56 protein-coding genes, 1 pseudogene and 1 riboswitch (1 of these 58 only partly in view) are annotated in these 54,786 nt (G+C 72.5%); of the genes and pseudogenes, 24 read left to right on the top strand and 33 right to left on the bottom strand.

Annotated features, from left to right (window positions below; genetic code table 11):
- Nucleotides 1-758: the 5' portion of an MraY family glycosyltransferase gene (locus tag OJ962_RS22265; RefSeq protein ID WP_238932064.1), read on the bottom strand. Its footprint begins 415 nt before the window's first position; 758 of the gene's 1,173 nt are visible here — the first part of the coding sequence; it begins with the start codon at nt 756-758; the stop codon falls past the left edge of the window.
- Nucleotides 759-888: 130 nt separating this feature from the next.
- Here OJ962_RS22265 and OJ962_RS22260 point away from each other — a divergent pair, with 130 nt between their 5' ends.
- The 3 genes from OJ962_RS22260 (at nt 889) to OJ962_RS22250 (ending at nt 3,271) form a co-directional block, all read left to right on the top strand.
- Nucleotides 889-1,104 (top strand): hypothetical protein, encoded by a 216-nt coding sequence (locus OJ962_RS22260; RefSeq protein ID WP_202956845.1) that lies wholly within the window; start codon nt 889-891, stop codon nt 1,102-1,104.
- Nucleotides 1,104-2,042 carry a serine/threonine-protein kinase gene (locus tag OJ962_RS22255; RefSeq protein WP_270006608.1) on the top strand — a complete coding sequence of 313 codons (939 nt, stop codon included), beginning with the start codon at nt 1,104-1,106 and terminating at the stop codon, nt 2,040-2,042. Before OJ962_RS22260 ends, OJ962_RS22255 begins: the two co-directional genes overlap by 1 nt.
- 101 nt (nt 2,043-2,143) lie before the next feature.
- Complete coding sequence (locus OJ962_RS22250) at nt 2,144-3,271, top strand: hypothetical protein (RefSeq protein ID WP_202956843.1); 1,128 nt, start codon at nt 2,144-2,146, stop codon at nt 3,269-3,271.
- On the opposite strand, the gene OJ962_RS22245 is transcribed toward OJ962_RS22250, so the two are convergent.
- From OJ962_RS22245 to OJ962_RS22210, 8 genes are all read right to left on the bottom strand, one after another.
- A complete protein-coding gene (locus tag OJ962_RS22245; RefSeq protein ID WP_202956842.1) occupies nt 3,268-5,238 on the bottom strand; it encodes a response regulator in 1,971 nt (656 codons plus the stop codon). The genes OJ962_RS22250 and OJ962_RS22245 overlap by 4 nt on opposite strands.
- Before the next feature lie 15 nt (nt 5,239-5,253).
- On the bottom strand, nt 5,254-6,543 hold the full coding sequence (glyA, locus tag OJ962_RS22240; RefSeq protein WP_202956841.1) for a serine hydroxymethyltransferase: 1,290 nt from the start codon (nt 6,541-6,543) through the stop codon (nt 5,254-5,256).
- An 18-nt stretch (nt 6,544-6,561) separates the two neighbouring features.
- Nucleotides 6,562-7,296, bottom strand: a complete 735-nt coding sequence (locus tag OJ962_RS22235) for a hypothetical protein (RefSeq protein WP_202956840.1) — start codon at nt 7,294-7,296, stop codon at nt 6,562-6,564.
- A gap of 38 nt (nt 7,297-7,334) precedes the next feature.
- Entirely contained in the window at nt 7,335-8,144 is an 810-nt protein-coding gene (gene prmC / locus OJ962_RS22230; RefSeq protein ID WP_202956839.1) for a peptide chain release factor N(5)-glutamine methyltransferase, read from the bottom strand.
- Nucleotides 8,137-9,186, bottom strand: coding sequence for a peptide chain release factor 1 (gene prfA, locus OJ962_RS22225; RefSeq protein ID WP_270006607.1), 1,050 nt, complete (start codon nt 9,184-9,186; stop codon nt 8,137-8,139). The genes prmC and prfA overlap by 8 nt, the downstream gene beginning before the upstream one ends.
- 11 nt (nt 9,187-9,197) lie before the next feature.
- Nucleotides 9,198-10,121, bottom strand: a complete 924-nt coding sequence (locus OJ962_RS22220) for a DUF1385 domain-containing protein (RefSeq protein ID WP_202956838.1) — start codon at nt 10,119-10,121, stop codon at nt 9,198-9,200.
- A gap of 100 nt (nt 10,122-10,221) precedes the next feature.
- The gene (gene rpmE / locus OJ962_RS22215) at nt 10,222-10,440 is read right to left on the bottom strand and encodes a 50S ribosomal protein L31 (protein ID WP_202956837.1); all 219 of its coding nucleotides are present in this window, start codon (nt 10,438-10,440) and stop codon (nt 10,222-10,224) included.
- A 31-nt stretch (nt 10,441-10,471) separates the two neighbouring features.
- Complete coding sequence (locus OJ962_RS22210) at nt 10,472-11,173, bottom strand: CARDB domain-containing protein (RefSeq protein ID WP_202956836.1); 702 nt, start codon at nt 11,171-11,173, stop codon at nt 10,472-10,474.
- 41 nt (nt 11,174-11,214) lie between these two features.
- On the opposite strand from OJ962_RS22210, the gene OJ962_RS22205 reads away from it, so the two are divergent.
- Nucleotides 11,215-12,444 carry a Zn-dependent hydrolase gene (locus OJ962_RS22205; RefSeq protein ID WP_202956835.1) on the top strand — a complete coding sequence of 410 codons (1,230 nt, stop codon included), beginning with the start codon at nt 11,215-11,217 and terminating at the stop codon, nt 12,442-12,444.
- On the opposite strand, the gene OJ962_RS22200 is transcribed toward OJ962_RS22205, so the two are convergent.
- Together OJ962_RS22200 and hydA are read right to left on the bottom strand one after the other, a co-directional pair.
- Nucleotides 12,408-13,412 (bottom strand): TIGR03842 family LLM class F420-dependent oxidoreductase, encoded by a 1,005-nt coding sequence (locus tag OJ962_RS22200; RefSeq protein WP_202956834.1) that lies wholly within the window; start codon nt 13,410-13,412, stop codon nt 12,408-12,410. The genes OJ962_RS22205 and OJ962_RS22200 overlap by 37 nt on opposite strands.
- Nucleotides 13,405-14,784: a dihydropyrimidinase gene (hydA, locus tag OJ962_RS22195; protein ID WP_202956833.1), complete on the bottom strand. Its 1,380-nt coding sequence runs from the start codon at nt 14,782-14,784 to the stop codon at nt 13,405-13,407. Before hydA ends, OJ962_RS22200 begins: the two co-directional genes overlap by 8 nt.
- Before the next feature lie 68 nt (nt 14,785-14,852).
- Between hydA and OJ962_RS22190 the strand changes: the two genes are divergently transcribed.
- Nucleotides 14,853-15,314: a DUF427 domain-containing protein gene (locus tag OJ962_RS22190; RefSeq protein ID WP_202956832.1), complete on the top strand. Its 462-nt coding sequence runs from the start codon at nt 14,853-14,855 to the stop codon at nt 15,312-15,314.
- On the opposite strand, the gene OJ962_RS22185 is transcribed toward OJ962_RS22190, so the two are convergent.
- From OJ962_RS22185 to OJ962_RS22165, 5 genes are all read right to left on the bottom strand, one after another.
- On the bottom strand, nt 15,315-17,012 hold the full coding sequence (locus tag OJ962_RS22185) for an electron transfer flavoprotein-ubiquinone oxidoreductase (protein ID WP_202956831.1): 1,698 nt from the start codon (nt 17,010-17,012) through the stop codon (nt 15,315-15,317). It abuts the gene before it with no gap.
- A 2-nt stretch (nt 17,013-17,014) separates the two neighbouring features.
- Nucleotides 17,015-17,986: an electron transfer flavoprotein subunit alpha/FixB family protein gene (locus tag OJ962_RS22180; protein ID WP_202956830.1), complete on the bottom strand. Its 972-nt coding sequence runs from the start codon at nt 17,984-17,986 to the stop codon at nt 17,015-17,017.
- On the bottom strand, nt 17,983-18,777 hold the full coding sequence (locus OJ962_RS22175; protein ID WP_202956829.1) for an electron transfer flavoprotein subunit beta/FixA family protein: 795 nt from the start codon (nt 18,775-18,777) through the stop codon (nt 17,983-17,985). The genes OJ962_RS22180 and OJ962_RS22175 overlap by 4 nt, the downstream gene beginning before the upstream one ends.
- A gap of 59 nt (nt 18,778-18,836) precedes the next feature.
- Nucleotides 18,837-19,346 (bottom strand): TetR/AcrR family transcriptional regulator, encoded by a 510-nt coding sequence (locus OJ962_RS22170; protein ID WP_202956828.1) that lies wholly within the window; start codon nt 19,344-19,346, stop codon nt 18,837-18,839.
- Between the two features lie 101 nt (nt 19,347-19,447).
- Nucleotides 19,448-19,849, bottom strand: coding sequence for a cobalamin B12-binding domain-containing protein (locus OJ962_RS22165; RefSeq protein WP_202956827.1), 402 nt, complete (start codon nt 19,847-19,849; stop codon nt 19,448-19,450).
- Between the two features lie 55 nt (nt 19,850-19,904).
- Here OJ962_RS22165 and OJ962_RS22160 point away from each other — a divergent pair, with 55 nt between their 5' ends.
- The 5 genes from OJ962_RS22160 (at nt 19,905) to OJ962_RS22140 (ending at nt 25,485) form a co-directional block, all read left to right on the top strand.
- Nucleotides 19,905-21,080 carry a cation:proton antiporter gene (locus OJ962_RS22160; protein WP_238932235.1) on the top strand — a complete coding sequence of 392 codons (1,176 nt, stop codon included), beginning with the start codon at nt 19,905-19,907 and terminating at the stop codon, nt 21,078-21,080.
- A 143-nt stretch (nt 21,081-21,223) separates the two neighbouring features.
- The gene (locus OJ962_RS22155) at nt 21,224-22,687 is read left to right on the top strand and encodes a GAF domain-containing sensor histidine kinase (RefSeq protein ID WP_202956825.1); all 1,464 of its coding nucleotides are present in this window, start codon (nt 21,224-21,226) and stop codon (nt 22,685-22,687) included.
- Nucleotides 22,674-24,443, top strand: a complete 1,770-nt coding sequence (locus OJ962_RS22150; protein ID WP_202956824.1) for a PAS domain S-box protein — start codon at nt 22,674-22,676, stop codon at nt 24,441-24,443. The genes OJ962_RS22155 and OJ962_RS22150 overlap by 14 nt, the downstream gene beginning before the upstream one ends.
- A 53-nt stretch (nt 24,444-24,496) precedes the next feature.
- Nucleotides 24,497-24,841 carry a response regulator gene (locus OJ962_RS22145; protein WP_202956823.1) on the top strand — a complete coding sequence of 115 codons (345 nt, stop codon included), beginning with the start codon at nt 24,497-24,499 and terminating at the stop codon, nt 24,839-24,841.
- A complete protein-coding gene (locus OJ962_RS22140; RefSeq protein ID WP_202956822.1) occupies nt 24,838-25,485 on the top strand; it encodes a response regulator in 648 nt (215 codons plus the stop codon). The genes OJ962_RS22145 and OJ962_RS22140 overlap by 4 nt, the downstream gene beginning before the upstream one ends.
- On the opposite strand, the gene OJ962_RS22135 is transcribed toward OJ962_RS22140, so the two are convergent.
- The 4 genes from OJ962_RS22135 to OJ962_RS22120 form a co-directional block, all read right to left on the bottom strand.
- Nucleotides 25,471-27,180, bottom strand: a complete 1,710-nt coding sequence (locus tag OJ962_RS22135) for a sensor histidine kinase (protein ID WP_202956821.1) — start codon at nt 27,178-27,180, stop codon at nt 25,471-25,473. The two genes, OJ962_RS22140 and OJ962_RS22135, sit on opposite strands and share 15 nt — an antisense overlap.
- A 36-nt stretch (nt 27,181-27,216) precedes the next feature.
- Nucleotides 27,217-28,338, bottom strand: coding sequence for an acyl-CoA dehydrogenase family protein (locus OJ962_RS22130; protein ID WP_202956820.1), 1,122 nt, complete (start codon nt 28,336-28,338; stop codon nt 27,217-27,219).
- Complete coding sequence (locus tag OJ962_RS22125; protein ID WP_202956819.1) at nt 28,335-29,132, bottom strand: HAD family hydrolase; 798 nt, start codon at nt 29,130-29,132, stop codon at nt 28,335-28,337. Before OJ962_RS22125 ends, OJ962_RS22130 begins: the two co-directional genes overlap by 4 nt.
- Nucleotides 29,133-29,199: 67 nt before the next feature.
- Nucleotides 29,200-30,372, bottom strand: a complete 1,173-nt coding sequence (locus tag OJ962_RS22120) for an acetyl-CoA C-acetyltransferase (protein ID WP_202956818.1) — start codon at nt 30,370-30,372, stop codon at nt 29,200-29,202.
- A gap of 17 nt (nt 30,373-30,389) precedes the next feature.
- Between OJ962_RS22120 and OJ962_RS22115 the strand changes: the two genes are divergently transcribed.
- Genes OJ962_RS22115 through OJ962_RS22105 form a run of 3 tightly spaced genes read left to right on the top strand, consistent with a single transcriptional unit; the run spans nt 30,390 to nt 34,674 of the window.
- Nucleotides 30,390-31,796: a leucyl aminopeptidase family protein gene (locus tag OJ962_RS22115; RefSeq protein ID WP_202956817.1), complete on the top strand. Its 1,407-nt coding sequence runs from the start codon at nt 30,390-30,392 to the stop codon at nt 31,794-31,796.
- 28 nt (nt 31,797-31,824) lie between these two features.
- Complete coding sequence (locus OJ962_RS22110; RefSeq protein ID WP_202956816.1) at nt 31,825-33,225, top strand: hypothetical protein; 1,401 nt, start codon at nt 31,825-31,827, stop codon at nt 33,223-33,225.
- A 60-nt stretch (nt 33,226-33,285) separates the two neighbouring features.
- Complete coding sequence (locus tag OJ962_RS22105; protein WP_270006606.1) at nt 33,286-34,674, top strand: pyridoxal phosphate-dependent decarboxylase family protein; 1,389 nt, start codon at nt 33,286-33,288, stop codon at nt 34,672-34,674.
- Here the strand turns inward: OJ962_RS22105 and OJ962_RS22100 are convergent.
- Together OJ962_RS22100 and meaB are read right to left on the bottom strand one after the other, a co-directional pair.
- Nucleotides 34,646-36,145 carry an Ig-like domain-containing protein gene (locus tag OJ962_RS22100; RefSeq protein ID WP_202956814.1) on the bottom strand — a complete coding sequence of 500 codons (1,500 nt, stop codon included), beginning with the start codon at nt 36,143-36,145 and terminating at the stop codon, nt 34,646-34,648. The two genes, OJ962_RS22105 and OJ962_RS22100, sit on opposite strands and share 29 nt — an antisense overlap.
- Nucleotides 36,146-36,198: 53 nt before the next feature.
- A complete protein-coding gene (gene meaB, locus OJ962_RS22095; RefSeq protein ID WP_202956813.1) occupies nt 36,199-37,158 on the bottom strand; it encodes a methylmalonyl Co-A mutase-associated GTPase MeaB in 960 nt (319 codons plus the stop codon).
- Between the two features lie 27 nt (nt 37,159-37,185).
- On the opposite strand from meaB, the gene OJ962_RS22090 reads away from it, so the two are divergent.
- Nucleotides 37,186-37,785 carry an acyltransferase gene (locus OJ962_RS22090; protein WP_202956812.1) on the top strand — a complete coding sequence of 200 codons (600 nt, stop codon included), beginning with the start codon at nt 37,186-37,188 and terminating at the stop codon, nt 37,783-37,785.
- On the top strand, nt 37,776-38,015 hold the full coding sequence (locus OJ962_RS22085) for a DUF3253 domain-containing protein (protein WP_202956811.1): 240 nt from the start codon (nt 37,776-37,778) through the stop codon (nt 38,013-38,015). Before OJ962_RS22090 ends, OJ962_RS22085 begins: the two co-directional genes overlap by 10 nt.
- Here OJ962_RS22085 and OJ962_RS22080 read toward each other — a convergent pair.
- The 4 genes from OJ962_RS22080 to OJ962_RS22065 form a co-directional block, all read right to left on the bottom strand.
- The gene (locus OJ962_RS22080; RefSeq protein WP_202956810.1) at nt 38,012-38,545 is read right to left on the bottom strand and encodes a transglycosylase family protein; all 534 of its coding nucleotides are present in this window, start codon (nt 38,543-38,545) and stop codon (nt 38,012-38,014) included. The genes OJ962_RS22085 and OJ962_RS22080 overlap by 4 nt on opposite strands.
- Nucleotides 38,546-38,631: 86 nt before the next feature.
- Nucleotides 38,632-38,791: riboswitch (cyclic di-AMP (ydaO/yuaA leader) on the bottom strand.
- Nucleotides 38,792-38,837: 46 nt separating this feature from the next.
- On the bottom strand, nt 38,838-40,112 hold the full coding sequence (locus tag OJ962_RS22075) for a 1,4-alpha-glucan branching protein domain-containing protein (protein WP_202956809.1): 1,275 nt from the start codon (nt 40,110-40,112) through the stop codon (nt 38,838-38,840).
- Nucleotides 40,109-40,828, bottom strand: a complete 720-nt coding sequence (locus OJ962_RS22070; RefSeq protein ID WP_270006605.1) for a class I SAM-dependent methyltransferase — start codon at nt 40,826-40,828, stop codon at nt 40,109-40,111. The genes OJ962_RS22075 and OJ962_RS22070 overlap by 4 nt, the downstream gene beginning before the upstream one ends.
- Nucleotides 40,829-40,877: 49 nt before the next feature.
- Nucleotides 40,878-42,131, bottom strand: a complete 1,254-nt coding sequence (locus OJ962_RS22065) for a cryptochrome/photolyase family protein (RefSeq protein ID WP_202956808.1) — start codon at nt 42,129-42,131, stop codon at nt 40,878-40,880.
- A gap of 47 nt (nt 42,132-42,178) precedes the next feature.
- Between OJ962_RS22065 and OJ962_RS22060 the strand changes: the two genes are divergently transcribed.
- Genes OJ962_RS22060 through OJ962_RS34270 form a run of 3 tightly spaced genes read left to right on the top strand, consistent with a single transcriptional unit; the run spans nt 42,179 to nt 44,205 of the window.
- Complete coding sequence (locus OJ962_RS22060; protein ID WP_202956807.1) at nt 42,179-42,538, top strand: RNA polymerase sigma factor; 360 nt, start codon at nt 42,179-42,181, stop codon at nt 42,536-42,538.
- A 22-nt stretch (nt 42,539-42,560) separates the two neighbouring features.
- Nucleotides 42,561-43,244 (top strand): hypothetical protein, encoded by a 684-nt coding sequence (locus OJ962_RS22055; RefSeq protein WP_202956806.1) that lies wholly within the window; start codon nt 42,561-42,563, stop codon nt 43,242-43,244.
- The gene (locus OJ962_RS34270; RefSeq protein ID WP_322101341.1) at nt 43,210-44,205 is read left to right on the top strand and encodes an LON peptidase substrate-binding domain-containing protein; all 996 of its coding nucleotides are present in this window, start codon (nt 43,210-43,212) and stop codon (nt 44,203-44,205) included. Before OJ962_RS22055 ends, OJ962_RS34270 begins: the two co-directional genes overlap by 35 nt.
- Here OJ962_RS34270 and OJ962_RS22045 read toward each other — a convergent pair.
- Genes OJ962_RS22045 through OJ962_RS22030 form a run of 4 tightly spaced genes read right to left on the bottom strand, consistent with a single transcriptional unit; the run spans nt 44,195 to nt 47,078 of the window.
- Complete coding sequence (locus OJ962_RS22045; protein WP_202956805.1) at nt 44,195-44,800, bottom strand: ankyrin repeat domain-containing protein; 606 nt, start codon at nt 44,798-44,800, stop codon at nt 44,195-44,197. The two genes, OJ962_RS34270 and OJ962_RS22045, sit on opposite strands and share 11 nt — an antisense overlap.
- Nucleotides 44,800-45,201: a hypothetical protein gene (locus tag OJ962_RS22040; protein ID WP_202956804.1), complete on the bottom strand. Its 402-nt coding sequence runs from the start codon at nt 45,199-45,201 to the stop codon at nt 44,800-44,802. The genes OJ962_RS22045 and OJ962_RS22040 overlap by 1 nt, the downstream gene beginning before the upstream one ends.
- Nucleotides 45,198-45,545: a hypothetical protein gene (locus OJ962_RS22035; protein WP_202956803.1), complete on the bottom strand. Its 348-nt coding sequence runs from the start codon at nt 45,543-45,545 to the stop codon at nt 45,198-45,200. The genes OJ962_RS22040 and OJ962_RS22035 overlap by 4 nt, the downstream gene beginning before the upstream one ends.
- Entirely contained in the window at nt 45,546-47,078 is a 1,533-nt protein-coding gene (locus OJ962_RS22030) for a Na+/H+ antiporter (RefSeq protein WP_202956802.1), read from the bottom strand.
- A gap of 20 nt (nt 47,079-47,098) precedes the next feature.
- On the opposite strand from OJ962_RS22030, the gene OJ962_RS22025 reads away from it, so the two are divergent.
- Nucleotides 47,099-47,356 carry a sulfurtransferase TusA family protein gene (locus OJ962_RS22025; RefSeq protein ID WP_202956801.1) on the top strand — a complete coding sequence of 86 codons (258 nt, stop codon included), beginning with the start codon at nt 47,099-47,101 and terminating at the stop codon, nt 47,354-47,356.
- 19 nt (nt 47,357-47,375) lie between these two features.
- On the opposite strand, the gene OJ962_RS22020 is transcribed toward OJ962_RS22025, so the two are convergent.
- The 3 genes from OJ962_RS22020 to OJ962_RS22010 form a co-directional block, all read right to left on the bottom strand.
- Nucleotides 47,376-49,121 (bottom strand): MFS transporter, encoded by a 1,746-nt coding sequence (locus OJ962_RS22020; protein WP_202956800.1) that lies wholly within the window; start codon nt 49,119-49,121, stop codon nt 47,376-47,378.
- A 52-nt stretch (nt 49,122-49,173) separates the two neighbouring features.
- Nucleotides 49,174-49,764 carry a winged helix-turn-helix domain-containing protein gene (locus tag OJ962_RS22015; RefSeq protein WP_255526112.1) on the bottom strand — a complete coding sequence of 197 codons (591 nt, stop codon included), beginning with the start codon at nt 49,762-49,764 and terminating at the stop codon, nt 49,174-49,176.
- A gap of 105 nt (nt 49,765-49,869) precedes the next feature.
- Nucleotides 49,870-50,496 carry an HAD family hydrolase gene (locus tag OJ962_RS22010; protein WP_270006612.1) on the bottom strand — a complete coding sequence of 209 codons (627 nt, stop codon included), beginning with the start codon at nt 50,494-50,496 and terminating at the stop codon, nt 49,870-49,872.
- A gap of 37 nt (nt 50,497-50,533) precedes the next feature.
- Here OJ962_RS22010 and OJ962_RS22005 point away from each other — a divergent pair, with 37 nt between their 5' ends.
- The 5 genes and pseudogenes from OJ962_RS22005 to OJ962_RS21985 all read left to right on the top strand — a co-directional run.
- On the top strand, nt 50,534-50,956 hold the full coding sequence (locus OJ962_RS22005) for a hypothetical protein (RefSeq protein WP_202956797.1): 423 nt from the start codon (nt 50,534-50,536) through the stop codon (nt 50,954-50,956).
- On the top strand, nt 50,941-51,879 hold the full coding sequence (locus tag OJ962_RS22000) for a quinone oxidoreductase family protein (RefSeq protein ID WP_202956796.1): 939 nt from the start codon (nt 50,941-50,943) through the stop codon (nt 51,877-51,879). Before OJ962_RS22005 ends, OJ962_RS22000 begins: the two co-directional genes overlap by 16 nt.
- 76 nt (nt 51,880-51,955) lie before the next feature.
- Nucleotides 51,956-52,525 (top strand): RNA polymerase sigma factor, encoded by a 570-nt coding sequence (locus tag OJ962_RS21995; protein ID WP_202956795.1) that lies wholly within the window; start codon nt 51,956-51,958, stop codon nt 52,523-52,525.
- Complete coding sequence (locus OJ962_RS21990) at nt 52,522-52,971, top strand: hypothetical protein (protein WP_202956794.1); 450 nt, start codon at nt 52,522-52,524, stop codon at nt 52,969-52,971. Before OJ962_RS21995 ends, OJ962_RS21990 begins: the two co-directional genes overlap by 4 nt.
- 121 nt (nt 52,972-53,092) lie before the next feature.
- A pseudogene (locus tag OJ962_RS21985) lies at nt 53,093-54,786 on the top strand (CHAT domain-containing protein); the annotation flags it as partial.

Here is a 54,786-nt window from a genome sequence, read left to right as displayed (position 1 = left end):
ATCAGCGGCACGGCGAGCACCACGAGCGGGCCGACGAGCGCGATCAGGGCGTTGGTCTTGAGCGTCCCCTCCACGATCACGGCGCCGAGCAACAAGCCGAGCAGGTTGGAGCCGCAGTCGCCCATGAAGATCTTCGCCGGCGGAAAGTTCCACAGCAGGAAGCCGAGCGCCGCGCCCGCCGTGATGGCCGAGAGCGTGCCCGCGGTGCGGCGGCCGAGGTCGAACGCGATCACCGCGAACGCGAGCGCCGCGATCGCGCACACGCCGGCGGCGAGTCCGTCAGCGCCGTCGGAGAAGTTGACGATGTTCATCAGCAACACGAGCGCGAGCATCGTCAGCGGCCCGCCGAAGTCGCCGAGCTCCACGCGATGCAGGAACGGGAAGGTGAACGCGTCCACGACGACGCCGGACAGCACCAGCACGCCCGCGGCCAGGAACTGGCCGGCGAGCTTGACCACCGGCGGCAGCTCGAAGCGGTCGTCGAGCGCTCCGACGACGACGATCAGCAGCGCTGCCGCAAGGATGCCTTCGGTGCGCTCGTTGTCGGGCAGGAACAGGACGCCGGCGACGAGCGCCCCGCCGAGGATCGCGAGTCCGCCCAGCAGCGGAGTGGCCCGCTTGGCGAGCCCGATCTCCTTCTGCTGATCGACTGCGCCGATGCGGCGCGCGAAGCGCGCGGCGAGCGGCGTGAGCGCGGTCGCCACGGCGAAGGCGACCAACGCGGCGAGGACGGCCTCCATCACCATGGTTGCGGCCAAAGGATCGCAGGGGCGCCCGACGGTTGGTCGTCAAGAACTGTTGACATCCCGTAATCCGGGATTGTGGAGCGAATTACCCGGGAAGGACAGCCCGCGACGTCGACTGCCCCGCCGACCTCGCCTCCTTCCCATGCCCCAGCCGCTCGCCGATGCCTTTCTGGCGCTTGCCGACGCCCCGGAGCCCGTCGCTCAGCGCACCGTCCCGCGGATGTTCGCGGCGGCCGTCGCGACCGTCGTGCTCGCCGTCGGTGCCCCGCTCGGCTTGCTGGTCTTCAGCCCGGCCGACCACGCCATCGGCACGCTCGCCGGCTCGAAGTTCACGCTCACGCTGGACGACACGGACTGATGGACTCCACGGTCGCGTCCACGCCGCCCTGGGAGCGCTCCCCGCCGCGGCCTCGGCGCCCCACGGGGGGGTTGGAGGAGGGCGAGGAGATCGCTCGGGGCCGGACCGTGCTGCGCGGGATCGGCGGCGGCCGCCGCTACGAGGCGCTGCTGGTGTGGGACGAACACCGGCTCGCGGTGCTCGTGGCCAAGGTCCTGCGGCCCGACCAGGCCACGGCCCCGGTCGCGCTGCACGACCTGCGCCGCGAGGCGGACCTGCTGCAGCGCCTCGGCCACCCGGTCATCGTGCGGGGCTTCGGGGCCGTACTCGACCCGCCGCGCGGGGGAGGTGCTCGCCCTCACGAGCCCGCAGGGCGAGGCCCGTTCCCGCACCTGGTGCTCGAGCACCTCGACGGCCCGACCTTGGACGAGCTGCTCAAGGACGGCCAGACGCTCGCGCTCGAGCAGTTGCTGCCGCTCGGCCTGCACATGGCGAGCGCGCTCCACTACCTGGCCGCGGAGGGCATCGTCCACCTCGACGTCAAGCCCAGCAACGTCGTCATGGGCGGCCCGCCGCGCCTGATCGACCTCAGCGTCGCCCGCACGGTGCGCGAGGCCGCCGCGCTGCGCTCACCGATCGGCACCGACGCCTTCATGGCGCCCGAGCAGTGCGAGCCGGACGGGCGCCTCGGCCCGCCCGCCGACGTGTTCGGCCTTGCCGCCACCCTCTACACCGGCCTCACCGGCACGCGTCCGTTCCCGCCCTGCGAGGAGCGCTGGCCGCAGCTCACGGCCGCGCCGTCCAAGCTCCCGCGCCGCACCCCGCGCGCGCTCGCCGACGTCCTGCTCGCCGGCCTGGACCCCGACCCGTCGGCCCGCCCCACCGCCCGCGAGGTCGCGGTCGCCCTCGAGCCGCTCGTCGCCGCCCTCCCGCGGCGGATGACGCTCGGCCGCAGATAAAGAGGGACAGTCCCTCTTTAGGTTCCTGGCGGCGTCGCGACACGCCGCGTACGGCCAGCCGCACCGCATCCGGCCCGTCCCGCTGGGAGCGTGAACGCGCCATGAGAACCACGCGCCACCTAAAGCGGGACAGTCCCTCTTTAAGTTCGCAGCGTCGTCCGGCTGCGCCACCGCACCCCCTGCTCGCGCTGCAGCAGAGCGCCGGCAACCAGGCCGTCGTCCGCCATCTCGCCCGCTTCGCCAGCCCCGAGGAGGAGCGCGTCGAGGAGGTGATGGAGAAGCTCGCGCACGGCCGCCAGACGCTGTACGCCGCGATGAAACGCGCGCCGGACGAGGAGGAGCGGCGCAAGCACCGGGTCGCGCTGCGGGCGTTCGACGCGCCGTGGCTGAAGCGGCTGCGCGCGCTGGGCACGAGCAAGCAGCATCCGGACCCGACGGTGCAGGACATGGTCCTGGCCGCACTGCAGCTCGAGGCGATCGCGAACGCCGAGGGCGCGCTGATGGACGCCAAGGACGCCGAGACGGTTGCGCGTGCGGAGTTCAATCCCTACTCGAAGCGGGACTGGTGCGGCATGTTCGCGGCCGAGAAGTTCCTGCGCTCCAACCTCGACGAAGACCTCAAGATGGACTACCTGCACGTCGACAACGTCGTGGACTACTTCACCTACCGCTACGGATGGGGCGAAGACGCGCGCATCAAGAAGTGGATCCACGCCGAAGATGCGTGGCACGAGTTGCGCGATTACCACGAGGCGCGCGGCTCGGTTCGCCAGTGGCTCACCGCCGACGAGATCCAGCGGGGCGGCGAGCTCGACGTCCGGGCGGGCGACATCGCGGTGATCGATCACGGCGTTCCCGGGGACGCCAACCACATCGTGATGGTCCACTCATACGACCCGCAGTCGCGGCGTCTGAACACGATCGCCGGCAATGACGGCGGGTTCGAGGTCGAAAATCCCGAGCAGCCGCACAAGGGGCCGCGCGACGACGACCACCAGGCCCTGGAGGCCGCGGCCGGCACCCCGCTGAGCGAGGCGTGGTCGGGCCACCGCGTCGGCATGCACACGCACGACCTGGGCGCCCAGCCGACCGAGAGCCGCATGCGCGAGCTGCGCCGGCGCGGCCGGCGACCCGTGCGCGTGTTCGCGGTCGGCCGCCCGTCGATCGTCGACTTCGAGGACCACCGCTACGACAGCACCAGCCGCAAGTTCCCGCCGGCGACGCGCTAGTTGTCGAGCACCTCGCGCACCTTCGTCGTCAGCGACCGCTCGGTGAACGGCTTCTCGATGAACGCCGCGTCCTCGCTCAGGACGCCGTGGCGGTGGACGGCCTCGTCGGAGTACCCGGACATGAACAGGATCCGCACGCCGGGCGCGGCCGCGGCGACCTGCTCGGCGAGCTCGCGGCCGCTGGTCTCCGGCATCACGACGTCCGTGAGCAGCAGGTCGACGTCGAGCTCGGTGCACACGCGCACGGCCTCGTCGGCCTGCTGGGCCGTGAGCACCGTGTAGCCGTTGCTCTCCAACAGCAGCCGCACGAGATCGCGGACGTTCCGGTCGTCCTCGACCACGAGCACGGTCTCGGTGCCCGCGGCCGGCTCGGGCTCGCCCGCCGGCGCGGGCGGCTCGTCCTCGCCGCGCGCCGCCGCGGGCAGGTAGATCTTGAACGTCGTGCCGGCGCCGCGCTCGCTGTAGACGTAGATGCCGCCGCCGCTCTGCTTGACCACGCCGAACACGGTGGCGAGCCCGAGCCCGGTTCCCTCCCCGCCCTCCTTGGTGGTGAAGAACGGCTCGAACAGGTGCGCGCGGACCTTCTCGTCCATGCCGAGGCCGGTGTCCGAGACGGCGAGCAGCACGTGCGGGCCGGTGAGCGCGTCCGCGCCGTGGCTGGAGAGCTCGACGTTGCGCGTCTCGAGCGTCAGCGCGCCGCCGTGGGGCATCGCGTCGCGCGCGTTGGCCGCCAGGTTGAGGATCACGCGCTCGATCTGCGCGCGGTCGGCCTCGACCGGCGCGAGGTCGGGCGCGAGGCGCGTCGCGACGCTCACGTCGTCGCCGATGATGCGGTGCATCATCGTCTCCATCCCGGCCACGATCTCGTTGAGGTCGAGCTTGGTCGGGTGCAGCACCTGGCGGCGGCTGAAAGCGAGCAGCTGGCGCGTGAGGCTGGCGGCCTGGCGCGCGGCGCGGGCGATCTCCTCCAGCTCCTGGCCGCGGTCGCGCGCGAGCAGGATCTCCGTGTAGCCCGAGATGACCGTCAGGAGGTTGTTGAAGTCGTGCGCGACGCCGCCCGCGAGGCGCCCGATCGCCTCCATCTTCTCCGCGTCCGTGAGCCGGCGCTCAAGCCGCTTGCGCTCGCTCACGTCGTGCGCGACGACCAGCACCGAGTGGCGGCCGCCGAAGTCGATCCGCCCGGTCGTGACCTCGACGTCGATCAACTTCCCGGCGCGAGTGAGGTGCCGCCACTCGCGGGCGACCCGCGAACCCGCGCCGTGGTGGCTCTCGATGTCCGCGAGCAGGAGCGGGATCTCCTCCGGCGGGCGGATGTCCTTGATCGTCATCCCGCCGAGGAACTCCTCGCGGGAGTAGCCGTAGCGCTCGATGCAGGCGTCGTTGACGGCCAGGAAGGCGAGCGTCTCGAAGTCGTAGACCCACATCGGCGTCGGCGACGCCTCGAACAGCATCTGCGTGTTCGCGCGGTTGCGGTCGGCCTCGATCGCAGACGCCGTGCGGCGCGCGACCTCCCCCATCAGCTCGAGGTCGGCGATGCCGTAGTGACGCTCGGTGGCCAGCAGGGAGAGCGTCCCCACGACGCGCGTGCCGGTCGTCAGCGGGACGCACAGCGCGGACTTGAGCGCCAGGGCCCGCATCTCCGCCAGCCGGCCCCAGTTGCCGCGAGCCGCGGCGAACAGGGCGTCCTCGGTGATCTCGCGCACGAGCTCGGGCTCGCCCGTGCGCATGACGATCGCCGGCCCGTGCGGCGCGTCCGGCGGCAGCGGCGGGAACGCCTTCGGCAGCGCGACGCGGCGCTCGAGCGCGCCGTCCTCGCCTTCGAGGTCGATCGCGCACCAGGCCGCGAACGCGGGCACGAGCAGCTGCGCGACGCGTTCGAGCGTCTCCTGGCGCGCCAGGCCCGACCCGAGGATCGCGCCCACGCGCGCCAGCAGCGTCAGTTGCGCCGCGGCCCCCTGCTCGTGCATGGGGTTAAGTGTCGCTTAGACCGTCGCCGGCGTGTTCAACTGCGCGTAAAGCGGGAAGCGGTCGGCGATCGCGGTCACGCGCTCGACCAGCTCGGCCTTCGCGGAATCGAAGTCCGGCTGCAGCGCGCGCGCGATCAGCTTGCCGACCTCGACGAAGTCCTCCTGCTGGAGGCCGCGCGTGGCCAGCGCGGGCGTGCCGACGCGCAGGCCGCTGGTAACCATCGGCGGGCGCGGATCGAACGGGATCGCATTGCGGTTGACGGTGATGCCGATGTCGTGCAGGCGATCCTCCGCGTCCTGGCCCGTGAGCTCGGACTCACGCAGGTCCACGAGCACGAGGTGGACGTCCGTGCCGCCCGTGAGGACGTTGACGCCGCTGCCGGCCTGCAGCAGCTCGGCCGCCACCGCCTGGGCGCCGGTCACGGTGCGCTGCTGGCGCTCCTTGAAGAGGTCGGTCGCGGCGATCTTGAGCGCAACCGCCTTGGCCGCGATCGCGTGCTCGAGCGGGCCGCCCTGCTGGCCCGGGAAGACGGCCGAGTTGATCTTTTTCGCGTACTCCTCGCGGCAGAGGATCAGGCCCGAGCGCGGGCCCCCGAGCGTCTTGTGGACGGTGGTGGTGACGACGTCCGCGTACGGGACGGGATTCGGGTGCACGCCCGCGGCGACCAGGCCGGCGAAGTGCGCCATGTCCACCATCAGCAGCGCGCCGATCTCGTCCGCGATCTCGCGGAAGCGCGGGAAGTCGAGCACGCGCGGGTACGCCGACCAGCCCGCGAGCAGCAGCTTCGGCCGGTGCTCCTTGGCCAGGCGCTCGACCTCGTCCATGTCGATCCGGTGATCCTCAGGCGAGACCTCGTACGGGACGATGTCGTACAGCCGGCCCGACACGTTGATCTTCATGCCGTGGCTGAGGTGACCGCCGTGCGGGAGGCTCAGGCCCATGATCCGGTCGCCCGGCTGCAGCAGCGCGTGATAGACGGCCGTGTTGGCCTGCGCGCCCGCGTGCGGCTGGACGTTGGCGTGCTCGGCCCCGAACAGCGCCTTCGCGCGGTCGATCGCGAGCTGCTCGATCACGTCCACCCACTCGCAACCGCCGTAATAGCGCTTGCCCGGGTAGCCCTCAGCGTACTTGTTGGTCAGCACGGAGCCCTGACACTCGAGCACGGCCTGTGGAACGAAGTTCTCTGAAGCGATCATCTCCAGCGTGCGCTGCTGGCGCTCCAGCTCATGGCCGATCGCCTCGGCGACCTCGGGGTCGACCTCGGCGAGTGGCCGATCGAAGTAGTCGGGCTGCAGGTCGGTCATGGCGTCAACGCTAGCGCGTCAACGGACGGTGAACGAGGCCTTGGCGCCGACATGGAGCGACCCGTTTTCGAGCCGCAGCCGCATCAGGTCGTTGCCCGGGACGCCGGGCACCTCCCAGCGGCGCGTGGCCTGGGTGACCGTGTCCAGGCCCTGGACCCAGGAGCCGTCGCGCTGGAAGAGGGTGTAGGTCCAGCGGCCGTCGGAGACGCTCGAGCTCGGGATGTCGGCCGACTCGCCGCCGATCGGGCGCGGCGCGCCGGGTTCGCCGCGGTCGAGGACGACCAGCTCGGTGCGCAGCGGGTTGCGGGTCGGCGCGGTCAGACGGCGCAGGTAGACGTAGCGGCCGTGCGGCGAGATCGCGACCACGGCGTAGTGCCCGGACAAGCTGAAGCGCTCGAGCTCCCGAAAGCCCCGCGTGCGCAGGACGAGTAGGCGCGTGCGCCGCACCGGGAACACGCCCGGCACCTCGGCCAGGACGAGCACGCGCCCGTCGGCGGACAGCCCGGTCATCGTGCCGTCGTAGGCCGCCATCGGCACGCCGTAGCGGCGCGGGAGCTGCTTCCAGAGGTCGACGCTACCGCCGTCCCGGTGCACGGCCTGCACGAGTGAGCCCCGCCCGCTCGGCAGCACGATGTAGGTGAGCTTGCCGCCGGGCGCGCTCGCGCCCGCCCCTCCCCACGCCGCCGACGGGATGCCGCCACCCGAGGCGTGCGGGGCCGGGACCAGCAGGAGGGCGACGAGCAGCGCGAGCATGCCCGTCCTACGTCGGCGGGGTGCGCTGAGGTCCCGCTTCAGCGGTGCGCCACGGTGACGCGCTCGATGCCGGCGAGGTCGCGGATGCGGTCCACGGTGGTGAAGCCGGCGCCGCGGAGGAGCGCCTCGATCGGGTCGGCTTGGCCCTGGCCGTGCTCGAGCGCGAGGAAGCGCACCGGTGCGCTCACGAGGCGGCGGATCACGTCCAGCCCGTCCGCGCCCGCGAACAGCGCGCCATGCGGCTCGAAGAGGGCGACGTCCGGCATCAGCCGCTCGCCCGCCTCGACGTAGGGCGGGTTGGAGACGATCGCGTCGGCCTCGAGGTCGCCCCACAGGTCCGTCTGGACGAACCCCACCCGCAGGCCGAGCCGGAGCGCGTTGTGGCGTGCGACGTCGAGCGCGTCGGCGGACACGTCGGTGGCGACCACGTCGAGGTCCGGCCGCTCGTGCTTGAGGGCGAGCGCGATGGCGCCCGAGCCCGTGCCCACGTCGATCACGCGCGCGCCCTGCGGGAGCTTCAGCGCCGCCTCGACCACGAACTCGGTCTCCGGCCGTGGGATCAGCACGCGTCGGTCGACGGCGAGGTCGATGTGGCGGAAGCCCTTGATGCCCGTGATGTAGGCCACCGGTTCGCGCTCGCGGCGCCGGCGCACGAAGTCCATGAACACGCGCGCGGCGGGCCCGGGGACGCCCTCGCGCGAGTTGACGATCAGCCACGGACGGTCGACCCCCATCGCGGCGGCGAGCAGGACCTCCGCGTCCAGGCGCGGGTTCTCGCACCCGGCCGCGGTGAGCGGGATCAGGGCCGAGTCGAGCGCGTCACGGACGGACGTCGCCGCCCTAGCCAACCGCTTGCTCTTCGAGCCGCCGGCGCTTCTCGGCGTCCTGCAGCGCGGCGCTGATCTCGTCCATCTCGCCGCCGAGCACGGCCTCGAGGTTGTGGACGGTGAGCCCGATGCGGTGGTCGGTGATGCGGCGCTGCGGATAGTTGTAGGTGCGGATCTTCTCCGCGCGGTCGCCCGTGCCGACCTGCGACTTGCGCTCGGCCGACAGCGCGTCCTGCTGCTTTTGCAGCTCGGCCTCGTAGAGCTTCGCGCGCAGGAGCTTCATCGCCCGCTCGCGGTTCTGCAGCTGGGACTTCTCGTCCTGCATCGAGATCACGATCCCGGACGGCTTGTGCGTGATGCGCACCGCCGAGTCCGTCGTGTTGACCGACTGGCCGCCCGGGCCACTGGACCGGTAGACGTCGATCTGCAGGTCGTTCTGGTTGATCTCGACCTCGACGTCCTCGACCTCGGGCAGCACCGCGACGGTCGCCGTCGACGTGTGGATGCGGCCCTGCGACTCGGTCTCGGGCACGCGCTGCACGCGGTGCGTCCCGCCTTCGAACTTGAAGATCGAGTAGGCCGCGTCCCCCTTGACCTCGAACGTGTACGCGCCCTCGTCCGCGCTCATCGTCTCGGACTTGAAGCCGAGGCGCTCCGAGTAGCGCTGGTACATGCGGTACAGGTCGCCGGCCCAGATCGCGGCCTCGTCGCCACCCGCGCCGCCACGGATCTCGACGATGACGTTCTTGTCGTCGTTGGGGTCCCGCTCGACCATCGCGAGCCGGATCTCCTCCTCGAGTCGTTCGATGCGCGCCCGCGCATCCTCGAGCTCGGCCCGCAGGTCGGCGTCCTCGCCGCCCTCTTCCAGCAGCTCCTTCGCGCCCTCGGCGTCGGACTGGGCCAGGCGCCACTGCTCGGCCAGCTTGGCGGCGGGCGCGAGCCGGTTGTAGCTGCGGCCGACCTCGGCGAAACGCTCGCGATCGGAGATCACGTCCGGATCGCCCATCTGCGCCTCGGCCTCGGTGAAGCGCGCTTCGATCTGCTCGACGAGGGACTCGATCACAAGGGATAAGTCTAGGCCGCGACCTCGACCCCGATCCGCGCCTCGCGGGAGGCCGCGCGCGGGTCCTCCACCGCCAGGACCGCCTCGAGCGCCGCGACGGCCACGACGACCTGCTCGTCCTCCGGCTCACGGGTCGTGAGCTTCTGCAGCTGCATGCCCGGCCAGATGATCGGCCGCACCCACGGCGAGTGGCGGTGCCGGCCCGCGAACTTGATCAGCTCGAACGAGATGCCGGCCACCAGCGGCACGCCGACGATGCGCGTCAGCAGCAGGATCCACCACGCCGGCAGCCCGACGGGCGCGAACACGAAGATGGCGACGACCATCACCACCAGCAGGAAGCTCGTGCCGCAGCGTGGGTGCAGGCGGCTGAAGCGCTGCGCGTTCGCCACCGTCAGCGGCAGCCCGGCCTCGTAGGCCGCGATCGTCTTGTGTTCGGCGCCGTGGTACTGGAACAGCCGGCGCAGGTGCGGCTGGCGCGCGAGCAGCGCGAGGTAAGTGAGGAAGATCGCGTTGCGCACGCCGCCCTCGACGAGCCAGAACAGCCACGCCGACCCCAGCCAGCCCTCGATCAGGCTGGTCAGCAGGACCGGCAGCGCGAAGAACAGGCCGATGGCCAGCGCGAGGCCGGCGACGAGCGCGAACGCCCACGTGCGGGCCGGAATCGGCTCGGTTTCCTGCGCGTCGATGCTGCCGCGCAGCGCCTTCGCCCCGATCGCCATCGACTGCGCAAGCGCGACGACGCCGCGGATCACCGGGAACCGCAACACGGGGCTGCGCGTGACCCACGAGCTGACCGGGTGCGCCTCGACGGCGACGTGGCCGTCACGGTGCCGGATGGCGACGGCCCAGGTGGAGACGCCGCGCATCATCACGCCCTCGAGGACGGCCTGGCCGCCCACCGGGGCATCGCGCTGCTCCGGGCTCTCGCTCACATGTCGGTGATCGGCAGCCCGGAGCGCACGCTTGACGTGCCACGCCCCGAAGGTCGGATGATCGGGGTGGGGCGGAGGGGATGCCCCGCCTTCAATGTCCCTACTTCTTACGGTTGGCGCCCGAGCGGGCCAGCTTGCGCTGGAAGCGCTCGACGCGTCCACCCGTGTCGACCAGCTTCTGCTTGCCGGTGTAGAACGGATGGCAGTTGGAGCAGATCTCCACGTGCATGTCGCCCTTCGTGGAGCGAGTGACGAACTCGTTCCCGCAGGTGCAGCGCACGGTGGCCTCTGCGTATTCGGGGTGGATCTCGGTCTTCATCGTTCCTACCAGTGTAGGTGGGCGTTCAAGCTCAGCAGGACGCCGTGAACGTGTCGTTCTCCTCGTTGGACTCGTCCACCTCGGTGCCCGGATCCACGACCGCTTCCAGCGCCTCCCCGTCCGTGCAGGGCGGCCCCGGCAGGAACACGTCGATCGACTGGCCGGGCTCGAGTCCGGCCACGCGCGCCGTGCCGAGCGGGACCCCGCCGACGATGAACGAGACGTCGAACGCGCCGGCCGCCGAGCGCCCGCGGTTGATCACCTGCGCGACGTAGCCCGCCGCGTCGTCGGCGACGTCCCGCAGCACCAGGTCCGGGCGCGACTCGGGTACGCGGCACACAGCCGAGGTCGAGCGCTCGGTGCGGGCGGTGCGGCCGTTGGGGTGCTTCCAGCGGAAGGTCACGACGGTCCGGTAGTTCGAGCCCGGCAGCAGCCCTTCGACGGTCTTCTCGTACGTGTACTTGCCGAAGCCCGCCGGCACGGTGATCCACTCGTCGAAGCCGTCGGCCGCGACCTTGCGGAATCTGGCCTTCCCCTGCCCGACCTGCAGCGTGAACCGCATCTGCATGCGGGTCTCGCGGTACGCGGTCTGGCGGCCTTCGAAGACGGCCTCACCCGTCGCCGGCTCGCATTGCGCGAGCACGGCCTTGCCCAGCGGTGCGGCGTGCGCGGCGGGCGTGATCAGACAGAACAGGGCAGCAGCGAGCCCCGTGATGCGCCTCCAGCGGATCATGGCGACGCTAAGAACCCACGCACCCGATGTAAGTTGCGCGCATGCCTTCCTACGACTGGGAGCGTCCGCTCCGTGACCTGCGCGAACTCGCGGACCTGACGGGCGGCCCCGACGGGGCGCGGCGGCTCGCGTGGAGCGAGGACTGGCGCGCGGCGCGCGAGTGGCTGCTGGGCAAGCTGGCCGAGACCGACGCCACGGTGAAGCGCGACGTCGCCGGGAACCTGTGGGCGACGGTGCCGGGCGAGAGCGAGCGGATCGTCGTGGTCGGCTCGCACATCGACGCGGTGCCCAACGGCGGCTGGTTGGACGGCTGCCTGGGCGTGTGCGCGGCGCTCGAGGTGCTGCGCGCGCACACGGGCGAGACGCCGCAGGTGACGCTCAAGCTCGTCGATTGGGCGGACGAGGAGGGCGCGCGCTTCGGGCGCTCGCTGCTGGGGTCGTCGGCGGCCGCCGGGACGCTGGTGCCGGACGAGGTGCGCCGGCTCAAAGACGCGCAGGGCACTTCGCTCCCGGATGCGCTGGCCGAGAACGGCATCGACCTGGACACGATGGGTGAAGCCGAGCTGCCGGAGATCGCCGCCTACCTGGAGCTGCACATCGAGCAGGGGCCGCGGCTCGAGGAGTCCGGCAAGCCCGCCGCGGCGGTGATCGGGTGCTTCGGCGTCGAACGCCACAGCATCACCTTCACCGGCAAGGCCAGCCACGCCGGCAGCACCCCGATGAACCTGCGCCACGACGCGTTCCTGGCCGCCGCGCGCTTCGGGCTCGCCGCGCGCGAGAGCGCCATCGAGCGCGGCGGCGTGGCCACGATCGGCACGGTCACGGCCGAGCCCGGCATCCCGACGATCATCAACCAGCGCTGCGAGGTGACGCTCGACCAGCGCGCGTTCACGCCCGAGCAGCTGCGGGACATGCTGGCCGATGTGCAGAAGGCCGCGGAGGAGATCGCTGCCGAAGAAGGTGTCACTGCCGAGTGGAAGCGGATCTGGCAGATCGACCCGATCCCGTTCGACGGGCGCCTCGTCGACCTCGCCGCGCAGGCCGTGGGCGAGATCACGGGGGACCAGGACCCGCCGCGGCTGCCGTCGGGCGCGCTGCACGACGCCGCCGAGGTCGCGCGCCGCTACCCCACCGTGATGGTGTTCAGCAGCAGCATCGACGGCGTCAGCCACAACCCGGCCGAGGACACCAGAGAGGACGACCTGCGCGTCGCCCTCCAGGCCTACGGGCGGCTCTACGACTTGACCGCGGGGATGATCTCCGAGCCGTAGGCCTCGAGCGTCTCGTCCTGGCCCTCGGTCATCAGGTAGACGATCCACTCGTCGACCCCGATCGCCTCCAGGCCGCGCAGCCGTTCCACGACCTGCGCGGCCGAGCCGATCACGGTGAAGCGGTCGCAGATCTCGTCCGAGACGAACGAGCCGTGCGCCGCGCCGACGCGCGAATGGTCCTTGTAGTCGTAGGCGTCGCGCTCCTTGACGTAATCCGTCAGCTCACGCGGGATCTCGGACGTCTCGCCGTGCACGCGGATGATGTCCGCCACGTGGTTGCCGACCATCGCCGGGAACCAGCGCACCTCTTCGCGCGCCTGGGCGATGTCGTCGGTGACCTTTGACGGCGCGCACACCAGGCAGCGCAGCTCGGACGGGTCGCGTCCCGCCTCCTCGGCCGCGCGCCGCGCCGTGGCCATCGTCCACTCGATGATCGTCGGGTCGGCGAGCTGAATGATCACGCCGTCGCCGACGCGCCCCGCCACGCCCAGCGCGCGCGGCCCGTACGCGGCGACGTAGAGCGGGATCTCCGGCTTGTCCTGCGCCCACTTGAGCTGGATCTCGGTGCCCTCCCAATCCACCGGCCGCCCGTTCATGAACGCCTTGATCATCTTCAGGCGCTCCTCGAACATCGCGATCGGCGTCGGCTTGCGGCCCATCACGCGCACGGCCGAGTCGCCACGGCCGATGCCCATCACCATCCGCCCGCCGCTGATGTCCTGCAGCGTCGCGTGGGCGGACGCCGTCACGGCCGGCTCGCGCGTGACCGGGTTGGTCACGCACATGCCGATCCGCATCGTGGACGTCCGGTCCGCCAGCAGTGTGATCAGCGGATACGGCTCCTGCCACAGGATCGGGGAGTCGTAGGTCCAGCCGCTGTCGAAGCCGAGCGACTCGGCCTTGACCACCAGGTCGACGAGCCGCTGGTACGGCGGGTCGGGCAGGACGGTGACGCCGAACTCAAGCATGCGCGGGCTCGAACAGCGAGCGCTTGACGAAGCGGCCGCGGCCCGGCTCGGAGACGATCCGGCCGTCCTCGTAGACGGTCTCGCCGCGGGAGAGGACGAAGCGCGGCTTGCCCTGCACCTCCCAGCCCTCGAACGGGTCGTAGTCGACGTTCATCACGTGCGTCTCGGCGGAGATTGTGTGCTTGACCTCGGGGTCGAAGACGACGACGTCGGCGTCGAAGCCCGGCGCCAGCGCGCCCTTCTTGTCCAGCCCGAAGATCCGCGCGGGGCCCCAGGCGCCGTGCCGCACGACGTCGATGATCGACAGGTGCCCGTCGCGCACGGAGCGGTCGTAGAGCAGCGTGAGCCGGTGCTCGATCGCCGGCAGCCCGTTCGGGATCTTCGTGAAGTCCCCGAGGCCGAGCTCCTTCTGCTCTTTGAAGTTGAACGGGCAGTGGTCGGTACTGATGCCCTGCAGCGCGCCCTGGCGCAGTGCCTGGTAGAGCACGTGCTGGTTGTAGGCCTCGCGCAGCGGCGGCGAGCACACGTACTTGGCACCCTCGAAGCCCGGCCGGTCGAGGTCCTCGACGGTCAGGTACAGGTACTGGATGCACGTCTCGCCGAAGATCGGCAGGCCGCGGTCGCGGGCCGCCTGGATCTCCTTGACGGCCTCCTCGCACGTCACGTGCACGACGAACAGCGGCCGGCCCGTCCACTCCGCCAGGCGGATCGCACGCGACGTGGCCTCGCCCTCGACCTCCGGCGGCCGTGTGGAGGCGTGGAACTTCGGGTCCGTGTCCCCGCGCTCGAGCGCCTCCTTCTGGTAGCGCACGACCGCGTCGCCGTTCTCGCAGTGCACCATCACGAGCCCGCCGGTCTTGCCCGTCTGCTCGAGCACGGCGATGAACTGCTCGTCGTCGACCATCAGCGCGCCCTTGTAGGCCATGAAGACCTTGAAGGAGGAGACGCCGTCGGCCACGCACTGCTCCATCTCGGCCACGACCTCCGGCCGCGCGTCGGTGATCGCGACGTGGAAGCCGTAGTCGATGTGCGCCGCGCCGTCCGCGCGCCCGTGCCACTCGGCGAGCGCGTCCTTGAGCGACCCGCCGACGTACTGGATGCAGAAGTCGACGATCGAAGTCGTCCCGCCCGCGGCGGCCGCCGCCGTGCCGGTGGTGTAGTCGTCGCAGCTCCAGGTGCCGCCGAACGGCATCGACAGGTGCGTGTGGTTGTCCACCAGGCCCGGCAGCACGAGGCAGCCGGAGGCGTCGATCTCCTCGTCGCCGGAGAGGCCGGTCCCGACTGCGACGATGCTCTCGCCGTCGATCAGGACGTCGGCGTCGAACGCGTCGGTCGCCGTGACCACGCGCCCACCGCGGATGAGCCGTGTCATCGCCGAAGCCTACGACACCTGCCGAGTCCGCTCATCGCTGCCGCGTCGAACGCCGTATCACCAATGAGATGGAGAATGTCTGGGACTACCCGCGTCCGCCGGCCGTGGTGCCGTGCGAGCAGCGCGTGCGGGTGGAGATCGACGGCGAGGTCATCGCGGATTCGACGCGCGCGCTGCGCGTGCTGGAGACCAGCCACCCGCCCGGGATCTACCTCCCGCCCGAGGATGTCGTCGAGGGCTGGCTGGTGCCCAGCCGCAAGCGCACGACGTGGTGCGAGTTCAAGGGCCGCGCCCATTACTTCTACGCCGCCACCCGCTCCGACGAGCGGCCCGTGGCGTGGACGTACCGCGACCCGTCACCCGGCTACGAGGCGTTGCGCGACTACGTCTCCTTCTACCCGGGCCGGGTGGACGCGGCGTACCTCGACGACGAGCGCGTCGAACCGCAGGAGGGCGACTTCTACGGCGGCTGGATCACCAGCGACCTGGTGGGCCCGTTCAAGGGCCCAGCAGGGACGCCCGGTTGGTAGCTACGTGATCTGGTAGGTCGGGCCGTCGCCGCCCTCCGGCGGCGTCAGGCGCCCGCCCTTGGCGGTGATCGCGCCGCACTGCACGCAGTTGGAGGGGTTGACGATCAGGTCGACGGGACCCTGCTCCGGCGCGTTGTCCGGGACCTCGTAGACGCCGGCTGGGCACATGTAGGTCCAGGCGTCCGCGACCTCGCGGGGCACGCGCTGCTGGATGCGGATGTGCGAGGGCGCGTCGTCACGCGTGGCGTTGCCGGTGAGAAAGACGCCGCTGAGCTTGTCGAACGTGTACTTGCCGTCCGGCTTGGGATAGCGCTCCTCGCGGCCCGAGTAGCGCAGCGGGGAGGCTGCGTCGCGGTGGGTGCCCCAGTGCCCGCCCGGGAAGCGGCCCTTGGTGACGACCATCGCGTTGGTGATCGCGCCGCCGACGACCAGGCCCTTGCCGAAGGGCTGCTTCATGTTGCGCGACTGGTAGAGCTCCTGGCCCATCTGGGACTTGTAGACCGCGTCCTCGTAGGCGCTGAAGTTGCTCGAGCCGTGCTTGAGCTGCGCGTAGATCGTCTCCGCGGCGAGCCGGCCGGACTCGATCGCGTAGTGGATGCCCTTGAGCTTGGGCACGTTGACCAGGCCGCCCGCGTCGCCGCAGATGACCATGCCCGGCGCGTGCAGCTTGGGCATCGCCCAGTAGCCGCCCTCGGGGATGGCCTTGGCGCCCCAGGCCACGCGCTTGCCGTCCCCGAGGATCTTCTTGACCAGCGGGTGGAGCTTGAACTCCTGCAGCACGTCGTGGACGGAGAAGCGCGCGTCGGTCCAGTCGAGCCCGGTGACGAACCCGATCGAGACCTTCGGCGCCTCGCCCTCGCGGTTCATGCCGTAGATCCAGGAGCCGCCGAACTCCTTCCACTTGGCGCCCGCGCGCAGCGGCCAGCCGAGCGTGTGCACGACCTTCTCGAACGGCTGGGAGACCTCCCAGACCTCCTTGACGCCCAGCGCCCACACCTGCGGGTCCTTGGGCGCGAGGTCGAGCACCTTCTGCGCGGCGCCGGTCAGGTGTCCCCAGCAGCCCTCGGCCAGCACCGTGGCTTGGGCCATCACGTCCGAGCCCGGCTCGAAGTTGCCCTTCTCGCCGCCGCCCTTGTCGCGCCCCTTGTCGCCCGTGCGGACGCCGACGACCTTCCCCTCCTCGACCAGCAGCTTCTGGCCGCTCGTCTCGGTGAGGACGTAGGCGCCCAGCTCCTCGGCCTTCTCGGCCAGCCAGCGGTTGAGCTCGGCGACGGACACGACGTAGTTGCCGTGGTTGCGGAACGGTGGCGGCGTCGGCTTGAGCGGGATCGCGCGCTTGCCGTTCGGCATGAAGTACACCGTCTCGCGCTTGACCTCGCCCCAGTGCGGCCACGAGTCGTCGTCCGGCAGCAGCTCCCGGATCGCGCTCGGATTCATGACACCGCCGGAGAGCTGGTGCGCCCCCGCGACGCGGCCCTTCTCGATGACCGCGACCGGCACCTCGCCGAGGCGTTCGGTCAGCTCCTCGTCGTCGGCCAGCAGCTGCAGCAGGCGGATGGCGCACGCCATGCCCGCCTGACCGCCGCCGACGATCGCGACGCCGACCTCGATGCGCTCATCCGGGTCATCGGTCGGGGGACCGACGAACTCCGCCGCCGAGTCGACCGGCGGCGGGAACTCGCTGGGGGCGACAGCCATGGTTATGCGCCCTTCCTCGCCTTCACGGCCTCGGTCAGCTTGGGCACGATCTGCTCGAGCTTGCCCACGACCCCGAGGTCGGAGAACTCGAAGATCGGGGCGTTCGCGTCCTTGTTGATCGCGACGATGTTCTCCGAGCCCTGCATGCCGACCTTGTGCTGGATCGCGCCCGAGATGCCGGCTGCCAGGTACAGCTTCGGCGCGACGGTCTTGCCCGTCTGGCCGATCTGGGCCGAGTAGGAGTACCAGCCCGCGTCGACCACCGCGCGCGTCGCGGCGACGGCGCCGCCGAGGGCGCCCGCGAGGTCCTCGAGCAGCTGGAAGCTCTCCGCGTTGCCAAGGCCGCGGCCGCCGGCGACGAGGATGTCCGCGTCCTCGATGTTGACGTCGGCGCCGCGCTGCTCGCCGCGCTGGAGCATCTTGGCCTGGAGGCTGTGCGCCTTGAACTCCACGCTGAGATCCTCGACCGTGGCGGTCCCGCCGGTCTGCTTGATCTCGAACGCGTTCAGGCGGCCGATGATCACGCCCACGTCGGACCGGTAGTGGACCGACGAGATCTGCGAGTCCTGCAGGATCGGACGCTCGGCGACGAGCTTGCCGCCCTCCACGCGGACGTTGGTGACCTCCATGCAGACGCCGGCGTCCAGGCGCGCGGCCAGGCCGGCGCCGATCTCGAAGCCGAGCAGGCCGCCGCCGAACAGCGCGTAACCATGGCCGCCGGCGGCGATGGCGGCCTCCATCGCGTCCACGACCGGCTGCGCGAGGCCCTCGGGGCCTTCGACGCGGTAGACCTTCGAGGCGCCGTACGCGCCCAGTGACGCGGCGAGCTCGTCGGAGACGCCCTCGCCGACGACGATCGCGTGGCACTCGGTGCCGAGCTCGGACGCCAGGCGCGCGCCCTCGGAGACCGCGCCGAGCGAGTTCTTGTTGAACGCGCCCTCGTAGTGCAGCGCGTAAACGAGGATCCCACTCATGCCAGCAACTTCCTCTCGTCCAGCCACGCGACGATCTTCTCGACCGTCTCGCTCGTGTCCTCGTCCTCGATGATCTGGCCGGCGGCCTTGGCCGGCGGCTCGGCGAACTCCGCGCAGTGCGCGCGAGCGTGGTCGTAGCCGACGCGATCGGCCTCGATGCCGGCGTCCGCCGCGGACTTGGTCTCCAGCGGCTTCTTCTTGGCGCCCATGATCGCCTTCAGCGACGGGTAGCGCGGCTCGTTGATCGCGTCGCCGACCGAGATCACGGCCGGGAGCGGGATCGAGACCGTGTCGTAGCCGTACTCGGCCTGGCGCTCGCAGCGCAACGCGCCGCCTTCGACGTCGATCTTGATCACCTGCGTGAGCGAAGGCATCTGCAGGTGGTCGGCCACGACGGCGCCGATCGTGTAGCACTCGCCGTCGTCGGACTGCTGGCCGAGCAGCACCAGGTCCGGGGACTCGGTGGCCAGCACCCTGGCGAGCGCGTAGCCCGTGCCGTTGACGTCGGAGCCCGCGAGCGCCTCGTCGGACAGGTGGATGGAGCGGTCCGCACCGAGCGAGACCGCCTTGCGCAGCGCCTTGGCGGCGGCTTCCGGCCCCATCGTCACGGCGACGATCTCGTCGACCTGCAACTCACCGCCCTCCTTGAGCTGCATCGCCGCCTCGATGGCGTGCGTGTCGAAGGGGTTGTCGCGCGTCTCCCCTCCGCGTTCCAGGCGCCCGGTCGAGGGATTGATGCGCTTCGTCACCCCCGCCTCCGGCACGCTCTTGACCAGGACGCAGATCTTCACGGTGCAGACTCCTCGGAGTTAGGACTATCGGAGGCCATCCTAGCCCATTGACTGACGAGTCAATCCAGAGGTTCCGCGAGCTCCGACAAACGTTCGAGCACACGGTCGCGCAGCTCACCCGCGGGCGGCCCCATGCCGAGGAGCTCGGCGAGCCAGAGCCCGTCCGCGGCGAGCCGCGCCACGGTGCCGTCCACCGGATCGCGGGACTCGCGCTCGACGCGATCCTGCCAGATGCCGTACTGCCGGCGCACCGCGACGAGCAGCGACGGATCGGCGACGAGCGCGGCGAGCATGCCCAGCTCGTGCTCGTCGGGTGTGCTGGCCTTCACGTAACCGCGTACGAAGGCGACGTCGGCCTCGTCCATCTCGCGGCCGAAGTCGGCCAGCCAACGCTCGACCATGGCGGCGACGAGGTCGTTCTTGGACTTGAAGTGGTAGAGCAGGCCGCCCTTGGAGACCGCGGCCTCCTTGGCGACCGCGTCGAGGGTCAGCGCCTGCGCGCCGTCGCGACGGACGACCGTCGCGGCGGCGTCAAGGAGGCGGTTCCTAGTGGCGGGAGCGGGACTCATGGGTCCCGATCAAGGCTAAGGACCCGACGATGTTCGAGAAGGTGGCAGCAGCGAGCTTGATGGTCTTCATGCCATCTACTGTACCGTCTGGACGGTATAGTTCAAGTGCGCTCGCCGACCGCTCCCTCGATGAAGTCGATGATCGCCTGCGTCGGCGCGCCGGGCGTGAAGACCTCCGCCACGCCGAGCTCCTTGAGCTCCGGGATGTCCTGGTTCGGGATCGTGCCGCCGACGGTGACGACGACGTCGCCGGCGTCCTGCGCACGCAGCAGCTCGACAACGCGCGGGACGAGCGTCATGTGCGCGCCCGACAGGATCGAGAGCCCGACGGCGTCGGCGTCCTCCTGCAGGACCGTCTCGACGATCTGCTCGGGCGTCTGGTGCAGGCCGGTGTAGATGACCTCCATGCCGGCGTCTCTGAGGGCGCGCGCGATGATCTTCGCGCCGCGATCGTGGCCGTCGAGACCGGGCTTGGCCACGACCACGCGGATCTTGCGAGCCATGCGCCAACACTAGCCACAAGTGCGCCGCCAGAGCGCCAACGCCCGTACTGTCCAGATGCCGTACGCCGGACCCCTGCTGTCGCTGGCCTTCGTGATCGCCTGCGCGCACCTCGGCGGGCTGCTGTTCGCCGCGCTGCGCCAGCCACGCGTGATCGGGGAGGTCGTGGCCGGGATCGCGCTCGGTCCGAGCCTGCTCGGGGCGCTCGCGCCCGACGCCGCGGCCTGGCTGCTGCCCGAGGCCTCCGAGGGCTTCCTGGACGCCGTCGCGCAGCTCGGGCTCGTGGTCTTCATGCTGCTCGTCGGCCTGGAGATCGACCTGCGCCTGCTCCGCGCAAGGCGCCGGCTGATCGGCGCGGTGGCCGCCGGCTCGGTCAGTCTCCCGCTGGCGCTGGGCCTGGGCTTCGGGTTCGTCCTGAGGCCTGACGACCCGGCCTTCGCGCTGTTCCTCGGCCTGGCGCTCGCGGTCACCGCGATGCCGGTGCTCGCCCGGATCATCAAGGAGCGCGGGCTGGGGGGCACGTCGCTGGGGGCGATCGCGCTCGCGTGCGCGGCGCTCAACGACGTGGCGGCCTGGCTCGGCCTGGCGGGCGTCACCGCCCTGATCGGCGAGGGCGAGGTGTGGATCGCGGTCGCCGGGCTCGTCGCGCTCGCTCCGGCGCTGGTCGCATTCCGCGCGCTGCTGCGGCGCGCCGGCCCCGAGCTGCGCCTCCCGTTGCTGCTCGCGGGCGCGCTGGCGGCGGGCGCGGTGACGGACGAGATCGGCCTGCACCTGGTCATCGGGCGGTTCCTGGTCGGCCTGGTGGCGCCGCGTGACGAGCGCACGCCGGGCCGGCTGGAGCCGCTCGCGCTCGCGGTGCTGATGCCCGCGTTCTTCCTGACGGCGGGCGCCGGGGTTCAGCTCAACGGCCTCGCCGCCGGCGACCTGCTGCTGCTGGCGGTCGCGCTCGTGCTCGCCTTCGCCGGCAAGTTCGCCGGCACCGCGCTGCCCGCGCGCCGGATGGGACTCTCGACCAACGAGTCGCTGCGGCTGGGCGCGCTGATGAACACGCGCGGGATCACCGATATCGTGCTGCTCGGGATCGGGCTCGAGCTCGGCGTGCTCGACACGCGGCTGTACTCGATCCTCGTCGTGACCGCGCTCGTGACGACGATCGCGACGGGCCCGATTCTGAACCTGCTCGGCCAGCCCCGCCCGCCGCGGCGGACGAGCCCGGCCCCGGTGCCGACCTAGGACGGACGTTCGAGCCCGCGGCGGCCGCGAGCTCGTCAAGTCAAGAGTTGCTCAAGCGGGTGCGAATCGACAAGCTAGGCCCCGCCGTGTCGCCCGGTGGTCATCCATCTGCCAGTGAGCTGCTCCAAACGGGGCACGCCGTCGTGCGCGTGCTCGCCGCCGCGGACGGCGAGGCGGACGCCTACCCGGCGCTGCTGGAGGCGATCGGCACCTCGCTCGGCAGCCCGGGCGGGGCGATGTGGCTGAAGATCGCGCGCGGGACCCTGCGGCGCGCGTTCGCGTGGGGTGAGCCGCCGGAGGCGCCCGAGGACGGCCTGAGCTTCGAGGTCCCGCGCATCGGCGTGATGAACTTCGTCACGACGCTCGCGCCGGACGGCGCGCTGCGCGAGACGATGGACAGCCTCGGCCTGCTGATCTCGCAGTTCGCCGAGCGCTGCCGGGCCCAGAAGGCGGTGGCGGCCAACGTCGCCGAGGCCGACGAGCGCGAGCGCGTGCTGCGCCACCTCGCGACCGAGCAGGCGGCGCTACGGCGGGTGGCCACGGCGATCGCCACGACCAGCGACCCGCGCGAGGCGTTCACCGTCATCACCGAGGAGGTCGGCAAGCTGCTGGGCGCGCCGAGCGCGAACATGATCCGCTTCAACGAGGACGAGACGGCGACGGTCCTCGCGCGCTGGCACGACACGAACATCCCCGTGCACGAGGTCGGCGCGACGGTCTCGCTCGCGGGCGACAGCGTGTCGGCGCGCGTGTTCCGCACGGGCGCGCCGGCCCGCGTGGACAGCTACGACGACCTCGAGGGCGAGCTGGCCGCGAGCCTGCGCAAGCTCGGCCACCACTCCGCGGTCGCCGGGCCGATCTTCCAGGAGGGCCGGCTGTGGGGCGCGATCATCGTCTCGGGCGGCAGCGGCGAGCCGTTCCCCCGCGGCGCCGAGCAGCGGATCGCGGACTTCGCCGAGCTGGCCGGGCAGGCGCTGGCCAACGCGCGCACGCGGGAGGACCTGGCGGCGTCGCGCGCCCGCATCGTCCAGGCCGGCGACGCCGAACGCCGGCGGCTGGAGCGCAACCTGCATGACGGCGCGCAGCAGCGGCTGGTTTCGTTGGCGCTGATGCTGCGGCTGGCCGCCCGCCGGCACCCGGAGGACGACGCGCTGGTGCAGGCGAGCGAGGAGCTGAGCCTCGCGCTGCAGGAGCTGCGGGAACTCGCGCGCGGCATCCACCCCGCCGTGCTGACCGAGCGCGGGCTCGAGCCCGCCGTGCGCGCCGTGGCGCAGCGCGCGCCGGTGCCGGTGGCGCTGACGGTCGAGCTCGACGAGCGCCTGCCGGACCCGGTCGAGGCCGCCGCCTACTACGTCGTCGCCGAGGCGCTGACCAACGTCGCCAAGTACGCGTGCGCGACGACCGTGAGCATCGGGGTGGAGCGCACGAACGCCCACGCCCGGATCGAGGTGCGCGACGACGGCGTCGGCGGCGCGGCGCCCAGCGGCGGTAGCGGGCTCCGCGGCCTGGCGGACCGCGTCGAGGCGCTGGGCGGGCGCTTCGAGGTCGAGAGCCCGCTCGGTGAAGGGACGATCCTGCGAGCGGAGATCCCGGTTGCGGCCGGCTGAGCTGCTGCGGGCCGTCACCGCGGCGCTCGCGTCGCCCGACGAGGAGACGGCGTTCGCGCGGCTGCCGGGCAAGCTCCAACGCAGCCTCAACGGACACAAGAAGGTGACCTGGGACGGCTCGACGATGTCGATCCCGGTCGCGGGTGTGGGCGTGCTGCTGGTCCCGACGCCGCCGCCCGACGACGACCTGATGGCGGCGGCGGAGAGCGTCGGCGTGCAGATCTCGCAGTTCGTCGAGCGCTGCCGGACCGAGCGGGCGAGGCGCGACATCGAGGCCCGCCGGCGAGCGATGCTCGACGTCGCGTTCGACTCCGTGTTCACCATGGACGACGCGGGCATCGTGCTGTCGGCCAATCGCGCGGCCGAGCGGACGTTCGGGTACACGAGCGCGGAGATCGTCGGGCAGGAGCTCGCTTCTCTGATCATCCCCGAGACGCTGCGGGACGCGCACCGGGAGGGCCTCGCGCGCTACCTCAAGACGGGACGCGGGCCGATCGTCGGGCGCCGGGTGGAGCTGACGGCGATGCGCCGCGACGGCACCGAGTTCCCGGTCGAGCTGGTCGTGACGCGGCCCGAGGTCCCGGGCGAGCGCGTCTTCTACGGCTACCTGCGAGATCTAACGGCGCGCAACGTCGCGGAGGCCGCCCTGCACCGGCTGGCGGACGAGCAGGCCGCGCTGCGGCGCGTGGCGACGGCGGTCGCCGCGTTCAGCGATCCGACGCGGCTGTTCGACCTGCTCAGCGAGGAGGTCGGCAAGCTGCTGGAGGCGCAGACCGCGCACATGTTCCGGTTCGACAGCGACGGGCGCGCGGGCGAGATCGTCGGCGGCTGGGCGGTCCGGCCCGAGCACGTGCTCGGGCACGGCACGCGGATGCCGATGGACGGCGACACGGCGGTCACACGCGTGTGGCGGACGGGCCAGGCCGCGCGCATGGACTCCTACGCGCAGGCGGAGGGCCGACTCGCGGAGGCGATGCGCTCCTACGGGGTGCAGGCCGTGGTCGCCGCGCCCGTGTTCCTGGGCGGGTCGCTGTGGGGCGCGGTGATCGTGTCCTCGATGAGCGCGGGGCCGTTCCCGGAGGGTGCGGAGCAGCGAATCGCGTACTTCGCGGAGCTGGCCGCGCAGGCGCTCGCCAACGCGCAGGCGCGGGAGGATCTGGCGTCGTCGCGGGCACGCATCGTGCAGGCCGGGGACGCCGAGCGCCGGCGGCTGGAGCGCAACCTGCACGACGGGGCCCAGCAGCGGCTGGTGTCTTTGGCGCTGATGCTGCGGCTGGCGGCGCGCCGGCACCCGGAGGACGACGCCTTGACGCAGGCCAGCGAGGAGCTCGCGCACGCGCTGCAGGAGCTGCGCGAGCTCGCGCGCGGCATCCACCCCGCGGTGCTCACCGAGCGCGGGCTCGAGCCGGCCGTGCGCGCCGTGGCCGACCGCGCGCCCGTGCCGGTGGAGCTCAGCGTGGAGCTGGAGGAGCGGCTCGACGGGCCGGTCGAGGCCGCGGCCTACTACGTCGTCAGCGAGGCGCTCGCGAACATCGCCAAGTACGCGCAGGCGAAGCTCGTGCAGGTGACGATCAGCCGCTCGGACGTGGCCGGCCTGCGGATCGAGGTCGTCGACGACGGCGTCGGCGGCGCCGATCCCTCCGGCGGCTCCGGCCTGCGCGGGCTCGCCGACCGCGTCGAGGCGCTCAGCGGCCAGCTCTCCATCGACTCGCCGCCCGGCCTCGGCACCACCCTGCGTGCGGACATCCCCGTCTGAGATCTCCGGTGAACCCCACGAACATGAACGGTCAGACCCCTTAGGTTGGACCTATGCCGCGCACCGTTCTCGTCGTCGACGACTCCGCCGCCTTTCGCGCGACTGCGCGGGTGCTGCTGGGCGCGCGCGGCTACGACGTGGTGGGCATGGCGGACTCGGTGGCGAACGGGCTGGCGGCGGCGCGCGACCTCAAGCCCGACTGCGTGCTGCTGGACGTCAACCTCCCGGACGGGGACGGGCTGTCGGCGGCGGCCGCGTTCGACGCGCGCGTCGTGCTCGTCTCTACGCTCGACCGCGAGGAGCTCGGGAACGCGGTGAACGGCTCGGGCGCGCGCGGGTTCATCGCCAAGGCCCAACTGGCGTCGCCACTTCTGGTTGAGTTGCTGGGGCCGCCATGAGGATCGTCATCGGAGAAGACCAGGCGCTGCTGCGCCAAGGCATCGTCAGCCTGCTGGCCGCCGCGGGGTTCGAGATCGTGGCCGAGGCCGGCGACGCGCCGGACCTGCTGCGCAAGGTGAGTGCGCACAAGCCCGACGTGGTCATCGTCGACGTGCAGATGCCGCCTGAGAACAGCGACGACGGCCTGCGCGCGGCGATCGAGATCCGCGCCTCGCAGCCCGGCGTGGGCGTGCTCGTGCTCTCCCAGTTCGCCGAGGAGCGCTACGCCGTGGACCTGATCGGCGACGACGCGGCGGGCGTCGGCTACCTGCTCAAGGACCGCGTGACCGACTTCGCCGGCTTCGCCGAGGCCGTGCGGCGCGTCGGCGCGGGCGGGTCCGTGCTCGACCCGACCGTCGTCGCGCACATGCTCGGCCGCCGGCGCCGCGACGACCCGCTGGACACGCTCACCCCGCGCGAGCGCGAGGTGCTCGAGCTGATGGCCGAGGGCCGCTCCAACAAGGGCATCGCGGAGAAGCTCGTCGTCACCGCGCACGCCGTCGAGAAGCACGTCACATCGATCTTCAGCAAGCTCGGCGTCTCCAGCGGCACCGAGGACCACCGCCGCGTGCTCGCGGTGCTCGAGTTCCTACGGCGCGCGTAGCGGTATCCGAGCGCGGACGAGCGTGCCCTCGCCGCGCGGGCTCTGGACCTCGAGCGCGCCGTCGAGCGCGCCGACGCGGTCGCCGAGGCCGCGCAGACCCGTGCCTTCGCCGACGCGCGCGCCGCCGACGCCGTCGTCGCGGATGTCGATGACGGCGTGGCCGTTCTCGCGCCGGACCTCGACGCGGGCGTGCGTGGCGTTCGCGTACTTGGCGACGTTGGTCAGCGCCTCGGCGACGACGAAGTAGGCGGCGGTCTCCACCGGCGAGGGAAGGCGCTCGTCGAGGGTGGAGTCGAGCTCCACGGGCACCGCGGAGCGGCTGGCGAGCGACTCCAGCGCCGCGTCCAGCCCACGCTGGGAGAGCACCGCGGGATGGATGCCGGCCGCGAGGTCGCGCAGCTCCCCCACGGCCTCCTGCGCGTTGGCGAACGCGCTGTCGAGCAGGTCGCGGGCGGCTTCGGGCTGGGCGTCGAACTGCTCGCGGGCGAGCTGGAGCTCGATCATCAGGGCGACGAGGCGCTGCTGCGCGCCGTCGTGCAGGTCGCGCGTGAGGCGGCGGCGCTCGGCGTCGCCAGCCTCGACCAGGCGGGCCCGCGACGCGCGCAGGGCCTCCAGCCGCGCGCGCAGCTCCACCTCCAGCCGCTGGTTCTCGAGTGCGAGCGCCGCGGCGGCGGCGGCCTCGCGCACGAGGTCGGGCTCGGAGTCGAGCGCCGGGTCGTGGACGAGCGCGCCGACTCGCCGGCCCTCGTGCTCGATCTCGGTCAGCGTGCCGGCCGGCGTTCGCGGATGACCGTCCCGGTCGACGTAGCGGCCGTCGACCCAGTACAGGACGTCCAGCGTGGGGTCGCCGAGCTCGGTCGCGAGCGCGTCGCGCACGCCGCGCGGGTCCAGCGCCAGCCGCTCGATCACGCGCCCGACCGCGGCCGTGCGGAAGAAGCGGGTGCGGACCAGCCCGAGCAGGAAGGCCGCGGGCAGCAGCGCGAAGGTCGCGAAGAACGCGACCTGCAGCGCGGTGGTGGGGCCGACGCTGAAGACGTTCGACACGACGGTGACCAGCCCGAGCGTGATGATCACCGCGCCCAGCAGCAGCACCGGCTCGAAGCCGCCGCGCTGCAGCGGCGTGGACGTCTGACGCCGGTGCAGCACGACGACGATGGTCGTGATCAGCGCGAACAGGAACAGCACGCCCTGCGGGAGCCCGATGATCGCCGCGACGACCTCGCTCTCCTCGATCAGCATCGGGTTGCCGGAGGGACAGTCCGGACACTCGTTGACCAGCAGCGCCGGCACCTGCAGGCAGCCTGCGGTGTAGGCCGCGACCAACGCGTAGCGGGGCCAGCGGCCGTCGATTCGCCCGGTCGGGAACGCCAACAGCAGATGGACGAGCGCGGAGATGCAGACCGTGTCGAAGATGATCCCGATCGAGAACAGCAGCCGCTGATCGAAGAACTGCAGCGCGGTGAGCGCGATGAACGCGCCCACCAGCACCATCAGCGCGCCCGTGTGGTTCTCCGGCCGACGGGCATGCGCGTAGGCGCCGACGCCGGCGAAGCCCCAAGCGATCACGACGCCGATGTAGAGGATCGGGCGCCCGCCGGCTGGCAGGCGCTCGAAGTCGATCTGCTGTGCCTCGGCGAGCAGCGCGACGCCGACGACGGCCGCGAGCACGCACGCGATGGCGATCGCCCAACGCATCGTGGACGCGAGCCTATGCGCAGCGGCGCGGCGGCGCTAGCGCATCGCCTCTCCGAGGATCGCGCGGGCGATCACGAGCTTCTGGATCTCGCTCGTGCCCTCGTAGATCTCGGTGACCTTGGCGTCGCGGTAGTAGCGCTCGGCCGGAAACTCCTTCGTGTAGCCGTAGCCCCCGAGGATCTGGATCGCCTCGCCGGTGTGGCGGCGGGCGACGCCGGACGCGAACAGCTTGGCCTGCGCGCCCTCGACGGTGTGCGGCAGGCCCGCCTCCTTCAGGCGAGCGGCGCGCCAGACGAGCGCGCGGGCGGCCTCGATGTCGGTCTGCATCTCGGCCAGCTTGTGCTGGATGGCCTGGAAGCGGGCGATCGGGCCGCCGAACGCGTTGCGTTCCTTGGCGTAGTCGGTCGCGACCTCGAACGCCGCCTGCGCGATGCCGACGGCCTGCGCGGCGATCCCGATGCGGCCGCCGTCGAGCGTCCGCAGCGCGACGTGCATGCCGTTGCCGGGCTCTCCCAGGCGCTCGGCGGGCGTGTCCTCGAACACGAGGTCGGCCGTCGAGCTCGAGTTCAGGCCCAGCTTCTCCTCCTCGCGCGTGACCGCGAAGCCGTGGGCGCCGGCGCGGACCAGGAACGAGGACGCGCGGCCGCCCTCCTTGGCGAAGACGAGGAACGTGGACGCGAACGAGCCGTTGGTGATCCACTGCTTGGCGCCGGTGATCGTGGTGCCGCCGTTGACGCGGGTGCGCATCGCGCTCGCGTCCGAGCCGGAGCCGGACTCGGTGAGCGCGAACGCGGACAGCTCCTGCCCGCTCGCGAGCGGCGGGACGTGCTGGGCGATCTGCTCCTCGGACCCGTGGGCGATGATCGGCAGCGTGCCGGCGCTGGTGTGGACGGCGACGGTCACGCCGACGCCCGCGTCGGCGCGGCTGAGCTCCTCGAGCACGAGGATGTAGGAGAGGAAGTCGGCGCCCGCGCCGCCGTGCTCCTCGGGGACGCACACGCCCATCAGGCCGAGCTCGCCCAGCTCGGCGAACAGCTCGCGCGGGAAATGGTGCTCACGGTCCCACCGCGCCGCGTGCGGGGCGATCTGCTCGTCCGCAAAGCGCTTGGCCAGCTCGCGGATCTCGCGCTGGTCGTCGGTCAGCTCATGAAGGCTCATCGCGCCGCCGCCCCGATGGCCACGGCCGACGCGGCCGCTGCCGCGGCCGCGATCCGCAGCTTCCTTCCCAGTCGTTCGAAGCGCATGATCTCCCACCCCTCCTCACGCGCCACGCGCGCGAGCTCCTTGTCCGGATTGACGGCGACAGGATGGCCGACGAGCCGCAGCATCGGTAGGTCGGATTCACTGTCGCTATACGCGTAGCTCGCGCCGAGGTCGATGTCCTCCCGCGCGGCCAGCTCGCGCAGCGCCTGCGCCTTGCCCTCGCGGTAGTTGAACGGACCGCCCTCACGGCCGGTGTAGACGCCGTCGATCACCTCGGCGACCGAGCCGACGGCGCCGTCGAAGGTGAGCACGATCGCGAGCAGCTCGGCCATCTCCTGCGCGGCCGCCGTGCAGATGAAGATCGGGCGGCCGGCGTCCTGATGATCGTAGGCGAGCTCGAGCATGCGCGGGTACAGCCGCGGCAGCACACCCGCCAGGACCGGGCCGGACAGGCGCTGCAGGTCGCGCACCTTGGCGCCCTGGAGCATCTTGCCGACGCGCTCGCGGACCAGGTCGGTGCTGGCGTCCGTGGAACCTTGCAGACGGAACTTCAGGTTCTCGTAGGCGTCGCGCGCGAGGTCGGAGCGCGTCAGCATCCCGGCCTTGTAGGCCGCGCGGCCGAACTGGAAGGAGGAGCTGCCCGCGATCAGCGTGCGGTCCAGGTCGAAGAACGCGGCGCCCTTCTCCCCCTCACGCTTGATCGCTCCCCCGCCGGGCGGCGGGGGAAGAATGTGCGGTCGCTCCGTCAAAGGCGACCGTTTGGACCCGCGGCCAGGGCCAGGTTCGCTGTCGCTTCGGGCATCGCTTCGCGGATGCCTATACCTGGACGATGATCGCGTCGCCCTGCCCGCCGCCCGAGCAGATCGCCGCGCAGCCGTAGCCGCCGCCGCGCCGGCGCAGCTCCAGCACGAGCGCGCCGATGATGCGCGCGCCGGACGCGCCGATCGGGTGGCCGAGCGCGACCGCGCCGCCGTTGACGTTCACGCGCGCCTCGTCGATGCCGAGCATGCGGGTGCTGTTGAGGGCGACCGACGAGAACGCCTCGTTGATCTCCCACAGGTCGATGTCGCCCGGCTGCAGGCCGGCCTTGTCGAGCGCCTTGATCGCCGCGTTGGCGGGCGTGCGGGCGAGCCACTCGAACTCGTCGGCGACGGCGGCCTGGGCGATGATCGTGCCGAGGATGTCCTTGCCGTTGCGTTCTGCCCAGTCCTCGGACGCGAGCACGAGCGCGCCGGCGCCGTCGTTGACGCCGGGCGAGTTGCCGGCCGTGTGCGAACCGCCCTTGGTCAACCCCGGCAGCTTGGCGAGCGACTCGAGGCTGGACTCGCGGCGCGGCGCCTCGTCGACCTCGACCACCGTGTCGCCTTTGCGGCCCTTGACGGTGACGGCCACGATCTCCTCGGCCAGGCGACCCTCGTCGGTGGCCGCGATCGCGCGCTCGTGGCTGCGCAGCGCCCACTTGTCGAGGTCGGCGCGGGTCATCTCGAGCTGGTCGCCGACCTCGGTCGCCTCCTCGTACATCTGCTTGCCCGTGAACGGGTTGCGCAGGCCGTCCTGGACCATCGCGTCCAGCGCCTGCACGTCGCCCATCCGGAAGCCGCCGCGAGCGCCCGGCAGCAGGTACGGCGCCTGGCTCATCGACTCCATGCCGCCGCCGACGGCGACGTCGAGATCCCCGGCGCGCACGGCCTGGTCGATCATGCCGACGGCGCGCACGGAGGACGCGCAGACCTTGTTGATCGTCTCCGACGTGACCTCGATCGGGATGCCGGCCTCGATCTGCGCCTGCCGGCTGGGGATCTGGCCCTGCCCGGCCTGCAGCACCGTGCCCATCACGACGTGCTGGACCTGCTCGGGCGCGACGTCGGCGCGGTCCAGCGCCTCGCGGATGACGACACCCCCCAGATGCGTCGCGGGGAGGGTGGACAGACCTCCCCCGAGCTTGCCGATCGGCGTGCGAGCGCTGCTCAGGATCACGGTTCGAGGCATGCTGCGAGTCTATTGCGATGCGAGTGACAGCCACGACGGACTCCCCGCCCGCCACCGACGCCGACACCATCGTCGTCGGTGTGTTCGAGGACGAGGGCATCGCCCACGACCACGGCGGCGTGCTGCAGGCGCTGGTCGACTCCGGCGAGGCCAAGCGGGGCCTGCGCAAGCTCGCCGTGACCCATGCCGAGGGGCGGCGCTACATCGTCGCGGGCCTCGGCGGGCGGAGCGAGTTCGATCCGGAGCGGGCGCGGGTCGTGGCCGCGACGGTCCTCGGGCGGGCGAAGGAGCTCGGCGCGAAGACGCTGTGCTGGGAGGTGCCGCACCACGTCGGTGACGCGGTGGTCGGCGGGCTCGTCGAGGGCACCCTGCTCGCGGCGTACACCTACCGGGAGTTCAAGGAGCCCGAGAAGGACGCGATCGAGGCGCTCCTGCTGAGCGCGCACCACGAGCTGGACCCGTCGGCGGCGGTGGCCGGGGCCGAGGCCACCAACCGCGCGCGGGACCTGCAGAACCGGCCGGCGAACGTGCTCACGCCTTCGGCGTTGGCGGCGCGCGCTTCCGAGCTGTCCGGCGTGAGCGTCGAGGTGCTCGACCGGGCCGGGCTGGAAGCGGCCGGCATGGGCGCGTTCGCGGCCGTCGCCCGCGGGTCCGACGAGGAGCCGCGGCTGATCACGATCTCCTACGCCCCGGAGGGCACCTCCGGGCCGCACCTCGGCTTCGTGGGCAAGGCCGTGACGTTCGACTCCGGCGGCATCTCGATCAAGCCCGCGGCGAAGATGCACGAGATGAAGTTCGACATGTCCGGTGGCGCGGCCGTGCTGGAGGCGGTCGGCGCGATCGCGGCGCTGCAGCTGCCCGTGCGCGTGACCGGCGTGATCGGGGCGACCGAGAACCTGCCGTCCGGGCGCGCGATGAAGCCGGGCGACATCGTCCGGGCCTCCAACGGCGTCTCGATCGAGATCAACAACACCGACGCCGAGGGCCGGATGGTGCTCGCGGACTGCCTCGCGCACGCGATCGACCAGGGCGCGGAGCGGCTTGTCGACCTGGCGACCTTGACCGGCGCGATGGTCGTGGCGCTGGGGCGCACGTACGCGGGGCTGTTGTCGAGCGACGACGCGTGGGGCGAGGCCGTGCGGAGCGCCGGCGAGCGCGCGGGCGAGCTGTCGTGGCGGCTGCCGCTGCACGACGAGTACGACGAGATGATCCAGGGCCGCTACGCCGACATCGTCAACTCGACCGCGGACCGCGGCGCGGGCGGCATCACCGCCGCACATTTCCTCAAGCGCTTCGTCGGCGAGACGCCGTGGGCGCACCTGGACATCGCCGGGACCGCCTACGACAACAAGAAGCCGTACACCCGCGAGGGCGGCGCCGGCTTCGGCGTGCGCACCCTGATCGAGCTCGCCCGCGCAACTTAAAGGGTCAGACCCCTTAGGTTTGGTGGGCGTGAGGTTCGTCGGGCTGTGGATACTGCTGGTCGCCGTGTACTCGGCGACCCTGGGCATCCCGGCCCAGCCCGGCTTCGACTACGGCGGCAACGAGCCGCACCACCTGCTCGCGGCCGAGTCGCTCGTGTCCGACCGGGACTTCGACCTCAGTGACGAGTACCGGGAGCGCGCCTACGCGAGCTGGTATCCGCGGGAGCTCAAGACGGACGGGCGGGTCGTCGACCGGCGATTGGTGGAGCCGCACGGCGTCGGCTTCGCGCTGCTGATCGCGCCCGCCTACGCGCTCGGCGGGGCCCGCGCGGTGCAGTGGCAGATGCTGGCGATGCTCGCGCTCGCGTTCGTGCTCGGCGCCGCGCTGGCGCGCAGGCTGGTGCCCGAGCCGTGGGCGACCGTCGGCGTCGGCCTGCTGGGCCTGTCGCCACCCGCGGTCGCCGCCTCCACCACGATCACGCCCGGGGTCGCGGCGGCCGTGCTGCTGACCGGCGCCGCGCTGTGCGCGCTGGCGATCCGCGAGCGCCCACGGCGAAGGTACGTCGCGCTGGGCGCCGTCATGCTCGCCGCGCTGCCGTGGCTGGGCTGGTCGTTCCTGGCCGCGGGCGTCGTCGTCGCCTGGGCGCTCGTGGTCTGGACGCTGCGCGAGCGGCGCCGCTTCGCGGCCTTCGTCGCGGGCGAGGCGCTCGCGGGCTCGCTCGTCTTCTACGCCACGATCAACGACCGCTTCTACGGCGGCATCACGCCCCGGTCGGCCGGAACCGCCGTCCTGCCGGACCCGCCGATCGGCTACCTGGAGCGCATCCCGCGCCTCGCCGGCCTGTGGCTGGACCGCGAGATCGGCCTGCTGCGCTGGGCGCCGCTGATCGCGCTCGCGTTCTTCGCCGCCTGGCTGCTGTACCGCTCGCGCCGGGACCAGCTGGCGCGCGTCGCCCCGGCGCGGCGAGAGACCGAAGCCGCCGCGGCCCTGCTGCTGGCGATGGTCGGCGCGCACCTGGTCGTGGTCGCGATCCTCGCCGCCGGCCCGCTGCGTGGCACGTCCTCGTTCCCGGGCGTGTCGATGGTGGTGGTGCTGCCCGCGCTGGCCGCGCTGTGCGCGTGGGGGCTGCGGCACGTCCCGCGCGTGCTCGGGGGTCTGCTGGCGCTGGTCACGTTGGCCGGGACCGGGTGGCTGCTGTGGCTGGACCGGTCCGAGGAGCTGCGTGGGTGGATCGCCGTCAACACGCGCACGCCGTGGGGTCCGCTCGACGTCGTGTTCCCCGACTTCACGCATTGGGGCTGGTGGCCGGTCGTGTGCTGCGCGCTGATCGCGGTCGCCGTGATCGTGCTGCTCTGGCGCGAGCGACGCGCGCAGGGCGAGTGGCGCCGCGCGGCCGCCGCGTCCCGCACCTCGAAGGCGCTCCATTGACCGGTTTGTCAACCGCTGGTTGACAAACCGAGCGCTCGGCGGCGCGTCATGATGCGGCGCGTGTTCGTCAGCCCCGACCCGAGAAGTCACGCCGACCTGCGCCACGCGACGATCGCGATGACCGAGGCGATCATCCGCGCGCTCTCAGAGCCCGGGCCACGCTCGCCGCTCGATCCCACAGCGCTCGCCGCCGCGGTCGCGAACATCGACCCGCTCCCCGAGGACGGCGCCGCGCTCGACGCGGTCCTGCACGACCTCGCGCCGGTCCTCGAGGGCGGGATCCGGCTCGGGGACCCGAACTGCGTCGCGCATCTGCATCCCGCGCCGCTGATCGAGGCGGCGGTCGCGGAGCTCGCGATCGGCGTCACGAACCAGTCGATGGACGCGTTCGACGCCTCGCCGGCGGCCACGTTCGTGGAGGACGCGCTCGTGACCCGGCTGGCGCAGCTGCACGGGTTCCCGCAGGGGTCGGGCGTGATGACGATGGGCGGGACGGCGTCGAACCTGCTCGGGTTGCTGCTCGCCCGCGACCGGGCCGGCGAGGACGTCCGGCGCCGCGGGCTGCCGCCGAACCGGTGGCGGATCGCGGCGAGCGCGACTTCACACGACAGCGTGCGACGGTCGGCGGCGCTGCTCGGGCTCGGGACGGAGGCGGTGATCGGCGTGCCGACCGACCCGGACGGGCGCATGTCCGTCGAAGCGCTCCACGAGCGCACGGCGGGCGAGGAGGTGATCGCGATCGTCGGCACGGCGGGGACGACGGACCTCGGCGCGATCGACCCGCTGGACGCGCTCGCGGACCACGCGCAGCGGCTCGGGGCGTGGTTCCACGTCGACGCCGCGGTCGGCTCCGGGCTCATGCTCAGCGACACGCACCGGCGCCGGCTGGACGGGATCGAGCGCGCGAACTCGATCACCGCGGACCTGCACAAGCTGTGGTGGATGCCGTTCGGCGCGAGCGCGCTGCTCGTGCCGGACGTGGGCGCGCTGCGCGCCGTCCACCACGCCAGCGTCTACCTCAACCGGCCCGAGGACGAGGCGGAGGGGCAGCTGAACCTGGTCGGGCGCTCGCTGGACACCTCACGCCGGTTCGACGCCTTCAAGGTCCTGGTCGCCCTGCGCACGCGCGGCCGCAGGCAACTCGGCGCGATGGTCGACACCGTGCTCGACCTCACGCAGTACGCGGGCGGGGCGATCGAGCGCCACCCGGAGCTGGAGCTGGTCGCGCCGCCGCACACGGTGATGGTCGCGTTCCGCCGCCTCGGCGACGACGCGCGCAACATCGCCATCCACCGCAGCCTGTTCGCGACGGGCGAAGCGGTGATCGGGCGCACGACGGTCGACGGGCGCGTCGCGCTCAAGCTCACGCTGCTGAACCCGGACACGACGCGCGCGCAGATCGACGCGCTGCTGGACCTGATCAGCGCGGCGGCGACACCGGCAGCCTGACCGCCCGGGTGGCGCCCGTGGCGTTGCGCACCGTGCCGGTGATCCAGATCCGCTTCAGCGCGCCCTTCGGCCTGGCCGGGAGCTTGAGCCGCACCGCCAGCACGCGCCCGGGAGCGAGCGTGCGCGTGATCGTCGCGCCCTTGACCGCCTTCTTGGGCTTGGCGCGCAGCGTACCCTCGAGCCGCACCGCGAACGTGCACGGCTGGTCGCACGTCAACCGCGCCAGCACGGAGCGCTTGCGGTCCAGCCGCGGCTTGACGCGCAGGCTCAGGAACGGCGCGGCGGCGGGCGCGGGCGGCGGCGCGGCCACCGGCGGTGGGCCGACCGCGGCCGGGCGCGGGACGACGAAGACCGTGACCTTGACGAGCTCGGACTCGGCGGTGCCGTTGCTCATCCGGTACTGGATGGTGTCCTGGCCGGTGAAGCCGGGCCGCGGCGTGTAGGTCGTGCCCGTCACCGACCCGTGCTCGCCGTCCTTGTCGAGCACGAACCTCAGCGGCAGGTTCGCCGGGTCAGTGCACGACGCGACCGGGATCTCGACGGGCTGGTCAGCCTGCGTGGCCACCTGCGGCGCGGTGGCGCTGCACACGGGCGGCAGCACGGAGCGGCAGCTCAGCGTGACGCCGCCGACGCACGGCTGCCAGTCGACGGCGGTGGCGCTGGACAGCCCGGGCACCTCCGCCGCCGTCGAGTCCTTCACCGCGGGCACCGTCTGCACCCGCCCGTCGCGCAGGAACGTGAGCGCCTTGCCGTCGGGCGACCAGCGCGGCGCCGCCGCCGGAAGCTCCGTGATCCGCAGGTTCGGCCCGGAGTCAGCGAGCTTGGAGATGACGCGCAGCCCGCCGGCCCAGACGCTGCCGAGGCCGGTCTCCACGTAGGCCAGGTCGGTCCCGGCCGGCGACCACGCCGGGGTGTCGGTCGCGCCGAGCGAGAGCTCCAGCGCGCGGCTGCCGCTCCAGTCCAGCACCGTCCCGAGGCGGAACGCGTAGGTGTCGAAGCTCGGGCCGAAGGCGAGCGCCGACAGGCCGACGTCCAACGCGCGCGGCGAGAGCACCGCGCCGGCGAGCGTGACCTTCATGCGCTCCTGCTTCTCGAGGCCGAGCGCGCCGATCGTGATGCGACGGAAGCCGATCGTGCCGTCGGCCAGCCAGGCCGCGTCGACGTCGCGCGCGCCGGCGCCCGGCGTGGTCAACGACGTGCGGGTGCCGGAGGCGAGGTCGATGACCGTGATCTTGTCCTGGTAGGAGAACGCGAGCTTGTTGCCGTCCGGCGACCACGCGGGCCCGCTGATCGTGCCCCCTCCGCTCGGCGTGTACAGCGGACGCTGACCTGTGCCGTCAGGGTTGACCGCGACGATCCGGTTGCCGAGCACGACCGCGAGCTGGCCGTTGGTGGGCGCCTGCGCGTGGGCAGGGGCAGGCGCCGCCGCGGCCATGACGGCGCACATGAGCGCTACGACCGCCCTCCGCATGCCGAGACTCTAGGCCGCCTGCAGCCGGTTGACACCGGGACTGGACGAATGGCTCAGCGCCCGGCGGCGCTCGGATCCACCGCGCCGCGGGCGAGGATCGCGCTCGCGGCGCTCGCCGGATCGAGCTTGCGGGCGACCACCGCGTCCAGGAGCTCCTGGACCTCGGCGTCTTCCCGCAGCGACGCCTCCAGCGCGCGGCGCAGGCGCATCGTCGCGATCCCGAGCACCTCGCTCATCAGGTTGCGACGCCGGCGCTCGGACAGCGTGCCCTCGGCCTCGACGAACTCCCGGTGCTCGCGCAGCTTGGCCGCGAGCTCGCGCACGCCCTCGCCGCGCGATGCCTCCGTCTTGAGGATGGGCACCTTCCAGCCCTCCTGCGGCGCCAGCGCGAGCACGCCGCGGATCTCGCGCACCATCGTGTCCGCCAGCGGGTGGTCGGACTTGTTGACCACGATGATGTCCGGGATCTCCATCACGCCCGCCTTGAGCGCCTGGATCGAGTCGCCCGAGCCCGGGATGAGCACGAGCACGACCGAGTCCGCGTGATCGATCACGTCGACCTCGGCCTGGCCGACGCCGACCGTCTCCAGGAACACGTCGTCCTTGCCCGCCGCGTCCATCAGCAGCGCCGCCTGCAGCGACGCCTCGGCCAGGCCGCCGAGCGCCCCGCGCGTCGCCATCGAGCGGATGAACACGCCCGGGTCCAGGAAGTGCTCGCTGAGCCGGATCCGGTCGCCGAGCAGCGCGCCGCCACGGAAGGGTGACGAGGGGTCGATCGACAGCACGGCGACCTGGCGCTCGGCCTCGCGCTGCACGCGGATGAGCGCGCCGATGAGCGTCGACTTGCCCGCGCCGGGCGGGCCCGTGAAGCCGACCACGGCCGCGTTGCCCGTCTTCGGGTAGACGGCGCGGACCAGCTCCCAGCCGACCGGGTCGTCGTCCTCGACGAGCGAGATGCCGCGCGCCAGCGCTCGCTTGTCCCCCTGCAACAGCCGCTCGGCGAGATCCGACACCGGCCGGGAGGATAGTCTCGACGGCCGATGTTCTCGCTGCTGCGCTTCATGGCGCGCAACCGCATGCTGAACGCCAAGTACGCGCGGCTGATCGCCCGGTGGGCGTGGCTGAAGCTGCGCTGGGGCAAGCGCCTGCAGACGGACGGGCTGTGCTTCGTCGGCCCGAACGTCACGCTCGAGATCGGCCAGGAGGCGGTGCTGCGCCTGGGGCGCTTCTCGTGGATCGGTGAGGGCACCAAGATCCGCGTGCACGAGGGCGAGTGCGAGCTCGGCGCCAAGACCGTGATGGGCCAGGAGTGCACGATCTCGGCGTTCCAGCACGTGTCGATCGGGCGCGAGTGCGTGATCGCGGACCGCGTGATGCTGATCGACTTCGACCACGGCGTCGTGGAGGTCGAGCGGCCGATCCGCGCGCAGGGCATCTACAAGCGCGACGTGCGGGTCGGCAGCAACTGCTGGATCGGCTACGGCGCGTGCATCCTGCGCGGCGTGACCATCGGCGACAACTGCATCATCGGCTCCAACACCGTCGTCACCAAGGACGTCGCGTCCAACGCGGTGGTCGCGGGCGCACCGGCCAAGCTGCTGCGCATGCGCGACGCGCCGGAGACGCTGCGGTGGGACTGAGCGACGCCGACATCGAGCGCACGATCCTCGCCCTGCTCGCGCAGCGGGAGGCGGGCAAGACGATCTGCCCGTCCGAGGCGGCGCGGGCACTGGCGGATGACTTCCGCCCGCTGATGGACGACGTGCGCCGCGTGGCCGACGGCATGGAGCAGGTCGAGATCACGCAGAAGGGCCGCGTCGTCGCGCTCGGCGACGTCCGCGGCCCGATTCGCCTGCGCCTGAGAACCTAGGCGTCTTCGAGGTTCAGCTGCGCGCTGCAGCTGGGCCAGGGCGCGGTGCCGCGCTCCTGGTAGAGCTTGTAGGCGAGCTGGTCCTGCGTGGCCTCGTCGGCCTCCGCGGGGCTACCGGTGCCGCCCATCGCCTCCCACGTCTCCTGGGAGAACTGGTACTTGCCGAAATAGCGGCCGTCACGCGACTCGATCGTGGTGTTCCCGCCGGACTCGCACTGGGCGATCTGGTCGAGGATGGCCTTTGCCTCGGCCGGGATCGGCGTGAACTCGAGCGGCGCGGAGGCCTGCGGCTGGCCGAGCAGGCCGAGCGACGTGAGCGTCGCCGTGTCGGCGCGGCCCGTGACCTTGAGGTCGTTGCGCCGCTGGTAGTTCTTCAGCGCCCGCTTGGTCTTGGGGCCGAAGATGCCGTCGGCCTTGATGCCGAGCGCCTTCTGGATCTGCTTCGTCGTCGGCTTCTTGGCCGGCGCCGGGGTGGTTTCCGTGGGAGCGGACTGCGCCGGCTGGGACTCGGCGCCACCGGTCTGGGCCATGGCGGGCGCGCTCAAACCGAGCGACAGCGCCACAGACAGGGCTGCAAACCGACGTAAATGCACTGCTTTTGACACGCGGGGAGGCTCCTTGGTCTCATCGCGCCTACGGGGTTAGCTGTCGGGCTCGCGCGTAGACCTGCGCTACGCCACCACTGGTGGCGATTCGCCCCGGGGGCCTGACCAAGGCCCCATCGGTTCCCCCGCTCCCACCCGGACAGACCGGACGGGACTCGGCTCTTATGCGGGCGACACTCTACACGTCGCCTCGATCAAATGATCGGCAGCGCGGACCCTATGGTTGAACGAAGGCCCATTCGGCGAGGTCGGGCGCGAGGTGCCGGAGCGCGTCCGTGCCGTCGCCGCGCAAGGCCATCTCGAACGCCTCGCGGTGCCCCTGCGCCCGCTGGCGCGGGTAGTCCCCGGCGCTGCCGTTGGCGATCTGGAACGCCCAGTCCGAGCTCTGCAGCGCGAGCAGCTCCCGCAGCGCGCGCGGGCCGGCGTCCGCGCCGAGCGCCCGCAGCTCCGCGCTGCGCTGCGCCCACGCGATGCCTTCGGCGCCCGGCGCGCTCCAGGTGCGCAGGTCACGGCCGGTGCCCCAGCTCGTGGGCCGGACGGCTTCCGGTGCGGGCGCCGCGTCACGCGCTTCGACGGGGACGACGTCGGCAAGCTCCAGCACCCGCTCGAGGAACGTGACGCCCTCGTGCCAGTGGTGGCCGAACAGCTCGGTGTCGAACGCGAGCACCGCGCCCTCTGTGACCTCACTCACAAAGACCTCCGCGTGCGCGCGGGCGCGCGCGTGACCGCGCTCGGGGTCGTAGGGCTCCCCGTCGACGGCCCAGGCCTGGTGCGCGTGCGGCGTGAGGCGGTTGGTGTCGCGGTAGTCGCCGTGCGAGGGGTAGCCGGTGTGGTCCCACACGAGGTCGACGCCGGGGCGGTCGAGCGGGACGAGCGTCACGCCCGCCTCGGTGCGGTGCGGCTCGCCGATCCCCACGTTGGACCAGTCCACGCACGTGACGTGCACGCCCGCCTCCTCCAGCAGGTCGTCCAGCCACGGCGCGTGGGCGCACTCGGGCAGCCAGAAGCCGCCGTGCCAGGCGCCGAAGCGGCGCCGGTGGGAGGCGATGCCCGTCTCCAGCTGCAGCCGCACGCCCGCGTCCGTCGCGAGCAGCGGCAGGACGGCGTGCGTGGCCGCCGAAGTCCACGCGACGTGCGGTCTGAACGCTTCGATGAGATCACCACGGCGCTCGAGCGCGTCGGCGGCCTGTTCGTACTGCGCCGCGGAGTACTCGAGCTGCGGATGGTCGGGCAGGTCCAGCGCGTGGGAGGCTGGCCGGATCTCGCGCAGGAAGGCGAGGCAGCGGTCGAGCGCGCCCGGCGCTTCCAGCTGGTCGGCGAGCACCGGGGTGACGCTCAGCGTGACCTTGCCGGGGTGACGGTCGAGGACCTCGAGCAGCGGTAGATAGCTGGTCGCGATCGCCTCCCACAGCCACTCCTCGCCGAACGGCCACGTGCCGAAGCCCTCGACGTAGGGCATGTGGGTGTGCAGGACGACGCTCAGGCGCTTCATGGCTTCAGGACGGCGATGAGGTCGAGGGAGCGGTCGAGGTTCCCCTGGCGCAGCGTGAAGTCGCGCGCGCTGATCGCCGGGTTGAAGCGCTCGTAGAACGGGCGCGTGAGGTGCAGCGACTGGTGGATGCGGTCCCAGTTGAGATGGTCGAGCGCGATCTCGTGGGCACGCAGCTTGCGGGCGTGGAAGAGGCCGAACAGCTCGGTGTTCGGGAAGTGCCGCTCGCACAGCGCCCGGTACTCGTCCGGCTTGTACTCGCGGACGTGCCATGGGTTGCCGGAGCGCTCCTCGCCCTCGGGCGCGAGCGTGAGGACGTTCGGCGTGGAGACGTAGGCGATGCCGTCCGGCTCGATCAAGCTGCGGATGTGGGCGAGCATCGCGTCCGGGTCCTGGATGTGCTCGATCGTCTGCAGGAACACGACGCAGTCCACGTCGCCCTGCCACAGCTCGACCATGTTGCGCTCGAAGGAGACGCGCTTGTACTTGGCGCGTGCGTGCTCGAAGGCCTCGGGGTTGGCGTCGACGCCGATCACGTGGGCGGCGGTGTTGGCGAGCACGTCGGCGCCGTAGCCCTCGCCGCACGCGAGGTCGACGACACGGGCGCCGTGGACGCGCTCGGCGATCCACTCGTAGACCACCAGATGGCGGCGGAACCAGTAGTTCTCCTCCGGGACGTCGGGGAGCGTGCGCTCGCCCGTCAGGTGCAGCGGAGGCACGCCTTCGGGCTGGTCGCGTTGAACGTAGAGCTCTGAGATGCGCGGCAGCTTACGTGTCGCGGGCGCGACCGTACGCCGCCAGTGTCCGCTTGCGTTCCGTGGCGTGGTCGACGATCGGCGTGATCGTCTGGCTGTCGGGGGCCCACGTGTTGACGTACACGCCGTCGGGGTCGTGGCGTGCCTGCTGCAGCGACGGGTTGTAGAAGCGCCGGTAGAGCGGCGCCGGGTCGACGCCGACGGAGCTGATCCACTGCCAGTTGCCGTTGTTCTGGGCCACGTCGCCGTCGATCAGGTAGCGCATGAAGTGCTGCTCGCCGCGGCGCCAGTCGATGTGCAGGTCCTTGACCAGGAAGGACGCGGTGATCAGGCGGGCGCGGTTGTGCATCCAGCCCGTCTCGGCGAGCTGGCGCATGCCGGCGTCGACGACGGGATAGCCTGTGCGGCCTTCCCTCCACGCGTCGAAGTGCTCGTCGGTGCCTTCCCACTCGAGCGCGTCGTAGTCCTCCTGGTAGGCGTGATGGGTGTTGCGCGGGTTGTGGAGCAGGACGTGCGCGTAGAAGTCACGCCAGGCGAGCTGGCGGGCGTACTTGCCGCTGTGACGCGTCTCGAGCTCGCGCGCACTGATGCAGCCGAAGTGCAGGTAGGCCGACAGGCGGGACGTCTGGCGATCGAGGCGGACGCGGGCCTCGTCGTAGGTGTTCGGGTCGAACGCGAGCATGGCCTTGCGGCCCGCGGTCTCGCCGCCCCGCTGGTCGCCGCGCCTGGTGGCGGTGGGGACGGTGCCGACGGTGAGGCCGGGCGGCGTCGTGATCTTGCGCGGTGCGCCGTGGACGTCGCGGCGCGGAAGCTCCTTCCACGCGCGCCAGAACGGGGAGAAGACGCCGTAGGGCTTGAGCTTGCCGATGTCGGCGATGAAGTTGCCGGGGGTGCGGCGCGGCTCGATGCCGGCTTGCCGGAGCGCCTCCTCCGTCCGTTTGTCCCGGTTCATCGCGAACGGGGAGACGTCGGAGGCGAAGAAGACGGCGGTCGCTTGGTGTTCGTGCGCGAGCCTGGGCAGCTCCTGCTCGGGCGTCCCGGTCAACACGACGAGGTTCCCGCCGCGCTCCTGGAGCCGTTCGCGCAGGTCCTTCAGGCAGTCGAACAGGAACGAGGCGCGATACTCGCTCTCGAAGCGGCCGTCGAGCAAGCGGGGATCGAGCACGAACACGGGGACGACACGCTCGAACTGGTCCAGCGCCGCGCGCAGCGGCGGGTGGTCGTGCACGCGCAGGTCGCGCCGGAACCAGACGAGGGCGGTGCTCATCGTTGCCGGTACGGAACCGGATCGGCGCGGGATGACAAGCAGCGGGTGTGACGGACGCTGAGCTGATCGCGCGGTCGTTGACCGCGCCGGGCGCCTTCGAGGGTGTCTTCGAGCGCCACTTCGGCGTCGTGTTCCGCTACCTGCGGCGGCGCTGCGGGGACGCCGCCGAGGATCTGGCGGCCGAGACCTTCACGCGCGCGTTCGCGGGGCGGGCCGGCTACGGCCTCGCGCGGGCCGACGCGCCGCCATGGCTGTTCGGGATCGCGACCAACGTGCTGCGCGCGCACCGGCGCGACGTGACGGTGCCCGGCTTGGCCGAGCGCGCGGTGGAGATCGACGCGGACGCGCGGCTGGACGCGGCCGCCGCACCGTGCGCTCGCGTCTGGCCCGCGCCCGCGCCGCCCTGAACCCGATCGCCGAGGAGGCCCGATGATCGAGACGCTGTTCCCGCCGGTGCCGGCGGACGACGAGGTGGAGCGGGCCGCCCGCGAGAAGGGACTGGCCGCGCTGCGCGAGGCGGCGGCCGACGAGGCGCGCCGGAGCCGCGCGGGGACGGCGAGCGGCGCGGCGGCGAGCGGCCCTCGCCGGCGAGGCGTGCGGCGGCGCTCGTGGCTGGTCCTGCCCGCCGTGGCGGCGGTGGCCGCGGGCGTGTTCGCACTCACGTCCGGCGTGGACGAGGGGCGTGTCTCTCCGCCGCCCGCGTCGGCGGCGCAGTTGCTCTCGCGCGCCGCGGACGCGGCCGCTACGGCTCCCGCCCCGGGCGCGATCGGGCCCGGCGAGCACTTCTACGTGCGGCGGACGGCGATGGAGCCGAAGACGATCGAGCGTGGCGGTGAGCGGTTCACGGTGTTCATCCGCTCCGTCGACGAGGACTGGACCGCGCGACGGGTCCGGGCGCAGCCGGCACCGGCCCGCGGCGCCGGCGTTCCCGGCGCCGCGCGACCGGGCCGCGTGGGAGCGAGCGGGCGCGCCGAGCCAGCGCGCGATGATCGGCAACTACCTGCCGATCCTCGACGGCGCGGACGTCACCTCTCCCGCTCAGCCGCGGCGGGCGTTCCCGGCGCGCTCGGTGTGGGCGATGTCCTACCGGCAGGTGCGTGCGCTGCCCACTGACGCAGTCGCGCTCAAGCGCGAGCTGCGGGCCGTGTTCAAGCCCGACCGCACCATCGCGCCCGGTTCACGCGACCTGCTCATCCGGCTGCAACTGCTCGAGCGGATCGGCCAGCTGCTGGGCGGCGCGCCGCTCGACGCCGCGCAGCGCGCCGCGCTGTTCCGCGTGGCCGCGGGCATCGAGGGCGTCACGGTCTCCCACGACGCGCTCGACCAGCTCGGCCGCCAGGGCACGGCGGTCAAGCTCGAAGGCACGGTGGCGCTCGCGCCACATGGTCGGCGATCACGCCGACTATGGCGCGGTCTACACGTCAGAGGTCCGGAATGCGCTGAAATAGAAGACATGCTGGTCCGGGACTTCCCGCTGTTCCCGCTCGGGATCGTGGCGTTGCCGAGTGAGCTCGTGCCGCTGCACATCTTCGAGGAGCGCTACAAGTCGATGGTCGCGCGCTGCCTGGAGGAGGAGTCGGAGTTCGGGATCGTCTGGCTCGCCGACGACGGCCTGCGCCCGATCGGCTGCGCGTGCCGGATCGAGGAGATCCTCGAGCGGTTGCCCGACGGGCGCATCAACCTCGTCGCGCGCGGGACGCGGCCGTTCCGAATCGAGCAGCGCCAGGAGGAGCTCGTGTACCCGGCGGGCGTCGTCGAGTTCCTCGACGACCGCGAGGAGTACCCGGACGAGGAAGCCGCCGAGGCGGCCCGCGGCGCCTACGCCGAGCTCGTCCTCCAGGCCACCGATCGCTCGCCCGACCCGGCCGAGATCGGCGCGATGACGGCCTACGAGATGGCTGCGACCGTCGAGTTCGGGCTCGACGCCAAGCAGGGCCTGCTCGACCTGCGCTCGGAGTCCGCGCGCATGAAGCTCGTCGCCCGCCTCTGCCGCGCCGCGCTCAAGCGGCTCGAGTTCATCGACCGCGCGCAAGCCCGCGCGCAGTCGAACGGCAAGGTCCACTTCACGGGCTGAGCAGGTCGCGCAGCTCCGCGTTGGACGTCATGTCCCGCGGGATCTTGCCCTCATCGTCGAACAGGTTGCGGTCGGCGCCGAAGTCGAGCAGCAGTTGCACGAGCGCGAAATCCTCGCTGTGTGCGGCCGAGTGCAGCGGCGTGTAGCCGCCCTCCTGGGAGACGTTCGGGTCCGCGCCCGCCTCCAGCAGCGCGCGCACCGATTCGAGGTCACGCACCGCGGTCGCGGAGTGGATCGGGCGCAGCTTGCGCGCGTTGACGGCGTCCGCGTCGGGCGGGGCACCCGCGGCCAGCAGCACGCGGACCGCTTCGATGCCGCCGAAGAACGCGGCCAGGTGCAGCGGCGTGTAGCCGTCTCCGGTACGCGCGGTCAGGTCGGCGCCCTCCAGCAGCTCGGCCTCGCCCAGCGCGGCCGCCTCGAGCGGCCCGATCGGCGCGCCCGCCGCGATCAACGCCGCCGTGGCCTCCGGCCGGCGGTGGTAGCGGGACAGCAGCAGGGCGGACACCCCGCCCTCGTCCGTGGCGGACGCGAGCTCCGGCTGCTCGCGCAGCAGCCACGGAAAACGCTCCGACGTAATGGCCTCGACTAGGTCCATCAGCGGCGAACGATCCCACAGATGCGCTCGCTGACATCACTGGTGAACGCTGTCAGCTGTGCGAACGCGGACGGCAGCGGGCGCGAGGTGTCAGCGAATCCGAGCGTGCCCGCCTCCATCCGGACCCGGTAGCTGAGCACCGGGTTCGGACCGGCGGGAAGCTGGAGGTGCAGCTCGGCCTGGGCGGAGAGCTCGCGCTCGAGCTCGCGCGCCTGCAGCAGGGTCTCGTTCGTGATCGGGCGCCGGTCGCCGCCGTTGCAGGTGACGGTGCCGTCGTCGGACACGAGCAGCGTGAGGTTCGCGTTTCGGTCCGCGCCGGAACGCTTGACCTCGAACAGGTCGGGTGCGGGCGAGCCGCAGCCGGCGAGCGCGAGCGCCGCGATCAGGACGAGCCACCTCAAACGAAGATCAACTCCGCGTCGGCGACCTCGCGCAGGAACTGCGGGGTCGAGATGACGCCGGCGAGCCGGGTCGTGTCGGCGCCCGTGGCCTGCGCGGCGGCGGCGCACGCGTGCACGGTGCACAGCTCGAGCGCGGTGTCGCGCAGCGCTTCGAAGGTCTGCGCGAACGGCTCGCGCTCGGCCGGCGCGACGTGCCGCGCGCGGGCGGGCGCGAAGAACGCCGTGAGCGCGCCGAAGCCCAGCAGCGCGCGCGCCCCGCGCCCTTCGGACGCCGCGCTGACGAGCAGCGAGAGGCCCATGTACAGGCGCTGATGATCGTCGGACTCCAGGACGGCGGCGAGCACTTAGAGCTGGATCCTGGCACGCAGGCGCGAGTCGTCCAGGTCCAGCTCGCGCTCCACCTCGCGCAGGATGTCGTCCGCGAACGCCCGCTCCCGGCGCATCGCGCGCAGCAGCCCCCGTTCGGCCTCGATCATCTCCGCCAGCAGTTGCGCCGCCGCCGTGACGTCGCCGCCGCCGTCCTCGTCGCCGTCGAGGCGTGCCTCCAGCCGCTCCACCCGCGAGCCGTAGCGGTCGCGCAGCCGCTGGACGATGTGCTCGGGCGCGTCGTCTTCGAGCTCGTCGAGGCGTTCAAGCGCGGCGCGGGTGAGCTTCAGGCGCGCTTCGGCGGCTTCGCGGCGGTGCGTGTCCGTCGCGGCCAGCCCGAGCCGGCGGATCAGCGCCGAGAGCGTGAGGCCCGGCAGCACGAGCGTGAGCACAATCGCGGCGTAGGCGACGAAGATGACGAGGTCGCGGTTGGGGAAGCCGTCGACGGTGATCGCCAGCGCGGCGGCGAGCGAGACACCGCCGCGCATGCCGCTCCACGCGATCACGATCCGCTCGGCGGGCGTCGTGTCCGAGTGCAGCAGCTTCGGGATGACGATCATCCACAGCGCGCGCACGCCCATCACGACGGCGGTGATCAGCAGCGCGTAGAGGGCGAGCGTGAGCTCGTCGGCGTCCTCGATGCGCTCGATGATCGACGGGACCTGGAGGCCGATCAGCACGAACAGCAGGCCGTCGAGCAGGAACGCGGTCGACTCCCAGAACGCGAGCGTGCGCAGGCGGGTGGTCGGCTCGATGATGTCCAGCGAGCGCGCGCCGACGTACAGGCCGGCCGTGACGGTCGCCAGCACGCCGGAGACGTGCAGCTCCTCGGCGGGCACGTAGGCGACGAACGGGGTGAGCAGGCTCAGCGCGACGTCGAGGCTCGGGTCGGTCACGATCCGCCGCACGTGGGCGAAGATCCAGCCAGCGGCCAGCCCGATCGCGATCCCGCCCGCGGCGACACCGACGAACTCCAGCCCGATCTCGAACACCGAGCCCGCCGACGCGCCCACCGCCCCGAGCGCGAGCCGGTAGGCGGTGAGGCCGGTCGCGTCGTTGATCAGCGACTCGCCCTGGAGGATCGTCTTCGCGCGCCCGGTGACGCCGAGCCGGTCCAGGACGGCGGCGGCCGAGACGGGGTCGGTCGGGCCGAGCACCGCGCCGAGCACGAACGCCGCGGCCCACGGGACGCCCATGACGGCGTTGGCGACGGCCGCGACGGCCGCGATCGTGACCAGGACCAGGCCGACGGCGAGCAGGCCGATCGGCTTCGCGTTCGCTCTGAGCTCCCGCGCGGAGACCGAGATCGCGCTCGCGTAGAGCAGCGGCGGCAGGAAGACGAACAGGATGATCTCCGGGTCCACCACGGGGCTCGGGACGCCGGGGATAAGCCCGATGACAAGGCCGCCGAGCACGAGCACGACCGGGTACGGGACACCGCTGCGCAGGCCGAGCCCGGCCAGCACGACGACGGCGAAGAGCAGGAAGACGAACAGCTCGACTTCGGCCACGGCATGATCTACCCCGGATCGTGGAGGTGTTAGTCGACGCGCGTGGATTGCTCTGCCCGCTGCCGGTGCTGCGGGCGCGGGCGGCGCTGGGTGCGTTGGCGGCGGACGACGTGCTGGTGGTGCTCGCGACCGACCGTGAGGCGCCGATCGACGTCGGCGCGCTGGCGGCGCAGGTGGGGCGGCCGTTCTCGTCCGTGCGCGAGGCGGGTGTGTGGCGGCTGGTTCTAGGCGCTGTATCGCAGCGACCGGCTTCGCCGGTGCGTTGCGATCTCGGCTGAGAGATCGCCTCGCGGATCTCTAGCCGCCGCCGAGCAGTGACAGCAGGTCGATCGTGCCGCGCGGGTCGACGCCGTGCTCGGCCTCGAACTCCTGCGCCCGGTCGGCGTCGAAGATCGCCAGCGCGAGCTCCTCGCGGGTGACCTCGAGGCGGCACGCCGCCTGGTTGAGCTGCGCGAGCACGCGTTCCTGGAGGGCGCCGGCGAGCCCGGAGGCGCCGGGCACCGCGGGCGGGTTGCACGGGTCGGCGAGCGCGACCGCGGGCGGCGCCTCGGCGTCGCCCTCGACGACGTAGACCACGGCGCAGCCCGCGGCGAGCGCGGCGGCCAGGGCCATCGCGGGGCGACGCACGTGCGGGATGAGGACGAGCGCGGCGACGATGGCGAGTGCGGCGGCGATCAGGTACGCGACCTGGAACGCCTCCAGCACGGCCGCGACCACGACGTCGTCGAGCCGCTGGCCGAGCCGGTCGTACACGGCGGGGTTGTCGGCGAACTCGCCGCGCCGCGTGGCGACCGCGTCGGTGAGGCTCTGGCGCGGCGCGTCGGTGTTCAAGTCGTCGAGCAGCGCGGGCGCGAGCTCGAGCTTCTGCAGCGGGTCGATCTGGGCGTCCAGGACGAGGCTCGCGCCCTTCAGGATCGCCTCGTCGGTGGCACGGTTGAGCTGCGCGGTGGCGACCGGCGCGAGGATCGCGAGCACGAGCACGATGCCGACGTGGCGGGCGACCAGCGTGCGCGCCGCCTGCGTCAGGTTCCGCTCCGGGCTGAGCGCGGGCAGCGCGAGGCCCATCCCGGCGCCCGCGAGGACCTGCGGCGCGAGCGTCCAGGCGATGGTCGGCGCGGGCAGGAAGGCGAGCGCCGCGCCGCCGCCGGCGAGCAGCACCGCGCCCGCGAGCGCGCGGGCCTGCCGCTCACCGGGGATCGCGGCCGCGGCGAGCGCCGCGAGGGGCAGCACGGACACGCCGAGGGCGGCCCGCAGCGGCGAGATCGCGAAGCCGGCGACGAGCTCGATGACGAGCAGGAACAGGACCGCGGTGAACGCGGCGGTGGTGAGCGCGAGCGCGGCGAGGGACCGCGTGTCGGCGGCGGGCGACGAGGCCGCGGCGGTGGGCGACGAAGCGCCGGTGGCGGGCGACGAAGCCGCAGCGGCGCGCGGCGAAGCGCCGGTGGCGAGCGGCGAGGCGCCGGTGGCGGACGGAGAAGCGCCGGTGGTGGGCGGCGAAGCCCCGCCCGGGGCGGCGGCGGGCGCCGACCCGGCCTCGCCCGCGGGCGCGCGGCACGCCCACGCGGCGGCGAGGGCGAGCGGGACCTGGACGGCGAAGATCGCGCGCCAGTCGAGGATCTCGGTCAGCGCACCGCCGATCGCGGGGCCCGCGGCGGTGCCGATCAGCGCGGCGCCGAGCCACCAGCGGCGGCCGTGGTCGGACTCGCCCGCCTCCAGCACGTGGTAGGCGGTCAGCAGCGCCGCGGCCGCTCCCGCCGCCTGGAGGGCGCGGAAGACGAGCATCAGCCACAGGTTCGGGGCGAGCGCGCAGCCCACGGAAGCAGCCGCGAACACCAGCAGGCCGGCCGGGCCGGCGCGCAACTGGCGGGCCGGCCACAGACACAGGGCGAGGACAAGCGCATAGACGCCGACGATCGCCGCCGCGCCCGAGATCGACGTGTCGTACTCGACCAGGATCGGCGGCAGGGCGAGCGCGACGATCGAGGCGTCGGCCAGCGCGAGCGCGGCGGCTATCGCGACGAGCGCGCGGCGAAGTCCGGCCATCTAGGCCGCAAGCTTACGGGCCCGCGCGGTTGCCGGGCCCGTCGGCGGAGCGCTATTCGCGGCGCTCGTAGTGCAGGATCGCGAGCTCGGTCGCGGTCGTCGAGGCGCCGTTGCCGTTCGAGCGGCGCTCGGCGGCGCGCAGGTTGATCTCACGCGCGCGCTCGATCGTCTCGCGCAGCAGGTCGGCGATCTCCGTCTGCGCCTCCTCGTCGAGCTCCAGCGGCGCACGCAGCACGACGCTGGAGGCGGCGTCGAAGCCACCGGCGTCGGCGGCCGCGGTGACGCTGCCGAAGATGTGCTGCAGGTTCTGTCCGAGGATCCCCCGGCGAGCCGAACGCGGCAGCTTCTGCCAGTCCGCCTCACTGAACCAGACGGTCGTAACCGCGCGGTAGAAGTGCTCGAGCGCGCCGCGCCGAGGCTCCGTCCGCACCAGTTCGATCGCTCCGAGATCGTTGAGCAGCCGGATGTGGTAGCTCACCCGCCCCAGTGGCAGGTCGAGTTCGCGCGCCAGCTGATTCGGACTGGCGGTCCGCCCATCCAACATGCCCAGCAAACGATGTCGCAACGGATGAGAGATCGCCCTGAGCAGCGATTCATCCAGTTCACCCTGCCCCTGCGCCGGGTGCGTTTCGGCTTCCGCCATGACTACCTCCAGAAGACGCACACCAATCTACGCCCTGTGACAGGAAAAGTCATCACGCTGTCAACTTTGCGCGTCAATTTCGCTCAGAGCGGGAGGTTTGCGTTCCTAAACCGCCCCCAACGCAACTACTTCATCCACGCTAAGTATGTTGACGACGCGGTCCGCTACTGCGAGTAGCGATTCTGCGCCAGGTACGCGGCAGACGCCGAGCGTCGGCATCCCGGCGGCGCGCCCCGCGGCGACGCCCGGGGCTGAATCCTCGACGACGACGCAGCGTCCGGGAACGATCCCTAACCGCTTCGCCGCGAGCAGAAACATGTCCGGCGCGGGCTTGCCGTGGGCCACTTCGTCGCCCGCGACGGTGATCTCGAACTGCAGTCCGGCGCTGGCCAGCGTGTGGTCGAGCCGTTCACGCACCGAGGAGGAAGCAACCGCCACGGGGACGCCGCTCGCCCGCAACGCGGCGAGCGTCTCCAGGGCGTCGTCGAAGGGCTCGAGCCGCTCGTCGATCAGCGCGAACAGCGTCGTGCGCAGCTCCGGCCACAGCGCGTCGGCGCTCGGGATCTCCACCCGCTCGGCCAGGTAGGCGTGGGTGCGCGTGTAGGTGATCCCGACGCACGCCTCGAGGTCCTCGTCGGTCACGGCGTAGCCGTAGGGGGCGAGGGTGCGCCGCCACGCCTCGCCCGAGAGCGGTTCCGAGTCGACCAGCGTTCCGTCGCAGTCGAAGATCACTCCGAACTCCAAGGCGCGAGAGCCTAGCCTTCGGCCGATGCGCCGCTCTTCGCAGGCGCTCGCGGCGGGCGTCGCGGGCGCGGTCCTCTCCGGCCTCCCGTCGACCGTGTGGACGCTGCTCGAGGGCGGCGACCCGGCCGAGGGCGGGCGGGCGCTGGGAAAGGTCCTGCTGCCGCGGGAGGAGCGGACCCTGGTGCTGCTGGCGGCGGGGGCGCCGGTGCACGGGGCGCTGTCGCTCGGGTGGGCGGCGGTGCTCACCGCGGTCCTGCCGGCGGGCCGTGAACCGCTCTGGGGCTTGGCCGGCGGACTTGGCATCGCGGCGCTCGACCTGGCCGTGCTCGGCCGGCTGTTCCCGCCGATCGCAGCGCTGCCGCAGGGCCGCCAGTGGGCCGATCACGCCGCGTTCGGGCTGACCGTGGGCCTCGTGCTGGCAAAGTGCCGGGTATGCGCGCGATCGTGATCGAGTCCAAGGGCGGGCCGGACGTCCTGCAGGTGCGGGACGACGAGCCCGAGCCCGTCGCGGGTGACGGCGAGCTGCTGGTGCAGGTCGAGGCCATCGGCGTCAACTTCCGCGACGTGTACGAGCGCGAGGGCCGCGGCGCGGCCTACGGGAAGGCGAAGGTGCCGCTGATCGTGGGCGCGGAGGGCGCGGGCACGGTCGTGGGGACCGGCGAGCGCGTGGGCTGGGTCGCGGCGCCCGGCTCCTACGCGGAGCGGGTCGTCGTGCCGGCGGACGCGGCCGTCCCGGTGCCCGACGGCGTCTCCTCCGAGCAGGCGGCGGCGGTGCTCCTACAGGGCATGACGGCGCACTACCTGGCGTACTCGACCTACCCGGTGCAGCGCGACGACGTGGTCGTGGTGCACGCGGCCGCGGGCGGCGTCGGGTTGTTGCTCGTGCAGCTGTGCAAGGCGCTCGGGGCGCACGTGATCGCGACGACGTCCGGGGGCGAGAAGGCGGACCTGGCGCGCGGTGCGGGAGCGGACGAGACGGTCGGCTACCAGGACTTTCGCGCGCGGGTGCAGGAGCTGGGCGGCGCGCACGTGGTGTACGACTCGGTGGGCGCGACGACGTTCGCCGACAGCCTGGCCTCGCTCCGCGCGCGCGGGTTCATGGTCCTCTACGGGATGTCGAGCGGGCCGGCGCCGGACGTCGATCCGCAGGCGCTGCAGGCGAAGTCGCTGTACCTGACCCGTCCGGGGCTCCCCCAGTACGTGGCGACGCGCGAGGAGCTGCTCGAGCGCGCGGGCGCGGTGCTCGGCTGGGTCGCGGACGGGACGCTGGACGTGCGTGTGGGCGGGCGGTACCCGCTGGAGGAGGCGCGGCGGGCGCACGAGGACCTGGAGGCGCGGCGGACGACCGGCAAGCTGCTGCTGATCCCCTGACGTATCAGCGCGCGGCGTCGGCGCTCTGTGTCGGTGCATGACGACGTCAAGCCCGCTCATGGTACGTTCGCGCCCTATGGCTGAGGTGGCTGCTCTGGTGCACGCCGCCGCGGACGGGGACCGCGCCGCCTGGGACGCCCTGGTGGACCGTTACAACGGACTGGTCTGGTCCGTCGCCCGGTCCCATCGGCTCTCCCCGGTGGACGCCTCCGACGTGGTGCAGACGACCTGGCTGCGCCTGGTCGAGCATCTCGGCCGCCTGCAGGACCCTGAGCGCGTCGGCGCCTGGCTCGCCACGACGGCGCGCCGGGAGTGCCTGCGCACGTTGCGTCACTCCGCCCGGATGGTCGTCAGCGACGAGCCGCCGGAACGGGTCACGGAGGCGCAGCTGGACGCCGCGTTGCTGGTGGAGGAGCGCGACCGCGCGCTGTGGCAGGCCTTCGGAGGGCTCTCCGAGCGCTGCCAGGGACTGCTGCGGCTGCTGGTCGCGGACCCGCCGCCGAGCTACGAGGAGGTGTCCGTCGCGCTGGACATGCCGATCGGCAGCATCGGCCCGACCCGTCAGCGGTGCCTGGATCGGCTCCGCGGGTTGGCCGAGGGCGAAGGCGTCACCGCCCAGGACACCTCCGGAGGGAACCAGCCATGAACGACGACGTGTTGGAGGCGCGGTTGCGCGCCGTGATGGGGAAGGTCGATCCGGTCCCACCGCTGGTGGACGACGCCGCCCGAGCCGCCTTCGGGTGGCGCACGATCGACGAGGATCTGGCGGAGCTGATGCGCGACTCGGCGGACGAGCTGGTCGAGGCGGGCGTGCGCGGTGTGGGTGAAGCGCGGCAGTTGAGCTTCGAGTCGCCAGCGCTCGGGATCGAGCTCGAGGTCGTGGCGACGGGCCCGCGCTCGCGGCGCGTCGAGGGGCAGCTGCTGCCTCCGGCGGCGGCGACGGTGCGAGCCGAGCGGCCGGGCGGAGCAGCGGTCTCCGTGCAGGCGGACGAGCTCGGGCGCTTCGTGCTCGACGGACTGCAGGCGGGCGCGATGCGGTTGCACGTGCTGCTGCAGGGGGCGCAGATCGCCGTGCCCTGGACGTCGATCTAGAACGAGAAAACCGCCTCGGTGGGCGGTCTGGTCCTGGTATCGGCAGCGTGGGTCGGGACCTTTAGTCCTGACTCGCGTATTGGCGCATTGCCGCTCAGCGCGGGACGCGTAGGCTCGCGCTGTGCTCGACATCGCCGAGGAAGCCGTTCGGCTCGCGTCCGCCGATGCGCGGGCGGCGCGGCGGCTCGCCACCGAGGCGCTGGAGAGCGGCGACGCCGAGACGCGGTCCGTCGCTGAGCGGGCACTCGGATTGGCGGCGGTCGAGCTCGGGCGGGTCGGCGACGCCGTCGCGCACCTGCGGCGGGCGGTCGCGCTCGGTGACAAGCGGAGGGCGGCCGAGGCACGCATGAGCCTCGCGCTCGCGCTGACGTTGCAGGGCGACACCGCGGACGCGCTCGCGGCACTCGACGAAGCCGAGCCGGCGCTCGAGGGGCATCTGCGCGCGCGGGTCCAGGGCCAGCGCGCGCTGATCCTGCAGAAGCTCGGGCGGCTCGACGAGGCTCTGCGCGGCTACCGCAGCCCTCTGCGCGCGCACCGCCGCGCCGGTGACACGCTGTGGGAGGCGCGCCTGCTCTGCAACCGCGGCGTGCTGCAGGTCTACCGGGGGGCGCTGAGCGCCGCCGAGGCCGACCTCGCGCGCGCGGAGGAACTGCACGAGTCGATCGGCCAGGCGCTCGCGGCGACGCAGGTCCGCCACAACCGCGGCTGGGCCGCAGCCCGCAGCGGCGACGTGCCCGCGGCGCTGGCCTGGTTCGACCGCGTCGAGGCCGAGTACCGCGCCCACGAGGTCCCGCTCGCGCTGCTGCTGATGGACCGCTGCGAGGTGCTGCTGTCGGCGCGCCTGGCGGCCGAGGCCAAGGCGAACGCGGACGCCGCCGTGGTCGAGCTCGCCGCCGCGGGCCTCGGCGCCGACCTCGCCGAAGCCCGCCTGCTGGCCGCGCACGCCGAGCTGCTCGCGGGCGACACCACCGCGGCCCGCGCCCACGCCGTCCGTGCCGACCAGGCCTTCACCCGCCAGCACCGGCCGGGGTGGGCCGCGCTGGCGCGGGCCGCCGCCGCGCACGCCGCCTGGTTGGAGGCCGAGCGCGCGGCGCCCGAAGCGGTGGCGGGCGCGGACGAGCGGCAGGCGCGGCTCGAGGACGCGCTCGGCACGGCGCAGCGGGCGGTGCGGTCGCTCGAGGCCGTCGGGTGGGAGGTCGAGGCGCTGGACGCGCGGCTGATCGCCGGGCGGGCGGCGCTCGCGCTCGGGCGGCCCCGGGTCGCGCGGCGCCAGCTCGAGCTCGCCGCGGCCGGACGGGATCGCGGACCCGTACAGGTGCGCACGCGCGCGTGGCACGCCACGGCGCTCGTCCGGCTCGCGCGCGGCGACCGGCGCGGGGCGAGCGCCGCGGTCGCGGCCGGGTTGCGCGCGCTGGAGGCGCACCGGATGACGCTCGGCGCGACCGAGCTGCGCGCGCACGCGTCCGGGCACGGCGAGGAGCTCGCGACGCTCGGGCTGCGGCTCGCGGTGGAGTCCGGCTCGGCGTGGCGCGTGCTCGTCGCCGCCGAGCGCCGGCGGGCGGCGGGCCTGTTGCGGCGGCCGGCGCGACCGCCCGACGACGAGGCGCTCGCGCGCGACCTGCAGGAGCTGCGGCGGGTGACCGCCGCGCTCGAGGCGGGACTGCGCGAGGGCGGCGTCGAGACTGAGCTGCGCCGCCGGCAGGCCGCACTGGAACGTGCCGTCCGGCGCCACGCGCTGCAGGCGCGCGGCGAGGCACGCGTGGCCGCCGGCGCTGCGGGCCGCGCGCTCGGCGCGCGTGTGGGCGGCGCGCCGCG

Origin of the sequence: Solirubrobacter deserti (assembly GCF_027587175.1) — a bacterium.
Taxonomy (GTDB): Bacteria; Actinomycetota; Thermoleophilia; order Solirubrobacterales; family Solirubrobacteraceae; genus Solirubrobacter; species Solirubrobacter deserti.
The sequence above is the reverse complement of the archived record's forward strand: the minus strand, read 5'-3'. Positions and strand labels throughout refer to the sequence as shown.

Bases quoted from the DNA above. Each gene is read 5' to 3' on its own strand.
- OJ962_RS22000 (WP_202956796.1), top strand. From the start codon at position 50,941: ATGCGCGCGATCGTGATCGAGTCCAAGGGCGGGCCGGACGTCCTGCAG.
- OJ962_RS22190 (WP_202956832.1), top strand. From the start codon at position 14,853: ATGGAGAATGTCTGGGACTACCCGCGTCCGCCGGCCGTGGTGCCGTGC.
- hydA (WP_202956833.1), bottom strand. From the start codon at position 14,784: ATGACACGGCTCATCCGCGGTGGGCGCGTGGTCACGGCGACCGACGCG.
- OJ962_RS22100 (WP_202956814.1), bottom strand. From the start codon at position 36,145: ATGCGGAGGGCGGTCGTAGCGCTCATGTGCGCCGTCATGGCCGCGGCG.
- OJ962_RS22140 (WP_202956822.1), top strand. From the start codon at position 24,838: ATGAGGATCGTCATCGGAGAAGACCAGGCGCTGCTGCGCCAAGGCATC.
- OJ962_RS34270 (WP_322101341.1), top strand. From the start codon at position 43,210: ATGTCCTACCGGCAGGTGCGTGCGCTGCCCACTGACGCAGTCGCGCTC.
- OJ962_RS22200 (WP_202956834.1), bottom strand. From the start codon at position 13,412: ATGCTTGAGTTCGGCGTCACCGTCCTGCCCGACCCGCCGTACCAGCGG.
- OJ962_RS22235 (WP_202956840.1), bottom strand. From the start codon at position 7,296: ATGCTCGCGCTGCTCGTCGCCCTCCTGCTGGTCCCGGCCCCGCACGCC.
- glyA (WP_202956841.1), bottom strand. From the start codon at position 6,543: ATGACCGACCTGCAGCCCGACTACTTCGATCGGCCACTCGCCGAGGTC.
- OJ962_RS22165 (WP_202956827.1), bottom strand. From the start codon at position 19,849: ATGGCTCGCAAGATCCGCGTGGTCGTGGCCAAGCCCGGTCTCGACGGC.
- OJ962_RS22145 (WP_202956823.1), top strand. From the start codon at position 24,497: ATGCCGCGCACCGTTCTCGTCGTCGACGACTCCGCCGCCTTTCGCGCG.
- OJ962_RS22055 (WP_202956806.1), top strand. From the start codon at position 42,561: ATGATCGAGACGCTGTTCCCGCCGGTGCCGGCGGACGACGAGGTGGAG.
- OJ962_RS22255 (WP_270006608.1), top strand. From the start codon at position 1,104: ATGGACTCCACGGTCGCGTCCACGCCGCCCTGGGAGCGCTCCCCGCCG.
- OJ962_RS22250 (WP_202956843.1), top strand. From the start codon at position 2,144: ATGAGAACCACGCGCCACCTAAAGCGGGACAGTCCCTCTTTAAGTTCG.
- OJ962_RS22170 (WP_202956828.1), bottom strand. From the start codon at position 19,346: ATGAGTCCCGCTCCCGCCACTAGGAACCGCCTCCTTGACGCCGCCGCG.
- OJ962_RS22075 (WP_202956809.1), bottom strand. From the start codon at position 40,112: ATGAAGCGCCTGAGCGTCGTCCTGCACACCCACATGCCCTACGTCGAG.
- OJ962_RS22210 (WP_202956836.1), bottom strand. From the start codon at position 11,173: ATGATCCGCTGGAGGCGCATCACGGGGCTCGCTGCTGCCCTGTTCTGT.
- OJ962_RS22245 (WP_202956842.1), bottom strand. From the start codon at position 5,238: ATGCACGAGCAGGGGGCCGCGGCGCAACTGACGCTGCTGGCGCGCGTG.
- OJ962_RS22185 (WP_202956831.1), bottom strand. From the start codon at position 17,012: ATGGCTGTCGCCCCCAGCGAGTTCCCGCCGCCGGTCGACTCGGCGGCG.
- OJ962_RS22045 (WP_202956805.1), bottom strand. From the start codon at position 44,800: ATGGACCTAGTCGAGGCCATTACGTCGGAGCGTTTTCCGTGGCTGCTG.
- OJ962_RS22160 (WP_238932235.1), top strand. From the start codon at position 19,905: ATGCCGTACGCCGGACCCCTGCTGTCGCTGGCCTTCGTGATCGCCTGC.
- OJ962_RS22120 (WP_202956818.1), bottom strand. From the start codon at position 30,372: ATGCCTCGAACCGTGATCCTGAGCAGCGCTCGCACGCCGATCGGCAAG.
- OJ962_RS22260 (WP_202956845.1), top strand. From the start codon at position 889: ATGCCCCAGCCGCTCGCCGATGCCTTTCTGGCGCTTGCCGACGCCCCG.
- OJ962_RS22130 (WP_202956820.1), bottom strand. From the start codon at position 28,338: ATGAGCCTTCATGAGCTGACCGACGACCAGCGCGAGATCCGCGAGCTG.
- OJ962_RS21995 (WP_202956795.1), top strand. From the start codon at position 51,956: ATGGCTGAGGTGGCTGCTCTGGTGCACGCCGCCGCGGACGGGGACCGC.
- OJ962_RS22115 (WP_202956817.1), top strand. From the start codon at position 30,390: ATGCGAGTGACAGCCACGACGGACTCCCCGCCCGCCACCGACGCCGAC.
- OJ962_RS22005 (WP_202956797.1), top strand. From the start codon at position 50,534: ATGCGCCGCTCTTCGCAGGCGCTCGCGGCGGGCGTCGCGGGCGCGGTC.
- rpmE (WP_202956837.1), bottom strand. From the start codon at position 10,440: ATGAAGACCGAGATCCACCCCGAATACGCAGAGGCCACCGTGCGCTGC.
- OJ962_RS22020 (WP_202956800.1), bottom strand. From the start codon at position 49,121: ATGGCCGGACTTCGCCGCGCGCTCGTCGCGATAGCCGCCGCGCTCGCG.
- OJ962_RS22180 (WP_202956830.1), bottom strand. From the start codon at position 17,986: ATGAGTGGGATCCTCGTTTACGCGCTGCACTACGAGGGCGCGTTCAAC.
- OJ962_RS22015 (WP_255526112.1), bottom strand. From the start codon at position 49,764: ATGGCGGAAGCCGAAACGCACCCGGCGCAGGGGCAGGGTGAACTGGAT.
- OJ962_RS22065 (WP_202956808.1), bottom strand. From the start codon at position 42,131: ATGAGCACCGCCCTCGTCTGGTTCCGGCGCGACCTGCGCGTGCACGAC.
- OJ962_RS21990 (WP_202956794.1), top strand. From the start codon at position 52,522: ATGAACGACGACGTGTTGGAGGCGCGGTTGCGCGCCGTGATGGGGAAG.
- OJ962_RS22135 (WP_202956821.1), bottom strand. From the start codon at position 27,180: ATGCGTTGGGCGATCGCCATCGCGTGCGTGCTCGCGGCCGTCGTCGGC.
- OJ962_RS22080 (WP_202956810.1), bottom strand. From the start codon at position 38,545: ATGGCCCAGACCGGTGGCGCCGAGTCCCAGCCGGCGCAGTCCGCTCCC.
- OJ962_RS22205 (WP_202956835.1), top strand. From the start codon at position 11,215: ATGCCTTCCTACGACTGGGAGCGTCCGCTCCGTGACCTGCGCGAACTC.
- OJ962_RS22090 (WP_202956812.1), top strand. From the start codon at position 37,186: ATGTTCTCGCTGCTGCGCTTCATGGCGCGCAACCGCATGCTGAACGCC.